This is a genomic window from Vibrio sp. S234-5, from assembly GCF_000960595.1.
GTDB lineage: Bacteria > Pseudomonadota > Gammaproteobacteria > Enterobacterales > Vibrionaceae > Vibrio.
On the sequence record NZ_JZAM01000033.1, the window covers coordinates 173,015 to 229,337 of the forward strand.

Annotated in this window: 48 protein-coding genes and 2 pseudogenes (1 of these 50 only partly in view); 23 read left to right on the top strand and 27 right to left on the bottom strand. The window is 49.7% G+C overall.

Features of this window, described 5'->3' with window-relative positions:
- The 5 genes from UF06_RS00845 to UF06_RS00865 all read right to left on the bottom strand — a co-directional run.
- On the bottom strand, positions 1-331 hold the 5' portion of the coding sequence (locus UF06_RS00845; RefSeq protein WP_045568750.1) for a GNAT family N-acetyltransferase. The gene continues 176 nt to the left of window position 1, outside the view; only the first 331 of its 507 coding nucleotides appear in the window; its start codon is at positions 329-331; its stop codon lies beyond the left edge, outside the window.
- Positions 332-357: 26 nt separating this feature from the next.
- Positions 358-1,968, bottom strand: coding sequence for a mechanosensitive ion channel family protein (locus UF06_RS00850; RefSeq protein WP_045568751.1), 1,611 nt, complete (start codon positions 1,966-1,968; stop codon positions 358-360).
- A 619-nt stretch (positions 1,969-2,587) separates the two neighbouring features.
- On the bottom strand, positions 2,588-2,851 hold the full coding sequence (locus UF06_RS00855; protein WP_045568752.1) for a hypothetical protein: 264 nt from the start codon (positions 2,849-2,851) through the stop codon (positions 2,588-2,590).
- A 361-nt stretch (positions 2,852-3,212) separates the two neighbouring features.
- A complete protein-coding gene (locus UF06_RS00860) occupies positions 3,213-6,350 on the bottom strand; it encodes an efflux RND transporter permease subunit (protein ID WP_045568753.1) in 3,138 nt (1,045 codons plus the stop codon).
- 11 nt (positions 6,351-6,361) lie between these two features.
- On the bottom strand, positions 6,362-7,516 hold the full coding sequence (locus UF06_RS00865; protein ID WP_045568754.1) for an efflux RND transporter periplasmic adaptor subunit: 1,155 nt from the start codon (positions 7,514-7,516) through the stop codon (positions 6,362-6,364).
- A gap of 398 nt (positions 7,517-7,914) precedes the next feature.
- Here UF06_RS00865 and UF06_RS00870 point away from each other — a divergent pair, with 398 nt between their 5' ends.
- The 5 genes and pseudogenes from UF06_RS00870 (at position 7,915) to UF06_RS00885 (ending at position 11,128) form a co-directional block, all read left to right on the top strand.
- The gene (locus UF06_RS00870; RefSeq protein ID WP_052702486.1) at positions 7,915-8,316 is read left to right on the top strand and encodes an NUDIX domain-containing protein; all 402 of its coding nucleotides are present in this window, start codon (positions 7,915-7,917) and stop codon (positions 8,314-8,316) included.
- Between the two features lie 125 nt (positions 8,317-8,441).
- Positions 8,442-8,690, top strand: a pseudogene (locus UF06_RS00875) (YbhB/YbcL family Raf kinase inhibitor-like protein); the annotation flags it as partial.
- Positions 8,691-8,701: 11 nt separating this feature from the next.
- Positions 8,702-8,803, top strand: a pseudogene (locus tag UF06_RS23370) (AraC family transcriptional regulator); the annotation flags it as partial.
- Positions 8,804-8,901: 98 nt separating this feature from the next.
- Positions 8,902-9,471 (top strand): mechanosensitive ion channel family protein, encoded by a 570-nt coding sequence (locus UF06_RS00880; protein WP_045568755.1) that lies wholly within the window; start codon positions 8,902-8,904, stop codon positions 9,469-9,471.
- 106 nt (positions 9,472-9,577) lie between these two features.
- Entirely contained in the window at positions 9,578-11,128 is a 1,551-nt protein-coding gene (locus tag UF06_RS00885) for a cryptochrome/photolyase family protein (RefSeq protein WP_045568756.1), read from the top strand.
- Positions 11,129-11,138: 10 nt separating this feature from the next.
- Here the strand turns inward: UF06_RS00885 and soxR are convergent, their stop codons facing one another.
- Positions 11,139-11,588, bottom strand: a complete 450-nt coding sequence (gene soxR, locus UF06_RS00890; RefSeq protein ID WP_045568757.1) for a redox-sensitive transcriptional activator SoxR — start codon at positions 11,586-11,588, stop codon at positions 11,139-11,141.
- 94 nt (positions 11,589-11,682) lie between these two features.
- Between soxR and UF06_RS00895 the strand changes: the two genes are divergently transcribed.
- On the top strand, positions 11,683-12,912 hold the full coding sequence (locus UF06_RS00895; protein ID WP_045568758.1) for an MFS transporter: 1,230 nt from the start codon (positions 11,683-11,685) through the stop codon (positions 12,910-12,912).
- 312 nt (positions 12,913-13,224) lie between these two features.
- Complete coding sequence (gene fusA, locus UF06_RS00900; protein ID WP_045568759.1) at positions 13,225-15,237, top strand: elongation factor G; 2,013 nt, start codon at positions 13,225-13,227, stop codon at positions 15,235-15,237.
- A 37-nt stretch (positions 15,238-15,274) separates the two neighbouring features.
- Here the strand turns inward: fusA and nqrM are convergent, their stop codons facing one another.
- The 5 genes from nqrM to UF06_RS00925 form a co-directional block, all read right to left on the bottom strand.
- Positions 15,275-15,475, bottom strand: a complete 201-nt coding sequence (nqrM, locus tag UF06_RS00905; RefSeq protein ID WP_039441349.1) for a (Na+)-NQR maturation NqrM — start codon at positions 15,473-15,475, stop codon at positions 15,275-15,277.
- Positions 15,476-15,478: 3 nt separating this feature from the next.
- Positions 15,479-15,958, bottom strand: a complete 480-nt coding sequence (locus tag UF06_RS00910; RefSeq protein WP_052702482.1) for a NifB/NifX family molybdenum-iron cluster-binding protein — start codon at positions 15,956-15,958, stop codon at positions 15,479-15,481.
- Positions 15,955-16,239 carry a DUF134 domain-containing protein gene (locus UF06_RS00915; protein WP_045568796.1) on the bottom strand — a complete coding sequence of 95 codons (285 nt, stop codon included), beginning with the start codon at positions 16,237-16,239 and terminating at the stop codon, positions 15,955-15,957. Before UF06_RS00915 ends, UF06_RS00910 begins: the two co-directional genes overlap by 4 nt.
- A gap of 141 nt (positions 16,240-16,380) precedes the next feature.
- Positions 16,381-16,575: a hypothetical protein gene (locus tag UF06_RS00920; protein WP_045568760.1), complete on the bottom strand. Its 195-nt coding sequence runs from the start codon at positions 16,573-16,575 to the stop codon at positions 16,381-16,383.
- 198 nt (positions 16,576-16,773) lie between these two features.
- Positions 16,774-17,121, bottom strand: coding sequence for a GlpM family protein (locus UF06_RS00925; RefSeq protein WP_045568761.1), 348 nt, complete (start codon positions 17,119-17,121; stop codon positions 16,774-16,776).
- Positions 17,122-17,398: 277 nt separating this feature from the next.
- Here UF06_RS00925 and UF06_RS00930 point away from each other — a divergent pair, with 277 nt between their 5' ends.
- The 3 genes from UF06_RS00930 to UF06_RS00940 all read left to right on the top strand — a co-directional run bounded on the left by UF06_RS00930 (position 17,399) and on the right by UF06_RS00940 (position 19,671).
- The gene (locus tag UF06_RS00930) at positions 17,399-18,301 is read left to right on the top strand and encodes a DMT family transporter (RefSeq protein WP_045568762.1); all 903 of its coding nucleotides are present in this window, start codon (positions 17,399-17,401) and stop codon (positions 18,299-18,301) included.
- Between the two features lie 86 nt (positions 18,302-18,387).
- Positions 18,388-18,912 (top strand): DUF2799 domain-containing protein, encoded by a 525-nt coding sequence (locus tag UF06_RS00935; RefSeq protein WP_045568763.1) that lies wholly within the window; start codon positions 18,388-18,390, stop codon positions 18,910-18,912.
- A 126-nt stretch (positions 18,913-19,038) separates the two neighbouring features.
- Positions 19,039-19,671, top strand: coding sequence for a DUF2057 family protein (locus UF06_RS00940; RefSeq protein ID WP_082069511.1), 633 nt, complete (start codon positions 19,039-19,041; stop codon positions 19,669-19,671).
- 91 nt (positions 19,672-19,762) lie between these two features.
- Here UF06_RS00940 and UF06_RS00945 read toward each other — a convergent pair whose 3' ends face one another.
- Positions 19,763-20,527 carry a ferredoxin--NADP reductase gene (locus UF06_RS00945; protein ID WP_045568764.1) on the bottom strand — a complete coding sequence of 255 codons (765 nt, stop codon included), beginning with the start codon at positions 20,525-20,527 and terminating at the stop codon, positions 19,763-19,765.
- A 195-nt stretch (positions 20,528-20,722) separates the two neighbouring features.
- Here UF06_RS00945 and UF06_RS00950 point away from each other — a divergent pair, with 195 nt between their 5' ends.
- Both UF06_RS00950 and UF06_RS00955 read left to right on the top strand, forming a co-directional pair.
- Positions 20,723-21,157, top strand: a complete 435-nt coding sequence (locus UF06_RS00950) for a thioesterase family protein (RefSeq protein ID WP_045568765.1) — start codon at positions 20,723-20,725, stop codon at positions 21,155-21,157.
- Between the two features lie 88 nt (positions 21,158-21,245).
- The gene (locus tag UF06_RS00955) at positions 21,246-22,205 is read left to right on the top strand and encodes a LysR family transcriptional regulator (RefSeq protein ID WP_045568766.1); all 960 of its coding nucleotides are present in this window, start codon (positions 21,246-21,248) and stop codon (positions 22,203-22,205) included.
- On the opposite strand, the gene UF06_RS00960 is transcribed toward UF06_RS00955, so the two are convergent.
- The gene (locus tag UF06_RS00960) at positions 22,191-22,481 is read right to left on the bottom strand and encodes a putative quinol monooxygenase (RefSeq protein WP_045568767.1); all 291 of its coding nucleotides are present in this window, start codon (positions 22,479-22,481) and stop codon (positions 22,191-22,193) included. The genes UF06_RS00955 and UF06_RS00960 overlap by 15 nt on opposite strands.
- A gap of 3 nt (positions 22,482-22,484) precedes the next feature.
- A complete protein-coding gene (locus UF06_RS00965; RefSeq protein WP_039428422.1) occupies positions 22,485-23,138 on the bottom strand; it encodes an oxygen-insensitive NAD(P)H-dependent nitroreductase NfsB in 654 nt (217 codons plus the stop codon).
- A 212-nt stretch (positions 23,139-23,350) separates the two neighbouring features.
- Here UF06_RS00965 and UF06_RS00970 point away from each other — a divergent pair, with 212 nt between their 5' ends.
- Positions 23,351-24,652, top strand: coding sequence for an alpha/beta fold hydrolase (locus tag UF06_RS00970; RefSeq protein ID WP_045568768.1), 1,302 nt, complete (start codon positions 23,351-23,353; stop codon positions 24,650-24,652).
- An 88-nt stretch (positions 24,653-24,740) separates the two neighbouring features.
- Here the strand turns inward: UF06_RS00970 and tnaA are convergent, their stop codons facing one another.
- From tnaA to UF06_RS00985, 3 genes are all read right to left on the bottom strand, one after another.
- Entirely contained in the window at positions 24,741-26,159 is a 1,419-nt protein-coding gene (tnaA, locus tag UF06_RS00975) for a tryptophanase (protein WP_045568769.1), read from the bottom strand.
- A gap of 501 nt (positions 26,160-26,660) precedes the next feature.
- The gene (locus UF06_RS00980; RefSeq protein WP_045568770.1) at positions 26,661-27,752 is read right to left on the bottom strand and encodes a methyl-accepting chemotaxis protein; all 1,092 of its coding nucleotides are present in this window, start codon (positions 27,750-27,752) and stop codon (positions 26,661-26,663) included.
- 443 nt (positions 27,753-28,195) lie between these two features.
- Positions 28,196-30,955: a M16 family metallopeptidase gene (locus UF06_RS00985; RefSeq protein WP_045568771.1), complete on the bottom strand. Its 2,760-nt coding sequence runs from the start codon at positions 30,953-30,955 to the stop codon at positions 28,196-28,198.
- Positions 30,956-31,144: 189 nt separating this feature from the next.
- On the opposite strand from UF06_RS00985, the gene UF06_RS00990 reads away from it, so the two are divergent.
- On the top strand, positions 31,145-32,968 hold the full coding sequence (locus tag UF06_RS00990) for a Na/Pi cotransporter family protein (RefSeq protein ID WP_242401970.1): 1,824 nt from the start codon (positions 31,145-31,147) through the stop codon (positions 32,966-32,968).
- Between the two features lie 107 nt (positions 32,969-33,075).
- On the opposite strand, the gene yghU is transcribed toward UF06_RS00990, so the two are convergent.
- Both yghU and UF06_RS01000 read right to left on the bottom strand, forming a co-directional pair.
- The gene (gene yghU, locus UF06_RS00995) at positions 33,076-33,936 is read right to left on the bottom strand and encodes a glutathione-dependent disulfide-bond oxidoreductase (RefSeq protein ID WP_045568772.1); all 861 of its coding nucleotides are present in this window, start codon (positions 33,934-33,936) and stop codon (positions 33,076-33,078) included.
- Between the two features lie 169 nt (positions 33,937-34,105).
- Positions 34,106-35,929 (bottom strand): M4 family metallopeptidase, encoded by a 1,824-nt coding sequence (locus UF06_RS01000; RefSeq protein ID WP_045568773.1) that lies wholly within the window; start codon positions 35,927-35,929, stop codon positions 34,106-34,108.
- A 363-nt stretch (positions 35,930-36,292) separates the two neighbouring features.
- Between UF06_RS01000 and UF06_RS01005 the strand changes: the two genes are divergently transcribed.
- Positions 36,293-37,288, top strand: coding sequence for a D-2-hydroxyacid dehydrogenase family protein (locus UF06_RS01005; RefSeq protein WP_045568774.1), 996 nt, complete (start codon positions 36,293-36,295; stop codon positions 37,286-37,288).
- Between the two features lie 77 nt (positions 37,289-37,365).
- Positions 37,366-37,617, top strand: coding sequence for a Rho-binding antiterminator (locus tag UF06_RS01010; RefSeq protein ID WP_039428436.1), 252 nt, complete (start codon positions 37,366-37,368; stop codon positions 37,615-37,617).
- A gap of 136 nt (positions 37,618-37,753) precedes the next feature.
- Here UF06_RS01010 and ompW read toward each other — a convergent pair whose 3' ends face one another.
- From ompW to UF06_RS01035, 5 genes are all read right to left on the bottom strand, one after another.
- On the bottom strand, positions 37,754-38,398 hold the full coding sequence (gene ompW, locus UF06_RS01015; protein ID WP_039434653.1) for an outer membrane protein OmpW: 645 nt from the start codon (positions 38,396-38,398) through the stop codon (positions 37,754-37,756).
- Positions 38,399-38,713: 315 nt separating this feature from the next.
- Positions 38,714-39,925 carry an L-2-hydroxyglutarate oxidase gene (gene lhgO, locus UF06_RS01020; protein WP_045568775.1) on the bottom strand — a complete coding sequence of 404 codons (1,212 nt, stop codon included), beginning with the start codon at positions 39,923-39,925 and terminating at the stop codon, positions 38,714-38,716.
- A 17-nt stretch (positions 39,926-39,942) separates the two neighbouring features.
- Positions 39,943-42,063, bottom strand: a complete 2,121-nt coding sequence (locus UF06_RS01025) for a TRAP transporter permease (protein WP_045568776.1) — start codon at positions 42,061-42,063, stop codon at positions 39,943-39,945.
- Positions 42,064-42,135: 72 nt separating this feature from the next.
- Positions 42,136-43,149, bottom strand: coding sequence for a TAXI family TRAP transporter solute-binding subunit (locus tag UF06_RS01030; RefSeq protein WP_045568777.1), 1,014 nt, complete (start codon positions 43,147-43,149; stop codon positions 42,136-42,138).
- A gap of 332 nt (positions 43,150-43,481) precedes the next feature.
- Entirely contained in the window at positions 43,482-44,837 is a 1,356-nt protein-coding gene (locus UF06_RS01035) for a sigma-54 dependent transcriptional regulator (RefSeq protein WP_045568778.1), read from the bottom strand.
- Positions 44,838-44,998: 161 nt separating this feature from the next.
- On the opposite strand from UF06_RS01035, the gene UF06_RS01040 reads away from it, so the two are divergent.
- Positions 44,999-47,056, top strand: a complete 2,058-nt coding sequence (locus tag UF06_RS01040; RefSeq protein ID WP_045568779.1) for an ATP-binding protein — start codon at positions 44,999-45,001, stop codon at positions 47,054-47,056.
- 43 nt (positions 47,057-47,099) lie between these two features.
- Here the strand turns inward: UF06_RS01040 and UF06_RS01045 are convergent, their stop codons facing one another.
- Positions 47,100-48,005, bottom strand: a complete 906-nt coding sequence (locus UF06_RS01045; RefSeq protein WP_045568780.1) for a LysR family transcriptional regulator — start codon at positions 48,003-48,005, stop codon at positions 47,100-47,102.
- Positions 48,006-48,112: 107 nt separating this feature from the next.
- Between UF06_RS01045 and accD the strand changes: the two genes are divergently transcribed.
- The 3 genes from accD (at position 48,113) to UF06_RS01060 (ending at position 51,638) form a co-directional block, all read left to right on the top strand.
- Positions 48,113-48,979, top strand: coding sequence for an acetyl-CoA carboxylase, carboxyltransferase subunit beta (gene accD / locus UF06_RS01050; RefSeq protein ID WP_045568781.1), 867 nt, complete (start codon positions 48,113-48,115; stop codon positions 48,977-48,979).
- 332 nt (positions 48,980-49,311) lie between these two features.
- Complete coding sequence (locus tag UF06_RS01055; protein WP_045568782.1) at positions 49,312-50,649, top strand: cytochrome ubiquinol oxidase subunit I; 1,338 nt, start codon at positions 49,312-49,314, stop codon at positions 50,647-50,649.
- On the top strand, positions 50,646-51,638 hold the full coding sequence (locus UF06_RS01060) for a cytochrome d ubiquinol oxidase subunit II (protein WP_045568783.1): 993 nt from the start codon (positions 50,646-50,648) through the stop codon (positions 51,636-51,638). The genes UF06_RS01055 and UF06_RS01060 overlap by 4 nt, the downstream gene beginning before the upstream one ends.
- Before the next feature lie 164 nt (positions 51,639-51,802).
- Here UF06_RS01060 and UF06_RS01065 read toward each other — a convergent pair whose 3' ends face one another.
- Positions 51,803-52,456, bottom strand: coding sequence for a glutathione S-transferase (locus tag UF06_RS01065; RefSeq protein ID WP_045568784.1), 654 nt, complete (start codon positions 52,454-52,456; stop codon positions 51,803-51,805).
- Between the two features lie 99 nt (positions 52,457-52,555).
- On the opposite strand from UF06_RS01065, the gene UF06_RS01070 reads away from it, so the two are divergent.
- The 3 genes from UF06_RS01070 (at position 52,556) to UF06_RS01080 (ending at position 55,581) form a co-directional block, all read left to right on the top strand.
- Positions 52,556-53,464: a LysR family transcriptional regulator gene (locus tag UF06_RS01070; RefSeq protein WP_226972206.1), complete on the top strand. Its 909-nt coding sequence runs from the start codon at positions 52,556-52,558 to the stop codon at positions 53,462-53,464.
- Between the two features lie 351 nt (positions 53,465-53,815).
- Positions 53,816-54,637, top strand: a complete 822-nt coding sequence (locus UF06_RS01075) for a GNAT family N-acetyltransferase (protein ID WP_045568785.1) — start codon at positions 53,816-53,818, stop codon at positions 54,635-54,637.
- Positions 54,638-54,729: 92 nt separating this feature from the next.
- Positions 54,730-55,581 (top strand): AraC family transcriptional regulator, encoded by an 852-nt coding sequence (locus tag UF06_RS01080; protein WP_045568786.1) that lies wholly within the window; start codon positions 54,730-54,732, stop codon positions 55,579-55,581.
- Between the two features lie 142 nt (positions 55,582-55,723).
- Here the strand turns inward: UF06_RS01080 and UF06_RS01085 are convergent.
- A partial coding sequence (locus UF06_RS01085) for an EamA family transporter (RefSeq protein ID WP_197541306.1) occupies positions 55,724-56,323 on the bottom strand: 600 nt, incomplete at its 5' end.

Here is a 56,323-nt window from a genome sequence, read left to right on the forward strand (position 1 = left end):
GTTCTTTGATCACCGCATACAGCAGATCCAAACCATGGGCCTTAGCGTACTCAATCCGCAACCGGGTGAGTTCTTTAGCGATGCCTTGCCTTTGATACTGTGGCAATACAAACAAGTGGCCTAACTCGCCATGTTGTCCCTGCACTAAGCTCTTGATGGTCGCGACTCCCACTAACTGTTCACCATCCATCGCCACCACCACACAAAAATCGCTGGCAAGATCAATGCTGCGCAGCAAACGGGTGGCATTTGGCAAGGTATTCAGATGTCTCTCGGCACAATCTCGGATCGCAGCCGGAGGATTGATTTCATAGCGAATACTTTCTGACATAGCCACCTTCGTTAGTCAGCCATGCATCATGCCAGCGCTTGAGCATCAAACATCGCAGGGACAATACGTGAACCATTATTTTCAATGATCTCCATGATGCCGAGATGCAGTTCTTGAGCAGCCACTTGGTAAACGGGCAAACTTTTGCTCCCGATGTAGGCAAAGACGTTGATTTCCAAGCCATGCGCACCAAAACCGCGAAAAGTGACGCGCAGAGGCTTTTTATCCACCTTCTCATGATTTTCGAGCAAGGCTTTAATCTCTTCAATAATGGCCTTCAGTTGCGCGGTGGTTGTGCTGTAGTCGAGCCGGATATCCGTTTTAAAACGGATTTTTTCTCGCTCAGAAATGTTCTCAATTTCCATTTCAGCCAATTTCGCATTCGGGACATGAATCACCGTCCGATCGATGGTTCTTACCCGGGTACAACGCAAGCCAATTTCTTCCACCGTACCGCGAATTCCACCAAAACTGCACAAATTGCCCACTTTTACCGGAGCAGCCGAATAGAGCGTCATCGTGCCGATAAAGTTTTCCAGTGACTGTTTGGAGGCTAGCGCCAATGCAACACCCCCAACCCCCATACCGGCGAGCAGTGCCGTTGCATTGAAGCCTTGGTACTCCATCCATGAAAGTACAGCGAAGATCAACACAATGATGCGTAAGAAAGTCAGAAAAGGCCGCACCATCGCGGCACTCTGCTTATTCCCTTTGCCAATCAATCGCTCACGCATCACATATTGCAACAAACCAATTAGTGCCCAACCCAGCCAAAGCGTGGACATAAACAGTAAGTAGCCATTGTTGACCATTTCTCTTGCCGTGACGGTTAAAGTGGTGTTGGCCAGCAGTAGATGATCCAGCCCCAAGGCTAAAAAGAACAGCAAAGGTCTCGCAATCACCTTAGCTAAGTCATCTTTCATTTTTATCTGGCTGCGTCGAACCAACCAAGCACCAAACAGAGTAAAAGGTGCGATGACAATAAATGAAACCACTAAGTAGGTGGAGAGAAGCGCAATTTCCCAAAAATTCAGTTTAAACACGTAGCCACGCGGGATATTGTTAATAAACCATTCGCTCAACGGTCCGTAACCCAGCTCTTGGTACAGTGTTGGCACCATTGCGACCGTTGCGTTGGAAATCTTCCAAATTTTGCCTAGGTCCTTACTCGGAACTTGCTGCAATAGAAGAAGAATATCAGCATCTTTGATGTTGATCGTGCCAAACGTATCTCGATACTCGGGTTGGAAATCATCTACTGCGCCAGCTGGCGTATCATTAATCTCTTGTAAGTTAATCCAGACATTACGTTCAATAATGGCATGGAGTTGGCGAGCGTATTCCTGTCCGTCTTTAACTTTCAAATTCGAAGGTAAAAAACGCATATCTAGGTATTTGGCCGCTTGGGTGAAATCTTGCGCGTAGGCTGCCTGCAAAAAGCCGTTCAACGCACCTCGCGGCGTGTCTCGTTGCAAAGCATCCTTATAAGAGTAAGCGATATTCAGCGCTGGCTCCGCCACTGGAGTGTTGCTAGATTCCTCAGCCATACTGAGAATCACGCTCGTCGGCAGAGCAAAAGCGTAAGAAGGCAATAGACAGAGCACGAGAAACGTTGCTCGAAACCAATTCAAAACCATATTGTGTCCATTCTAGGTAGTATTCACTCAACAAATTTTATCGGTACCTAGCGAGGAGCACCATAAAATAGTTGAGAGCGTTAAACTGTTAACAAATGATTAACATCGCCTTTTATCCCATATGCCAATCGAGTCAAGGTGATGGCGTGCGTAACCATAAAAGTACGGAATAAATCGTCATATCCGCCACTTCAAACGTGAAACCCACAGTATTAGTAAGCATAAATCAAATATTTGTGCAAACTATGATTACCCAATTCACATTTTAACAATGGTAACAATAGTGTTACTTTACTTCCCGCTGGTCACACTGACTTGAAGCCATCCAATCCCAGGAAAGCTTCTTTACAGTAAAAGAAAATGGATCTTTTGCGACCATCTCCAAAATGAATAGACACACCAATATGGTGCCTTTTTTGCCCGTGTATCAGCCTATACACGGGCTTTCTTTTTTCAATGTCCTGAAAAGAAAAAAGCCAGGTACATAGGAGACCTGGCGAACGGGGCAAACAAGGCGTATTTCACAGCGGAAAGAATCACCTCATTTGCCTCAACTTTAAATTCGATCTGTTACGGGGCAGTGACAAGCGGTTCTGGCAAAGCAAAAATGATGCGCAGATTAAGACTCTTCATTGCCTTTTTGTTGGCATTTCAAATTCACTAATTGAGACTGTTCTTGCTTGATGTAGTTCACTAACAACGCGTCCTTATCTGCGATCGCTTTAACGTTTTCTTGCTGCACTTGAGCAATCGCTTCTTGTTTCATCACTTCCATTTCGGCACTGAGATCACTGCTCAGTGAAGAGTTGTCCAGTGCATTTGCATTCGCAGCAGACGTCATCACCAATAGAAGCATTGCGGTAGATAGAATTGAACGGCGCATATTAAGTTCCTCGTGTAAATGAATAATCAACCAACGAACTCTATATAGCACTTAGCGTGCCAATTTTTTATTTATTTAAAATCAATAAGTTAATGCAGAACTCTTGGATAGTGATACGCAACTTGGCGATATTTACAAAGTATGTGCAAATTTCACCAAATATTTACAAGACGAATAATGAGCACATACTCCAACGGCATTACACTCTCTGGTTCACCACTCACCACTCATCGCTTATTGAGTATAGGCATGATAAGCAGAGGTGAGCTCAGACCATTCGAACTAGGCGGCATCGAGAGCCATAAAAAAATGCAGCCCGAGAGCTGCATTTTCGTTGGTATTTGACTTAACTTTGACTTCACTAAGAGGAAGCAAGTTTACGCCGCCCAAACCAGCGCAGCGGGTAGGTCACGCCACGCCAAAGCTGTTTTAATCCGCGCTTAATGTCTTCCAAGATAAGATATAAACAGGGTACTAGCACTAAGGTTAACAGCGTAGCAAACAGCACTGCGAATCCTAATGCAACGGCCATGGGGATAACGAAGCGTGCTTGCAAGCTGGTTTCAAACATAATCGGCAGCACCCCAACAAATGTGGTAATCGACGTCAGTGTGATGGCACGAAAACGGGCGCAGCCCGCTTCAACCACCGCTTGTTTGATTGACATCCCCTCTTTTCTCACTTGGTTCACGTAGTCTGTCATGACCAACGAGTCGTTAATCACCACGCCAGCGGCAGCAATTAAACCAAAGGTGGACATCATGCTGATGTCGAGCCCAAGCCAGAAATGGCCCCAAATCGCGCCGGTTAAACTAAATGGGATCACTGACATCACGATCAGCGGCTGGGTGTAGCTTTTGAGCGGTACGGCCAGCAGAATGTAGACGATGATCATCCCAGCCACAAAGAAGATGATCTGTTCATTGCGCTGCGCTTGCTGCTCTTCGATACTACCACCCAATTCGGTACGAACTCCCGGGAACTTCTCTTGGAGTTCTGGCAGTAAATTGTCGCGAATGTTGTTCACCACTTCATTCGGTTCGATCAGCTCTTCGTCAATCGAGCCATAAACGTAAACCGTTTGATAACCCTGTTCGCGGCGAATACTGGTCACCCCGGGTTGCTCGGTAATGTCCACCACATCGCCCAGCATCACTTTCTTACCCGATGGCGTTGTGATCACCGCATAACGAAGTGAGGCAAAGGCTTCGCGCGTCAATTTGGGGTAGCGCACCATCACTTTAAGCTCTTCACCATCGCGAATAATCCGCTGCGCTTCACCACCGTAAAAACTGCCACCAACCTGTTCGGCTATCATGGTGAGATCTAAACCCAAGTCATAGGCAACTGGCGCTAGCGACAACAACACTTCTTTACTGCCTGAATCTATCGAGGAGGAGATATCAAACAAGCCATTTTGCTGCTGTAAACGGGTGATCAAGTAGCGCCCGGCTTCGTTAAGCTGCGCAATGTCCGAGCCAAAGAGCAGATAACCGAACTCATCGCCGCCATCACCGCTGTTGGTCGCATCACGAATGGTCAAACTCTTCACCCCAGCAAGCTCTGGCATGCGTTCACGCCACATCCGCGAGAGTTCAAAAGTGTTAAAGGGTCTGAGCTCTTCATCCACTAGCGGTACCACAATGCGTCCTTTGGTACGACCACGATTGTAGGAGAGCATGTCACGAATCATTCCGCGTCCATGCGTTGCCAGCGTTTCTTGTTCAACGTCCTTGATGACCGTTTCAATCGCTTTTAAGGTCGCAATGGTTTGTGCGCTGGAGACGTTATCGTTCATTTCCAACACCACCGCCGGGAAGTCCGTTGGCACTTTTGGGTTCATCACAATGCGCACATGGTTGGATGTCATCAGCGCAATGCTTACAACCAACAAGCCAACAAAAAAGGCCATCACACTCCAACGCCAGTGGGTGCAAGCCACCACAAAGTGCTTGTAAGGGCCATTGATAAAGCCAAAGAAACGGGCGTTGAAACGCTCACGCCAACTGCCTGGTTCAATCGGTTTAAAATGGGTGTGTGCCAAGTGTGCAGGCAAAATCAGTTTTGATTCGATCAAACTGAAAGTCAGACACAAGATCACCACCGAGGCGATGCCAAAAAAGAACGCACGCTCAGGGCCTGAAGACATCAAAAACGGTGCAAAAACGGCGATGGTAGTCAAAACACCGAAGGTTGCGGGGGTGGCGACCCGCTTTACGCCTTTGATGACATTGTCAACGCCACCACCCTTACTCTCAATCTCACTGTAGGCACTTTCACCAATAACAATAGCGTCATCGACCACGATGCCCAGCACCATGATAAAAGCAAACAGCGAAACGATGTTGATGGTGACACCCAAGAACGGCATTAACATCACTGCACCTAAAAAACACACTGGCAAACCGATCATCACCCACAGCGCCAAGCGTACACGCAAGAAAATACTCAGCATCAGAGCAACTAGTACCGCCCCTTGCAATAAGTTTTTCAGCATCATGTCGAGGCGACCTTGCAGATAGTAGGTCATATCCACCAATGTTTTGATCTTCAGATCGGCAGGCAACTGAGCATTTTTATGCTCAATGTACGCTTTCACCGATTCCGCTACCGGAATCATGTCTTGCTCTTTGGTCGCTTTTACCGACAGATAAATCGCGTTTTGCCCCGAAAATTGGAAGTAACGTTCTGCCTCGGTAAAGCCATCTTTAATCGTCGCAATATCCTGCAACAGCACTTTTGCGCCATTAGCACCCAGTTTCACCGGAATGTTGCGAAACTCTTCGCCTTTGTAGTACTGGTTTTCAATCCGCACCGCAATTAAACCCGCGTTGGTCGTCACTTCACCGGCAGAATAGTTGGCCGAATAACGGCGAATCGCATTGGTCACATCGTTTAAGGTGAGGTCGTATTTGCGCAACACCAGCGGGTCTATCTCAATCGCGATCTCCTCTTCCGGCGCACTGAGCTCGACCAGCATCACGTTTTGCAATTGCAGCAGTTCATCCTCAATTTGCTTGGCGATCGGCTTGAGTTCTTCCAGTGAACGATCGCCCACCAGCGACATTTCAATCACATCTTGGCGAAACTCATATTGATAGATGTTGACCGGCTCCATCCCTTTGGGGAAGGTGGCGATGGTACTGATACGCTGTTTGACATCGTCGAGCACCTCTTTGATGTCCGCTTTGACATCAATTTCCAGCTCAATCTGTGCACTGCCACGCGAGGCGGTGGAGACGGCTTTTTTTATGCCTGTGACATCTTTGAGCGACTCTTCCATCTTGATCAAAATGCTTTCTTCAATCTCCTGCGGTGACGCGCCAGGATAGGAAGCACTGACGTTGATGTAGTTCACTTCGATGTTGGGAAACATCTGCCTTTGAATGAAGAAAAAGCTCACAATCCCCATGATGATGATGAACACCATCAGCAAGTTTGCGGCCACGGAGTTATGAGCGAAATAGGCGATAAGCCCGCGTTGCTGGGTCGATTCCATGACGGCTCCTTTTAACCTTGCTTGTCGTTGCTGTTGGCCTCAGCGGACAATAACTTTACCGTCATGCCTTTTTGCGGATATTCAGGCACAGTCAACACCAGTTGGTCACTCTGTTCAATGCCTTCGGCGATGAGCATGAACTCCCCTTCAGCGCGCAATACATTGACTGTTCTTGGTTGCAGCTCATTGTTTTCATTAACCACCCAAACCGTTCGGTTGTTGACCAACTCTTGAGGCAAGCGGTAAATATGCTTGAGCTCTTTACCAGCAAAGTTCACTTCAACGTAAGAGCCAAATTTGATCGCTGGCTGCTTATTGTTAATCCCGTAGGGATCGCTAATGCGCACCACCACATTGGTCATCCGCGTAGCTGAATCGATCAAACCTTGATCGCGCACTACCTTGCCTTCGCGCTGCGTTTTTTGAATACCATCCAACGTCACCAAAGCGTTTAGATCAGAGAGCTTCTCCGGCAAAAAGGCACTGTCGAACCCCGCAATCGGTAAGTGGATTTCGCCAGCTTCGATATTGTTAAGTACCGCGACCTCACTGCCCGCCGAAATAAACTGGCCGACACCTAAGTTACGTGACACGACTAACGCGTCGTATGGCGCAATCACTTTGCAGTTTTGCAGATCGCGCTTGGCGCGTTTTAGTGCCGCCTGCGCGGATTTCACCTGCGCTTCAGCACTGAGCAGTTGCGGTTTGCGCAAGTAGAGGTCGGAAACTTGCTTGTCACTCAGTTTACTTGCTTGCTTCTCTGCAACTTTCGCTTTGGCTCGCTCTTCAATCAGCGTGGCCTGTGCGCTAGCCAGTGCTGCTTCGGCTTGCAACACGGCGGCTTCGTAGTTGTCACTTTCGATGATGAACAGCACTTCGCCCCGCTTGACGATGCCACCGCTGACAAAGTTCGCATGCCACGAGGTCACCTCACCCGACACTTGTGCCGAGAGACGGGTAACTTCAAACGGCACTAACTCTCCATGGCTGGTAATGAGCACGCGATGATTGGTGGGAAACAGACCGGCGACTTCAACCGTCGGTTGCTTTGACTCGACTTTTTTCTCTTCAACTTCCGGCCCATGTGCCGCGATAGCCTGATAACCAAGATAGGAGCTACCCAGCAGAGCGACTGGGACTAGCCAACGAACGGATTTGTGTAACATATGCATCCTTTATTGTAATGTACGCTTCCAGCGTGATTTCGACCTGAATCTGCTCAATCAATGTTTCGCGAACAGTTCTCACGCAAACTATCAATATTTTTCATAAAGCTCAGACCAAGGATCGATAATTTATATCCCCAATCAATAAAAAACACTGTAAAAAATATTGCCCCAACCGATAGGCGCTTTGTCAGCAAGTAGAGTGCCATATAATAAAACGATATTTTACATATAGTTGTAAATACACCACGACAATATCTCAACGTCATAACAGTGAAATTGACCAGAATTAAGTAAAATTCACCACATTTATCTGTTCACGGCTCAAGCTGCGATGCAATACTATGCTCTACGGTCTGGTCATGCTGGACAACCGAATAAACCTGAGAGGCTTCAACATGCAAGTTCACCCATGCGTATCCTTTATCCTTTTGAAAGATAATCAAATTTTGCTTGAGAAACGCGCCAAAGAGAAAGCTTGCGATCCAAACATGGTTGCCATTCCCGGCGGACATATGGAAGCGGGCGAAAGCCAAATCGAGACACTTGAGCGTGAAATCACCGAAGAGCTGGGCGTCGCGGTTACGCAAGCCGATTATCTCTGCAGCCTCTACCATCCGACCTCTGAGCTGCAACTGCTGCATTACTATGTGGTGCGCGGCTGGCAAGGAGAGCTGAGCTGCCATGAGGCCGAATCGGTATTTTGGAGCCCTCTGCATAACCAAGCCGCCGACACCGTAGCTGACAAGACCGCGCTGAAAGAGTTAATCCGCTTGCAGCAACATGGACTATTTCAATAACCACCCGAGACAACAGAAAGTCTCAAAATGACCAGCCAAGCTGCCAAATTTGAAACTTTCTGGCAAAATAAACTCCCTAGGATGACCTAGAATGGCGTTATCCATCATTCAGGGAGAACACCATTATGAAAACGTTATTTAACATCGCTCTAGTAATCAGCGCATTCTGTTCAGCCACTGCCGTAGCGGCAAACTTTACCTTAACCAGCCAAGATATTGCAGAAGGGCACAAGATGCACCGCAGTTTCGAATACGCCGGATTTGGTTGCCAAGGCGATAACCTGTCACCGCAATTGAGCTGGCAAAACGTTCCAGAAGGGATCAAAAGCTTCGCCATCACTGCCTACGATCCCGACGCACCAACGGGCAGTGGCTAGTGGCACCGGCTCTCATGTGTGGTTATCAATCCACCGAACGTTTCACCCAACGCTTTCGTCAGCGTTTTGGTCTCACGCCGCGTGAATACCTCAAAACGCTGCCAAGTTAGCCGTCCCACTGCGGCCACTGCGCTTGGCACTAGACAGTTCAACTGGATTGGGTTAATGATCACGCTTCCTGTATACCCAAACTAAGTTAAAGAAAACCATGCAGATATTTGACCTCAACGTCTCAGAATCCCTGATACATAAAGTGATATTGGCCGTGGTGATGTATCTCATCTATCGCCTGTTCAAGCACCTGATGGGCAAAACGATTGTCGCGCTCGCCAACACCAAACAGGCGCATGCTTCACGCACCGCATTCATTCTGCGCAGCGTCAATATCGCCTTGCTGTTCGTTTTTGCCTCGCTGTATCTTATCGCCACCGGCGTCGGATATGGCGATGTGTCGCTGTTTCTCTCTTCAATTTTCGCCGTGCTTGGCGTGGCCTTGGTGGCGCAGTGGTCGATCCTCAGCAACATCACCGCCAGTTTTCTGATCTTTTTCGTTTTTCCTTATCGCGTTGGCGATTTGATTAAAGTGGTGGAAAAAGATGAAGATGTGCGGGGCAAAATCATTGATATCACCATGTTCCATGTGTTGATCCAGCATGAATCGGGCACCGTCATCACCTACCCGAATAACCTGATTTTACAAAAAGGGGTGCTCAAATTGTCTGAGGCGCCTGCCAAAGCCAAAAGCAAATCCCGTCTCTATACTCGTATTGGTAAATAGTTTTCGCTCATCCAGCCATCGCGGGGAAAAATGCCCGCGTGGCAGCGAGTGATCTTCTGCCAATTAGAGCGCGTACAAGCAGGCTAAAAACCGAGACGCACGGCCGATGAAATTTGACACGCTACGCCTGATTTTGGGTGATCAACTCAATCGAGAACACTCCTGGTTTCAGCAGCCCAATGAAAACACTTTATACGTGATGGCTGAGCTTGCTCAGGAAACGGGCTACGTGAAGCATCACGTGCAAAAAATCTGCGCCTTTTTCGCGGCGATGCGCGCCTTCGCGCAAGAGCTGCGACAGGCTGGCCACCACGTCTGCTATTTCACTCTTGATGAATCGGCGGCTTACGCCGAACTGCCTGCGCTCTTACATGCTCTTTGTGATTCGCACTCCATTCGCCATTTTGAATATCAGCAGCCAGACGAGTACCGCCTGCATCAACAGCTCGCTGCATTAGCTTTGCCGGTAGAGAGCATTCACTGCGTCGATAGCGAACACTTTTTGCTGCCGTTTAGCGATATTTCAAGCCATTTTAAGCCCGGTCAACATCGACTGATGGAGCATTTCTATCGTCAGATGCGCAAGCAAAGCGACATTTTGCTCGATACGGAGGGAAAGCCCGAAGGCGGAAAATGGAATTACGACAGCAAAAATCGCCGTAAACTAAGCGCCAAAGACATTGCTGAGCTGCCCAAACCGCTTGAGTTTCGCAACGACGTTCGGCCGATTTTATCGCTGCTCGAAAAACATCAGGTCGACCATTTTGGCCAAGCCGACGCGTGGCTGCTCTGGCCAATCAACCGCGCCCAGTCGCTCACCTTGCTGGCCCATTTTTGCCAAGTCTGTCTGCCAAGATTCGGCCATTTTCAGGATGCGATGACGGGCGAGCATGAGAGCCAGTGGAGCCTTTACCACAGTCGACTCTCCTTTGCCATCAACAGCAAAATACTCTCGCCCCGAGAGGTGATTGACGCGGCCATTCGCACTTATCATCAAGCTAAAGGGGCCATCGACATCGCGCAGATTGAAGGCTTTGTTCGCCAGATCCTTGGCTGGCGCGAGTACGTGCGCGGGGTTTACTGGAGCAATATGCCGCACTACGCGACGCTCAATTACTGGCAAGCTTCACGCCCGCTACCGAGTTATTTCTGGACAGGCAAAACCAAAATGCGCTGCCTGCAACACGCACTGACGCAATCGCTGCAATACGCCTACGCGCACCATATTCAACGCTTGATGGTGATTGGCAATTTTGCGCTGCTTAGCCAATGCCATCCCGATGAAGTGGATGCGTGGTATCTCGGCGTCTACATCGACGCATTAGAGTGGGTAGAAATGCCCAATACCCGCGGCATGGCGCTGTTTGCCGATGGCGGGATTGTCGGTACTAAGCCCTACACTGCTAGCGGCGCATACATCGACAAGATGAGTGACTATTGCAAAAAGTGCCACTATCAGGTGAAACAGCGCAGCGGCCCCGGTTCTTGCCCATTCAACAGCCTCTATTGGCACTTCGTTCACCAACATGATGCACTGTTTAGCCAGCACCCTCGCCTTGGCATGGTGTATCGTAACTGGTTAACCAAGCCCGAACATGAACAGCAAGCAATACTGGAAACGGCTAAGCACTATTTGATCCATCTAGAGAGCTTGTAGAGCACGCTTTTTACTGAAAATCTTCATCTTTCGGATTGGTCAGTAGGCTTTCTCCGCAATGCTGGGCTGCTTTTTCATCTTTCGGATTGCGTAAATTGCAGCTTTCCAACGATAGGCAGCCGCAGCCAATACACCCACCGAGTTCCTGTTGCAGAGCTTTCAACTGGGCGATGCGCAGTTCTAACTTGTCATGCCAACTGGTTGCCATCACTTCCCACTGCTGCTTGGTTGGCGCTTGGTGTTTGGGCAACTCAGCCAGCGCTTCAGCGATTTCTTCCAGCGATAAACCCACCTGCTGCGCCGCTTTAATCACTGCGATGCGGCGTAAAACACTGCGATGATATCGGCGCTGATTGCCCGCATTGCGCCAACTGCTGATCAACCCTTTTTGCTCATAAAAATGCAATGCAGAGACTTTGACTCCGGCACGTTTTGCCACGTCGCCGACACTCATTTCCATCTTATTTCTCCTTTGGCGATAAAAAGTGCTTTACCTCAAGTTAAGTTGAGCTTCTAGAGTAACCGCAAGTTGGTTATCTAGATGGAGAAAAAACATGAACTTGAGAACTGGAACGCAAAACCGCACCTTGCCTTACTTATCCGGACGTTTTTTTGATGGGATCTCTTCCGGTCTTTTTATGATGGCACTGCCGTGGATCATGCTGCAAACGCCCGATATGGGCTCCTTTGTGGCGATGACGGCACTGGCCTGTACCGCCATCTCCTTTGTACTCACCCCGTTTTTTTCCACTCTGGTTGACCGCCACTCGCGCAAGCAGATCCTAGTGTTCAATCAGGTGCTTCAAGCCAGCACTGCCGCTTTGGTTGCGCTCGCGTACCTGTTCGATTTGGGCTCTCACCTGCTACTCGCCCTCGCGCAATTGATCTTCTGGGTTTCGAGCAACCTCGCGTGGAGCACCAACAACGCTTTTACCCAAGAAAACTACGACGCCCACGAATACGCGGCCATTTCAGGCCAACAAGAAGTGGTGATGCAGGGCACCACGTTAGGCGCAGGGGCGCTTGGTGTCGTGTTACTGGAATACTGGGGAGTGGTGGAATTTGCACTGTTTGCGGCCATCGCTTCGGCGCTTGCCACGCTCAGTTATTGCTTCACGCCTTACCGACGTCAATTACGTTTGCATCAACCAAGTCGGTTTTGGACACAAATGGCTGAGAGTAAAACCATTTTCTCGGCCAGCCCACGCTTTTACGCCATCATTTTGCTCTCGTGCCTCTCGTATCCGGTGCTGACGTTTCTTAGCAAACTCGTACCGATTTGGTTTGCTGAACAACAGATCTCCGGTGACTGGTTTGCAGGATACAACATCGCTTTTGGCTTAGGCTCCCTTATTACGGGCTTGTTGGTCAGCCGCATTTTGGCTTTAACCAGCCCGTTGTCCATCATCCAATATTCACTTGGCGCTGCCGCTTTAGCGCTGGTTGGGATGAGTTTTTCCGCTTCACCCGCATTCATTCTGCTCTTTACAGCTGGTTTTGGTTTCTTCAATGCGTCAAACCGAATCGCTCGTATCAATTGGATGCACCACACCATCCCAATTGAGCAGCGCGGTCGGGTGGATGGGGGTATAGGCATGTTCTCCACCTTAGTGCAAAGTTTGAGTTACGTGTTGATTGCCATGCTCAACCACTATCAATCGACCCAAAGCGGCTTTGCCATTGCGGCCTTGGTACTAGCGGTGGCAACACTGGTGATTTGGCTGCTGCGCCGAAACGCTCACGCCATGTTGATAACCAACGCACCGGAACGCTCCGTCATTTAGACCGATTCCATGGCGGTCAACCCAGTCGCGCAACAAGCCAGCAACTAAGCAGTATGTGCATTTCGGCGCAAGCGAAAGGTTGATCGGTGTGACAAGTTGAGCAAGTTGTCGTGCGCGTCTGGGTGGATGTCGCTCAGTATGAATTGAATCACATAAAATTTGAGGCGATGGGTACACACTCTTGCTGGTATTCATGTCGTGTCGAGACAGCCTATGTATGGAGATCTGCGCAAAATGACTTGGAAGACGGGCAGGCGGTAACCCCGCCCGCTCAGGATGTTACGTCTCTTCCATTCATTGCAAGGAGCTCTTATGCCTATCAACCAAATCCGCAACATCGCTTTCATCGGCCAAACGGGCAGCGGCAAAACCACGCTCATCGAAAAACTGCTGTTTACCTGTGACGCTACCACGCACTTAGGCAGCGTCGAGAAAGGCGATACCGTCACCGACTTTGATGCTCAATCAATCCAATATCAGCACAGTATTGAAGCGACTCCGGTGGCACTGCGCTGGCAAAATCACCGTCTTAATATTATCGACACCCCCGGACAAGGCGAGCTGCTGGGGCGCACGCTCAGCGTCTTTCCGGCCGTCGAGGCTACTGCGCTGGTGTTGGATCCGCACACACCGCTGACTCAAATCTCCGATCGGTTATTTGAGTTCGCGAGTGAGCGGAAAAAATGCCAGATGATCATCATCAATAAAATCGACCACAACGACAAAGCGCTCAGCCGTCTGCTGCGTCAAATTGAAGAACATTTTGGTAGCCATTGCCTGCCTATCAACCTTCCCTCTGCCGATGGCAGCCAAGTAGTCGACTGTTTTTTCACCCCGCAATATCAAACACCAACACTGATTTCAGATGTCGAGACAACTCATGAAACCTTAGTGGATCAAGTGGTGGAAGTGGATGAGGATTTGATGGCGCTTTATCTGGAACAAGGCTCTGAGCTCACAGCGCAACAGCTGCATGACCCGTTTGAAGAAGCGCTGCGTACTGGCCATGTTATCCCGATCTGTTTTGCCTGTGCCGAAACGGGCGCAGGCATTGAACTGCTGCTGCAAACCCTGTGCGAATTGATGCCGATGCCCAATGAGGGCAACCCGCCGTTGCTGGAGAAAAACGGCAAACGTATCCGCGTCAACTGCGAGACACTGGAGCACAGCGTGGCGCATGTGTACAAAATCAGCGTTGATCCCTACATGGGTAAACTGGCCTATCTACGCGTGTTTCAAGGAGAGATCAACGCCGGCAGTCAACTCTATATCGGCGCGAGCAATAAAGCGTTTAAAGTCGGCCATCTCTATCAGTTACAAGGCAAGCAGCGCAGTGAAATTTCACGTGCCCTCGCAGGCGATTTTTGCGTGCTCGCCAAAGTCGACGAACTTGAATTTGATTCAATTGTGCACGACTCCCATGACGAAGATGGTATCTCTCTGAAAACGTTACAATTCCCACAGCCAATGTACAGCCTAAGCCTCAAACCCATAAAACGCGGCGATGAACAAAAACTGGGCGACGTGTTAAAGCGCATCGTCAGCGAAGATCCGTCACTGCGACTGGAACACCGCGCCCGCAGCAATGAGACCATTTTAAGCGGCCAAGGTGAATTTCATCTCAAGATCGCGCTGGAAAAAATGGCCAGCGTCTACAAGCTGGAGGTGGAGACCGAGCAGCCGAGTGTGGAATATTTCGAAACCATCACCCAAACCGCCGATGGCCAGTATCGGCATAAAAAGCAAAGCGGTGGCGCGGGGCAATTTGGTGAGGTGCACTTGCGTGTTAGACCGCTTGAGCGCGGCGAGGGCTTTAAGTTTGTCAACAAAGTCGTCGGCGGCGCCATCCCCACATCACTCATTCCTGCGGTTGAAAAAGGCATTCTGCAAGCGCTAGAAGAAGGGGCGATTTCCGGCAACCCAATTCGCGACATTGAAGTGACCGTTCACGATGGCAAATTCCATTCGGTGGATTCCAAAGAGATCGCTTTTGTAATTGCGGGGAAAAAAGCCTTCCTCAATGCGGTGGAAAACGCCGGGCCGATTGTGCTAGAGCCGATTGTGCAAATGGATCTGGTGATCCCCACGACCAGCGTCGGCGATGTCACTGGCGATTTGTCTGCCAATCGCGGTTTGATTGAGGGCACAGAGCCACAAACAAACCACTTCTCACTGATTCGCAGCAAGTCGCCGCTCAATGAGCTGCAAGATTACGCGCACAAACTCAGAGCAATGACAGGTGGTGAAGGCACATTCCAAATGACGCTCAGCCATTATGAGCCCGCGCCTCCTTCGGTACAGAGAAAAGTGTGTGAAAGCGCCTAAACTCTCGCGGCCAAGCTACAGGGAGCCTTGCGCTCCCTTATTTTTTCTCTTGCGGTTCCGCGATCTGATACAGTTTGTGCTCGGAGCAGGTGGTTTCGCAATTGCACACTTTATCGACACCGACCTGGTTTAACCCGCCACAGCTGCCTTGGATCGCTTTGCGCTTAAACATTACGCCAATCGCCATCAACGCGATGACAATGAGGAAAAAAGCAAATGCGTACAACAAAGTGGTCATGATTTACTCCTTAAACAGCCTGCGCAGCCCTTTGACTTGAAAGCCCCTGATGGGCGAGATCGCCGCCGCAGTATCTGGTGTTGCGATCAAACCACGAGCGCGCTCTCGGCGCGAGCCACAACAATGACTTTTCGAACCAGTGCGACACTCACGTCCTTGGCTCGCCTCAGTCAGCGGCATGGCTCCAGCGCTCAACACGGTAGCAAGAGAGTTGCGCCCGGCTACACGCTCGACCAACACATTCCCAGCCAGCAATTTCGCCAGCGATTTCTGCCCGATGTTTTTTACCATCACCTTGTTGACCTTGGCAGCGAGCAATTGTGCAATCAAGCGTTTTTTTCCGTGACAACCTTCACTGCTTAGCGCCGGATTATCTAAATAGTTTAGAACATTGCCGCGATCATCAAGCAAAGCAAAGCGCTGCGCTTTGGTGAAATGGTTCGCGACATTTTGATCGTTAACGGGGACTGCGATGATCATCATTCTTCCTCCAGTGAGAATTTCAACATTTTGCCTTGCACCAAACAGAGCGCGACTTTGTGACGCGCACATTTGACGATGTTGCCAAACGTCTGTCGGGAAACCCCCATACTCTGCGCAGCATCGATCTGATTCATTTGCAGAAGATCGGCCAAACGCAGCGCTTCCAGCTCATCGGCATCAAGCGTTTCTGCCTGTAAGTTCGATGTCGGAATGCCGTTAGGCTTAAAACAACTGGCGGGTGGTCGGCAGCCGATATGGCGTGGTTTTCTTGGTCTGGGCATGGTGTTTCCAAAAAGCAAATCGATAACGAAAAGGTAAACCATGTTATTGGCATATGCCAATAACAAAAAGCTCAATGTAAGATTGCACGAAAAACAAAAGCCGCATGATGCGGCTTTATAGGATGGCACTCAGGTGAACGTCTATTTGTCGAACGACAAGTTCATCTGGCGAATTTTTTCTTCAAATTCAGCGAGGCTTTCCGCTTTGTAGGTTGGCGCACCATTAAAGTAACGTGGTTTTTCTGGGAGCATCGCGTTCTTTAACTCATGCTCCTGCTCGTGATTGTCATGATAGACAGTGACACGATGCGGAATATCCTGCTTGAATGTAGCCATTCTGTTCTCCTTGCTGACTGACCGTAAAAACCAGCCTTAAGCGTAGTAAAGCTGGCTAGGCTGTCAACGGCAACAAAAGGGTGGTTTTGCAGCCAATTTCGCTAATCTTCTAGCAAATCAATAGAAAGCAGTGACAAGAGGTAAAGTAAGCGGGATTCGATATGACAAAATTGTGATCCAGCACATCAATCGCACAGCTCAAACGGCCACGGTTAGCTTTGTCCAGCCAACAATCAGCACCATAGCGCAAAGTAGCCAAATCAAGGTCGCGCCAAATAAAGTCGCCAGCAGCGAAAAACGGTAGCTGAGATAATAAACCGCCAGCAAATAAGCCGCGTACGGCAGCAGTGACCACAGACCAAATAAGGCGGCTTGACGTAAATCCTCCATGCTACGCTCACTACCAATAATGAAGTGAGCAATCAGCGCAAAGGTGGGAAACAGCGGTACTAACCCCGCAATGTAAAAGCTCTTACTTTTGGACAGCAGCGCAATGAGAAGCACCGCTGCCGCCCCTAACAATGACTTAAAAAACAGGCTGAGCACTGGCCTTAACCTCTCGCTTAAAATGTGCGCAAATCGTAAAAGATCGCGCCCAAGAAGCCAGTTACAATCACGGGAAATTCTCACCGCATGAGAATTCAGCTCAAATCGGTTTCAGACAAGCGCCCAGTCGCGACGCTGCGCTATCCGCAACGCGCGCCACAAAATGCCAAATGGGTGGCGAAAGCACATCTTCTTCATCGCTTATTCGCTGCCGTGGCGTATAATCGCAGCGTTTATCACAGGGCATATACAATCCTCCAACAAAGAAGTCACAACCATGTCTGCTGCCAGTTTTTTTCGCTTACTCTGTCTTGCTGCCATTTGGGGCAGCTCTTTTCTCTTCATGCGTATCGCAGCGCACAGTTTTGGGCCTGCGTATCTGATTGAATTTCGAGTACTGTTCGCCGCACTGAGCCTGCTAGTGGTTGCTCTTTATTTGAAAAAGAATCTCGCGCCTTTGTTGCGCCATCCGAAACATTTTTTGATGATTGGCCTGTTTAATACCGCCTTGCCCTTTCTTTGTTTCGCTTACGCTGCGCAAACCCTTAACGCCTCGACATTGGCGGTGCTCAACTCCACGGCTGTCATTTGGGGGGTAATCATCAGTTACCTTTGGTACCGCACCCCAATCTCAGCCAAAGGGGTATTGGGTTTGCTACTCGGCATTAGCGGCGTCGTCGTGTTAGTTGGCTGGGATGCGCTGCAAATCGGTCAGCAAGCGATCTTACCAATTATCGCCGCCGTCTCTGCCGCGTTTTGCTACGGAATCGCCACCAATTACACCAAAAACGCCCCGCAAATTGCCGCGTTTGATAACGCGCACGGTAGTATGTGGATGGCGGTGCTATTGGTGCTTCCTCTGCTGCCGTTTGCACCAATGCGTGATATGCCGAGCTCCTTTGAGATGCTTTCGGTTACCGCCCTCGGTGTGTTGTGTACCGGTGTTGCCTATCTGATGTACTTTCGCCTGATTGCGGAAATCGGCCCTGCTTCTGCGTTGTCGGTGACATTTCTTATCCCTGCCTTTGGTATTTTTTGGGGCTATCTGGTGCTCGGCGAACCAATTGGTTTAAATACCGTGGCGGGAACCGTGTTAGTGCTGAGCGGCACTACGCTGGTCACCGGATTCTCACTCAAAGCCGCGCTGAAACCACCAACCCCCAAAGCAGGAGCCATGTAGTTTATGTATGGATTTGTCAGTCAAGATTGCAATTGAACACTATTCAATTAAAATTATTGCCTCTTCATTTACGATGGCAATTTCTGATGAATCGAATCCTTACCTACGCTACCTTCACAATGTTTTTGTCGGCCTGTACAACCATGAGCCCAGACGAGTGCCGTGTCGCCAACTGGCAACAAATCGGCTATCGCGATGGGCAAAACGGTAGCGACCCCAGCATCATTCAGCGCTACAGCAAAGATTGCGCAGACGCGGGCGTTGCAGCAGACAGCGACCTGTGGCGCAAAGGCTTTAAGCAAGGCACGGTGCTCTACTGTTCGCCAGATAACGGTTACCGTGTCGGTAAACAGGGCTGGGAATACTACGGTGTTTGTGAGAGCGAACAATTTCTCAGTAACTACCAGTTGGGTCGGCAAGAGTATCTCGTTCAGCAGCGAATTGCGGAGATTGACCGACAAATTGACGACATCGATCGGCAACTGAGCAGTTTCAAAGAGTCCGATCAAGATAAACAGAAACGCAACGTGCTGCAAAGCAAACGGCGCGATTTAGTTCGAGAACGCAGCTTACTATTATCGCCCTCTTACAACATCAATTTCTCTTTCTGAATCTTATCGGCCAAATGTGTGAAGATTTGGTGAATTTCTCTAATTTTTCGCATCAGGCCGTTGCAAAGCCCAGTTGATCTGGGCACTCTCAAACTTGCCGTAACTGATTGTTCAGGAATAGAAATAGTGAATTTTATTAAACCGTTAACATACTTTTTATCGATGAGTTTAAGCGGATTTGCCGCCGCCGAGGTGACACTGACGGTACCTGACGAGGTGACTTTACTCGTCGCCAATGGGAAAACACCGAAACTCTCAGGCAGCCTCTTTGCCACCAGCAAAACCGCCACACTGCCCGATGGCGAGAATCAGATCGTATTCCGCTACGAACCGTTTTTTAGCCAAGGCAATGACCGCATCGGCGTTGAAAGTGACGTGATTGTGGCAAAGTTTACCGCCAATGGCAGCGAACTGAGTTTTTTTATGCCGAAATACCGCGATCATCGCGTTGCTGAAAGTGAGATCAAACAGCTCGACTGGCAGTTGATCGATGCCGATGGCCAAACGGTAGAGAAAACGGAAGACAAGCTGATCAAGGAAGGGCTGCAAATTGGCCGTGATTTTCATCGTGAAGTGGAAGACTACAACCGCGCTGGCGGCATCGCCGCGATTGGTGCCCCACTCACCGTTGCCGCATTAAAGCCAGTGGTGGAAGGGCATCAAGCCTCAAGCGCCGCTGAAGAGATGCTGCATTTCTGGTATGAAAAAGCCGACGATGAAACCAAAGCACGCTTTAAGGCCTTTATTAATGAGCAGTGATTGACTCCACCCTGCTCAAGAGCGCTGATTTTATCAGGGCTCTTGTTTTTTCAAGCGACATCCACCTCGCTGACTCACTTACCAGACTCACTTACCAATAGCGCTCGTAGAGGATGTGTCCGCCTGTTTGACGACGATATTTTTCTAACCCCAAACTTTGCAACACCGCCGTAGTCTCTTTAATCATCTCAGGATTGCCGCACAACATGGCAAAACTGCGTTCAGAGCTGAGAGTACACTGCAAATGGTCAAACAACGCTCCCGATTGCAATAAGTCAGGGATGCGCCCTTTCAGCGCGCCAGCACTTGACTCTCGCGAGACCACGGGCACGTATCTGAGGCGTCCTTGGTAGAGCTCAGCAAGCTGTTCTATCAGGTAGCGATAAACGAGATCTTTCTCGTAGCGAACCGCATGTAACAAAACAATCTGGTCACAGCGAGGAGGCTGAGTGATGTCGTCAAGCAAAGAGAGAAAAGGTCCGATGCCCGTGCCGGTGGCAAACAACCAGAGATCTTGAGTTGATTTAGGAATCGTTTCTGCCGTGAGATCGCCGTGCGCGGTTTGCCCAACGTAGATCTCATCGCCGGGTTTTAACGCTTGCAGCTTCGGCGTCAATTGCCCTTCTGGGTTAGCGACAATGAGAAATTCCAACCAGTCACTATTGACCGAGGGTGCATTCACCAAAGAGTAAGCACGACTGAGCGCTTTACCATTTTCCCCTGGCAACGCCAGTTTCGTAAATTGTCCTGCTTTGAAATCGAGATTGGCCCCGTTGATACGCAGACTAAATAACTCATCCGTCCAATCTGTACGCTTGCCCACAACCGCTCGATTAAAACCCGCCAGTTCTGTCATCGCTACTTCTCCTTGCGCACACATTTAAGCAAAAGGTACGTTGCTCTCGCGTCTTAGTAAAGCTTACACCTTACCAATTTCAACACAAAACATCTTTTATTTTTACATTCTGTTAATCTAATCATTACATAATTGTCGCATACAATTTAGAATAAAAACTCGAAATGGTAAGACGAATCACGAAAAGGAGCGCCAATGCATTCACTATTAGAAGAGTTTCCGGTTATCACCGAGATTAAGGTCGCGTGGGGAGAAATGGACGCGCTACAGCACGTCAACAATGTTGTCTACTTCCGCTACTTTGAAACAGCGCGTTTAGAGTATTTTGCGCAAATCAACCTGATGGATGAACTGAAAAAGACGCAGATTGGCCCCGTATTAAGTGACACTCAATGCCGTTATCGCATTCCAGTGACCTACCCCGACACCTTGCTCATCGGCTCCAGAGTGACGCAGGTGGGTGAAGATCGCTTTACCATGGAATATCAGGTCGTGAGTAAAAACATGGGCAAGGTCACCACCATAGGCATTGCTACTGTGGTGATGTTCGATTTTAAAAATCAGTGCAAAGCGCCACTATCAGAACGCTTAAGAGATGCGATGCTCACCTTGCAGCCCACGCTTAGCTAACGTTCGTACCAGCCTCAGCTCTATGACTGAGGCGTTTTGCTGATAAATCGGCTATAGTCGGGCAAAATTATCTCTCACGACCCCTCCGATGAAAGCACTGAACGATCTGAACATTTTCGTGGAAACCGCTCGTCAGGGCAGTTTTTCAAAAGCGGCCAACAGCCTTGATCTCACTCCTGCCGCGGTGAGCGCTGCAATTAAACGCCTTGAAGAGCAGATCCATTTCCCGCTGTTTGTACGCTCGACGCGCAGCTTACGTCTTACGGGGGATGGCACGCTTTTCCTGCAAAAAACCAGTGCGGCACTCAACTTGATTGAAGAGGGTTTAAATGAGATCAACTGCGCTCGGGGCGAATTAGCCGGGCAGCTTTATGTCAGCGCCCCTTCCGATTTTGGCCGCAACATGCTCTTGGAGTGGATTGATGAGTTTATCGAACTGCACCCACGGGTAGCCGTTAAACTCGACCTGTCAGACAGCCTTACCGACATGTATAGCCAGCCCGTCGATGTCGCAATTCGCTACGGCGAACCAGCCGATTCGAGCTTAATTGCTATTCCGCTGTGCAAGTCCAATGAGCGCATTTTGTGCGCGTCACCGGAGTACGTCGGCTCTCATGCGCCGCTTCGCGAGCCTAGCGACCTGCTTCAGCACAACTGCTTGTGCTACATGCTCTCTGGTTCGCTGCACAACAAATGGCAGTTGCATCGTCAAGGTGAAACGGAAAGTGTGGTCGTCAGCGGCAATCCAACCACCAATGACGGCGAAGTAGCACATCGCCAAGCATTAAAAGGCAAAGGCGTCGCGTATAAATCACTGATGGATATTAGCCAAGATATTCTAAGCGGCCGATTGGTGCGCGTGTTGCCTGAATGGGATGGCGGCGTGGTACCGATTTACATGATGTGTACCGATCGGCGGGCAATCACGCCACTTATCCGTACTTTCCAAGAATTTGTACAAAATAAGTGCTGCCAGCAACGTCAAGCGGTACTGGCAGCCATTGAGCAGCATTGTCAGCTAAACCACACAGAACTAAGCCACGAATGAGAGCGGACGAAGGTGCAGGTATTCTAAAATATCGGCACTGTCCACTTGTTGCTTGAAGGCTTGAAAGTGGTCGCTGGCGACGTGTCTATCAAGACTTTGCTGCGAACACCAGATCTCTTGCATAAAAAAAAGGCCTTCGATTTGGCTGTCGGCAAAAAGCTCATACTGGCAGCAGCCCTCTTCCTGACGCGTCGGTTCAAGCAGCGCTGTGAGTAAACCGCGAACTTGTTCGATGTGCTCAGCGTGCGCTTTAATTTCCACTAATAGATGAATCATGATTCAGATCTCGGTAAAAACCGTTTCGGCTGGCCAGCGCGATTTCGGTAGTTTGGCATTAAAATCGGCTTCACTATGATAGCCCAGCGGCACAATCACTAAACTGGTCAGCCCTTTATCACGCAGACCAAACTCCTCATCGAGCACTTTGGCATCAAAGCCTTCAATCGGCACCGCGTCAATCTCCATCGCAGACGCACCCAGCAGCAAAGTACCGACATTCAGATAGACTTGTTTCTCCATCCAGTGATGCGCATCTTTGAGATCAAAACGGTGCAAATTGACGAAAAAGGAGCGACCATTGTGCATGCCAGTTTTGCTCGCTTCATCGGCAAAACGTCCATCTTTATCTTCGTTTTCAAGGAGATCCAGTAGATAGTTTTCATCAATGCTGGTTTTGGCACAAAACACCACAACGTGTGATGCATCCAGCACTTTGCGCTCGTTAAAAGCAAAACCGCCTTGAGTCGCTTTGGCAATGCGCGCTTTGCCCTCGTCGCTGCTAGCGACGATAAAGTGCCAAGGCTGAGAGTTAACGCTCGAAGCACTCATACGCAGTAGCTCTTTGATCTCTTCGACTTTCTCTGGCGCAATTTTTCGGCTGGCATCAAATGCTTTGGTGGAATAACGGGATTTGGCGGCGTGAACAATACTCATATTTTCTCCAATTAGTGGACCCGTGGTCCTTCATGTCGTTTGTGTGGCTAATCTAACCGACTGAACCCATTTGAAAAACCGCCAGTGATTAACTTCTTTTTCAAATTTTTTTTGAAAATAGTACTCCCACTATTCTACATCCGTCGGATTTAAGACAAACGCGGCAAGACCCGTTAAACTGCGTCCGCTAAACCCAGAACAAGGAAAGAAAAATGCATCACGCACTGACGTTTCACCACGAAGGACTGACGTTCACCCCGCACTATTTTAACGTACCATTGGATTATGCAGACCAAAGCAAAGGCGAGATTGAGATTTTTGCCCGCGCCGTGCGCCGCACTGGTGATGAGGAAAAGCCTTGGCTCGTTTACTTTCAAGGTGGACCGGGCTTTGCGGCGGGAAGGCCAACAGGCAACAGCGGATGGCTCAAGCGTGCATTGCAACAGTATCGCGTACTACTTTTAGACCAACGTGGCACGGGCAACAGCAGCGTGATCAGCCATCAGACCTTAGCCGAGCTCAGCGCGCAGCAACAGGCCGATTATCTGCAACATTTTCGCGCCGATAACATAGTGCGCGATGCCGAGTTTATTCGCCGTGAGTTAGGCATCGAAAAGTGGGCCATTTTAGGCCAGAGTTTTGGTGGTTTTTGTTCCCTCACGTACCTATCACTGTTCCCAGACAGTCTACTGCGCAGCTACATCACTGGTGGAGTGCCATCGATTTCGCGCCACCCCGATGATGTCTATCAGGCGACGTTTAAGCGCACCATGGACAAAAACCGCGCCTTCTTCGAACAATTTCCGCAAGCGCAAACTCTCTGCCAGCAAATCGCCGACCATCTGCTGACACATAACGAATATTTGCCCAACGGCCAGCGTTTTACCGTCGAGCAGTTCCAGCAAACGGGCATTCACTTTGGCATGAGTGACACCTTCCTTGCGACCTACTATTTGCTGGAAAATGCCTTTATCAACCTGAACGGCAAAGCGGCGCTACGCTATGAGTTTTTGCAGCAGATGCTGGAACAACAGTCGTTTAACACCAACCCAATCTACGCCATTTTACATGAGTCGATTTACTGTCAGGGTTTTGCGTCAAACTGGAGCGCGCACCGCGTGCGCCAAGCGCAGCAAGTGTTTGACTATCAGCCGGGCCAAGCGTTTTACTTCACAGGGGAAATGGTCTTCCCTTGGATGTTTGATCAATACATCAATCTTAAACCACTTCAGCAAGCGGCCGAGCTCCTCGCACAAAAAGCCGATTGGGACGACTTGTATGATGCCGAACAGCTCAAGCGTAACAGCGTGCCGGTAAGCTGCGCGGTATACGCCGATGATATGTTTGTGGAGATGGATTTCAGCCGTGAAACTTTAGCGCTGATGCCCAACGCCAAAGCGTGGATCACCAACGAGTATGAACACAACGGCTTACGTGCCGACGGTGAACGCATCCTCGATCGCTTAATCGCCATGGGCGAGCAGATCGCGGCCAATCAGAGCGTGTCTCGCTAAGCGCCGCTCTCATCCGTGAGTTAGCAAAAACAGCAACCGCGCGATCGTGCCCGGTTGCTGTTGCTTATCTTTTCTCAACGTTAAGGCTTTATTTCACCTCTTTAAAGCGCGCAGTGAAATGTCGCAGTACGGGCGGCTCGTAAGTAAATTCCAGCCCTTTGACGTTCGCCGCGTTGGCTTTGACCTTTTCAAACGCTTCGATAATAAAATCCATGTGCGTTTGCGTATAGGTCGCGCGGGGAATGGTAAGTCGCAGCAGCTCCGCTGGGGAGGCAAGCTGCTTGCCTGTTGCCGGGTCACGCCCTAGCAGCAAAGAGCCAATTTCCACCGCGCGAATCCCCGCAACTTTGTAAAGCTCACACGCCAGCGCATGCGCTGGGAACTGCTCCGCCGGAATATGGGGCAGCAATTTTCCAGCATCAACAAACGCCGCATGACCGCCTGCTTGCTGGCAAACGATACCCAGTGCTTCTAACCCATCGACTAAATATTGCACTTGGCTGATGCGATAGGCGAGCCACTCTTGGCGCATGCCGTCATACAGGCCAACCGCTAAACGTTCCATCGCGCCGCCTTCCAAACCGCCATAGGTTGGAAAACCCTCTTGCACCACACACAAAGTGCGACATTCGTTGTACACATCCAGCATGCGATCGTCTTTAAAACAGAGCAAACCACCCATCTGTACCATGGCGTCTTTTTTCGCTGACATCGCCAATCCATCGGCGTAGCGGTAGGCTTCTAAGGTGATTTCGGCAATGCTTTTTTCCTGATAACCCGGCTCGCGCTGCTGAATAAAATAGGCGTTTTCCGCAAAACGCGCTGAGTCCATAATCACCGGAATGTCGTAGCGCTGCGCGATTTCATACACCGCTTTCAAGTTGGCGATCGATACAGGCTGTCCGCCCGCCGAATTGCAGGTGATGGTGCTGACAATATAAGGAACATTGGCAGGCCCGGCTTCAAGGATGGCGTGTTCAAGCTTTTCTAAATCAAAGTTGCCCTTAAAATCGGCGGTCACCGAAGTGTCAAACGCCTCTTCGGTGTAGACGTTTTTCGCCACGCAGCAGTTGATTTGCGTATGCCCTTGCGTGGTGTCGAAAAAATAGTTGGATAGCGCGACCATTTTACTGCGATCTAACCCTTTCTCCTGTTCGCGTTTTTTAATCAGCACCGGAATATAAATTTGCTCTGCGCCGCGACCTTGGTGCGTTGGGATGGTGTATTGATAGCCAAAAATATCTTGTACTGCATTTTTTAAGGCGTAGTAACTGCGGCTACCGCTGTACGCTTCATCACCACGCAGCATCGCCGCTTGCATGTCTTGCGTTACTGCGCCGGTACCACTGTCGGTCAACAGATCGATAAACACATCTTCGCTGTCGAGTAAAAACGGATTCATACCGGCATTGATAATCGCCTGTTGGCGATATTCTTCTGTGGTGCGTTTTACTGGCTCAATAACACGAATACGAAATGGTTCTGGAAGATGTTTGAAATTGTTCATTATTATTACCTTTCTTGCAGGTAATCAGATCCCGCCCGAATAGAGACTCAGAATATTCAGGATAAATATATTTAAAGCGTACTTTTTCGCACGCTACGGAAATAACCGTTCGCATGTGAATGAGTAAGCAGATTGTGGGATTCTGATTAATTAACTGTTTATTATTAATTTAAAATCAGACAGATAGTGGAATACCCACCAATAGAAGAGACTATGCAGGAAAGAAGAAAGCGATTTTGTAATCTTTAGTAAACCAATAGCTTGAGTAGTTGTGCATATCCATATCACCACCATTTGAAATCGGATTGTTTCAAATTTGTCATATGAATATCAATATAATCAATATTAGTGAATTTCACTATAGTTTATTTTGCGATATTTACCTCGTTTTTAGAATTTATCACTCTATTATTTGTCAATATGCAGCAAGGACACGAGAATAATAGCGTGCTTTCAAAGGGATGTCGCCACGACCCACAACGCCGTGGCGAGTTTTATCCTTTAGCGCTTATCGTGAATCACTTCGTTGAGTAGGCGATCAATCACCGTGACCACTTGTTCACTGGACGATTCCATTGCTTCCAGTTGGCTGACTAAACGGTTCATATCACGCTTGCCGCCCGCATCCAACGCGGCGCGGCCAGCGTCGTGTACACGCTGATGTGGCGTTTTCAAGCTGCCATAGCTGGCAAGGTGACTGTACTGCTTAGCACCTTGTCCTTCAAAGTACCAGCGCCCTAAACGGCATTCGCTGTGACTGTTCACCACAGTGTCGAATTTGCGGCGGTTAATGCTGTCGTAGACATTATTTTTCCACACTGCATGGTCAAGCTTCACCGTGTCAAGGAAGGCTCGGGTTGTCGCTACGCGGATCACCTCCTGCATTTGGCGGGATTTAACCACCACATCGCTGACCACAGCGCCGATTTGTTCTGACGAGCTGGCAACTTCCAACGAATAAGTCTGGTTTTTACCGATCGACTGTTTGATGTCTGAGGTTTGCACAATCACTTTGTTGACCAACTCTTCGATTTGCTCACTGGCCGTATGCGCTTTGCCCGCTAAAGCGCGCACTTCATCCGCTACCACGGCAAAACCGCGCCCGGCTTCACCAGCGCGTGCCGCTTCAATCGCAGCATTGAGCGCCAACAAGTTGGTTTGTGCAGAGATCTCTTGAATCGCGTGGATAAGCTGTCCGATGGAGGATGCGGTGTTTTCCAACACTTGCGCCCCTTGCATATTGCTGTTGGCCTGTTCATTGATGCGTTTGGCACGACTTTCCAACCTTCCCAGCGCGGCGTGCGTTTGTTCGAACATCTCGTCCAATTCGACCAGCGACTCGCGCTCACGAATCAGCTCTTCGGCGCTAGAGGCAAGCCCGGTGCGAATCGCTTCAAGCATAGTGCCGCCTTGCAGTTGGCTTCTTACAAGAGCCGACTCAATAAAACGCGATTCTTTCAATTCTTGTATTTCTCGCTCTTTTTGCTCAATTAAGGCAGAAAATTCGGCGATTTCGATGGCATGTTGTTGTTTGGCATTGTCCAACTCACTCTGTAATTGGCGTATTTCTGATTTGAGTTTTTGATTAAACATGACTGGCTTTCCTAGTCTCTTCTCACCCTGCAAAGCGGGAGGGCAAAATGGAGTTTCTTTTTAAATGTTATTCGCATCACTTCAGGGCACATCACACTCGCCGTTGGGGCTCATACATTGCACGGGAGTGGCAGCAATCACTTTCCCTCACCTAAGCCGGTGTATTTTCTCACTAGTGTCACGGTTTTAATATGGGCGAACTCTGTGGCACGGCTTTTTTTCTGTGACTGCACTTGCGTTTATTGGTAAAACCAGTCAATTGACTAGCACACACCACACCAAAAACGCAACAAGGTGCATATTAAATTACTGATAATATTACGAATACACTAAAGAGTATTAGCAGACTCTAAGAAGCACGCAAGCTGGTCAGAGACGATTTTCGGAACATCGAGAAACGTTCAGGCAACCGCCTCCGTTGCCTGAACATAGATAGACGAGGGTTAGGATTTAGGATTGAGTACGCTGGTAAAGCGTTTGGCGTCAGGGCCAAAAGCGTGCTTAGCCAATCGGCGAATCTCTTGCAGAGTGACGCTGTGGGCGGTTTTGTCCACATCAAGCAACACATCCACCCCATAGCCGCTGATCAAATAACGGGTGTAGAACCAGCAACGTTGCTTGGGATCCTTGGCGAGATCTTGCAAAGCCAAGCTCAGTTGCTGCGCAGCGGTATCGACTTCTTGCTGCGTAATGTCATTCGCCAATTGTGAAAGTACGGTGTTTAATTGAGCTTCCATTTTTTCCACATCTTGTGGCGCCAATTGCGATTCAAAATACCAGTCAGAGACCGCTTCGTTGTCCAGTGCGATTGAAGTCACATTTGGGCTGTAATCTAAACTCGCCTCCTCACGTAGCTGTTTGAGCACGCGGCTGGTGCTGATGCGTTGTAGCATGTCTTCGGCAAACACCGCTTTACCCACCTTCACCTCACCCTGTGGATTCCACAGCCGCACAACGTACATGGATGACGCTTCTGCCCCTTCATTCAAAGATTGATAGACTTTGGAGTCTTGTCGATATTTTACGCTGAAGTCGATGGGTTCGGCGTCTTGCAACTGAATCGACGCCACATATTGACGCAGCAAGGGCGTTAATTGCTCGCTGGTCAAATCGGCAACAACGACCATCTTAAATCCATGATTTTTATGAAATAACTCTTGGTGCACGGCATGAATTTGTTCTGAAGTGACCTCCTTAATATCCTCCGGCAACAATAGCTGGTGACGGCTTTGCGGTTGGTAGAAGTTACGATTGATGCTCATAATCCACTTACCGACAGGCGAATCGACAAACGCGTCACGATTTTGCGCAAAGTTTTTCTTCGCCGCCTCAAGCTGTTTGGCTTCCACCTTGATCTCTGTTGTGGTGTTGTATAGAGCTTGCATCGCTACCGCTAAGTGCTTTTTCGCCGTGGTCACTTCAATGCCGTGGTGCGTCAAACCCAGATAGGGATAGAGGGCAACATCCTTGCTGCGCAAATAGCGATCAAGCTCCGGGCCTGAAAATTGTCCCAAGCCGCTTTGTATCGCCGCGGCTGTAGCCACTTCAAACGCAGCGAACAGCGAAGGATCCAAGGCTGCTTTACCACCTTGACTGGCAAAATTGAAGTAAGCGCGATCGCCTGCTTGTTTGTCTTGCTGGAACCAGACTTCCACCCCATTCGATAATTGAAAAACTTTAAAACCGCCGGGGTGGTCAGCCACGCTTAAAATGCGCCCATCCTGCTTCGGCTCAAGCAAGCCATTACTTTTGACATCCATATTGAGCGGCTTGATGCCCGCTTGTTGGTAAGCCGCACTAACGGCCTTGGTTGCCCCTACCCACTGGGCAATCTTATCGCCTCTATCTAAGCCCATGATGAATGCGGGATCCGAGGACAACAAATCGCGTAACTGCTGATTGGTTTGGCTTAAATCATGGCTGGCAACAAACTGGCTCAAGCTCTGCTGGTAGTCCGCTTTGGATTGATTGACGCTATTTTGCTCAAGGGCAAAAACGCGCTGATCAGCCGAGTAGGCTGGATTGTGCTTAGACCAATCGCTCTCTAGATTGTCTAGCCAGCCGTGATATTCAGCCAGCACCGTATCCAGCTCTTGCTGGGTCACGCCATGATCGCGCAGTGATGCGAGCGTGCTGGTGAACAACCGATTCATCTCATGGCGCTGCTCGGGTGCAAAAAATATCCCGGCAAAAGAGACTCGGCTGTAGTTGATGATTTCATTACCGGCGTAGACGTTCAAAAAAGGCTCTGCCGAATCATTCAGCGTTGCATACAAGCGCTGCTGAATGAGCTTGGCGCTAATATCATCACTCCAGTTTTGCCACTGCTGTGCGCGGTTCTGCACGCTGGCAGGACCGCGATCAATCACGTAATGAACGCTTGGCGATTCTAGTGAACTGCTCAGCAGCACCCGATCTTCAACCACTAAGGAGACATCACGCTGTTTTGGCAAAGGCTCAGTGGTGCTTGACTGCCAGCTCGAAAAAGTCTGCTGAATCACTTCACTCAACTGCGCAGCATCGACATTGCCAGTGACAATCAGTTCGCTATATTGCGGCTGATACCAGCGTTGATAGTAGTTTTGCAACGCCGTGGCCGTGGCATTTTGGATGGAGGCTTCCGAGCCCAGTACATCATGCTGATCGTAGGCCGTGTCATCAATCATGGCATTGTATAGATTATAAAAAAACGCTTTATCTTCCGGGCGAGAGCGACGCCACTCACCCAAAATCACCCCTTTCTCTTTTTCAACTTCATTGGGGTCAAACTCAAGGCCATCGCCAATGTCACGCATCCACGTTAACGCGTCTTTAAGCCGTTTATTGTCTGCCAGATCCAATTTATAAGTTGTTTGCTGGTAACTGGTAAAGGCGTTGATATCGGCACCAAATCTGCCCCCAGCTTGCTCAAACAGCTCAATCACTTGATTACCCGCAAAATGTTGGCTGCCATTAAACGCCATGTGCTCAATAAAATGCGCGTAACCTTGCTGCTGCGGCGTTTCTTGAAAAGAACCGCTATTGATCACCAAGCGCAGTGATACTTGCGAGTCGTCAGTAGGATAAAGGTGATATTTCATTCCATTCGGTAGTGTGGCCACCTGCCAGTTGCTGTCTGGCTGAAGTGGCAGTGACAACTCGGTCAGCGTGCATCCAGCCAGCAAAAGTGCAGGTATAACGGGTATAAACAGCATACTTCTCATTAATCTAGCCCTTCGTTAAATTGCTCTGACTAATATATCGAACAGCAGATATGCATACCATTCAATACTCACAACACCATGAAAGAGTTAGAAATCACTCGCAAACTGCTGTGTGAAACGAATCTGTCACGCTCTGATTATTAACGGCTAATCTTTAAGTAACGAAGAAGAATAAAAGTGATGCTGCCTATGTTGCCTATGCCTACTCTCCCTTTTCTGTCCAAGCTCGCCTTTCTCCTCACTTTGTTGCCTTTTGCCGTTTTTTCCGCCACTGAAACGGCGAGTACCCAGCAAAATGAGATCCACTACTTACCAATGAGCATTGGCCTCTTCGGCGGGTTAGCGATTTTTCTCTATGGCATGGAGAAAATGTCCGATGCGCTAAAACGCGTCGCGGGCAACAAGATGAAGCAGTGGCTTGCCAAACTGACCACTAACCGCTTAGCGGCGGTCGCAACCGGTACGGGCATTACTGCGATCATTCAATCGTCGTCGGTGACCACGGTCCTGTTGGTGGGATTTATTTCAGCGGGGCTAATGACGCTGCCGCAAGCGATTGGCGTGATTATGGGCGCCAATATTGGTACCACAGTTACCGCACAAATCATCGCCTTTAAAGTGACCAAAGCGGCGCTCGCGATGGTAGCAATTGGCTTTATGATGTTCTTTGTCTCGAAAAAAGAGACCACCCAGCATTACGGTAACATGTTGTTTGGCTTAGGATTGATTTTCCTTGGCATGAATCTAATGAGCGAGGCGATGGAGCCGCTGCGCAGCTACCAGCCATTCATTCAGTTAATGGCACACATGCACAATTTCTTTCTGGCGATCTTAATTTCGGCCCTATTTACCGCACTGGTTCAGTCCTCTTCCGCCACCACAGGGATTGTGATTGTGCTCGCTGGCCAAGGTTTTATTCCGCTAGAAACCGGGATCGCACTAGCCATGGGCGCGAACATCGGCACCTGCATCACCGCCATCTTCGCCGCGGTCGGAAAAAGCCGCGAAGCGATGCAAACCGCGGCCGTGCATGTGCTGTTCAATGTGCTGGGGGTGATGATTTGGTTACCGCTGATTGGTTGGCTGGCGCAAATGAGTATCGCACTTTCACCGACGCAACCGGGCCTAAGCGGGGTGGACAAACTGGCCGCCGAACTGCCTAGGCAAATTGCCAACGCCAACACCCTGTTCAATGTGCTTAACACCGCGATCATGCTGCCCTTTGCGGGGGCGTTTGTCTGGCTGGTGCGCAAAATTCTTCCTCCTCAATCGGGCGAGACAAAAACGCAATTGCAGACCAAATACATTGACGCAGCGTTTCTTCCCACCCCTGACATCGCGCTCGATCAAGCGAAACTGGAGATTGGCCGAGTCGGACGACGGGTCTGTAACATGCTCAACATGTTGCCTCCTCTCGCGCCAGGTTGTAAAAAGCGCCAAGAAGTGCTCGCGGTGAGAGACAAACTCAAAGAAATTGAAGCGATTGAAGAGGAGGTCGATCAACTGCATGGCGCTATTCTTTCCTATCTTGGCCAACTGCGCAAAGAGCCACTTTCTGATCAACAAAGTGCGCGGCAGATCAAATTGATCAGCATTAGCCACCAGCTCGAAAGCGTCGCCGATATCGTCGTCAACTCGCTCTTGCCACTGGCCTATAAAGCACTTAACGATGACATCAGCATCAGCCCAGAGATGCGCAAGACCTTAGACACAGTGCAAGAAAAAGTGAATCACACGTTACTGGATGCAGTTAACTCGGTGCGGCGCAGCGACGCCGCCGAAGCGCAAGCAGTAATCAACGCCAAGCGTGAGCTCAATGCGTTGATTGATGCGGTGTTGGCCCATCAGGCGCAACGATTGGCGGTGCAAGATGGCAATCGCCTACGAGTTTTCCGCTATGAGATGGAGTGGGTGGAATCACTCAAACGCGTGTATACCTTAGCCAAACGGATGGCAAAGGTGCAACTGCGCAACAGTGCCAGTGAAGAGGAGAGCCAATCGGTCGCCAGTTAGCTATTGACTTTCCGACGAGCTCAACGAATCCTCACGCTCAAGCAAGCAAAAAGGAATGCCGTGGCATTCCTTTTCTGTGGCTACTTGCAAGTGGCGCTTAAGCCTGATTAGCTGCGTTTGGCAAGTACTTGGTCGATGTCCGCGGCGCTGTGTCTTTCAGCCACCCTCTCCCACTCCTCGCCCCACGTGCGGTTGACAATACGCCCGCGTTGCACGGCGCTACGCTGTTCGATCGCTTTTGCCCAGCGCACCACGTTTTGATAGCTCGCCACATCCAAAAACTCCGCTGCGTTGTACACGGTGCCGAGCACCAAATTGCCATACCAAGGCCAGATGGCGATATCGGCAATGCTGTACTCATCACCCGCAATGTAGGCATGTTGTTTGGCTAACTGTTTATCCAACACATCCAGTTGGCGTTTGGCTTCCATGGTAAAACGGTTGATCGGGTACTCAAATTTTTCCGGCGCATAGGCGTAGAAATGGCCAAATCCGCCACCAAGATACGGCGCCGAGCCTTGTAACCAAAACAGCCAGTTCATCACTTCAGTGCGCGCAGCGAGATCGCTTGGCAGGAAGTGGCCAAATTTTTCTGCGAGATAGAGCAAGATGTTGCCCGACTCAAACACATTGATCGACTGCTCTGCAGAGCGATCGACCAATGCGGGGATCTTCGAATTGGGGTTGACCGCCACAAAACCAGAAGAGAACTGATCGCCATCGCCGATTTTGATCAGGTGCGCGTCATATTCCGCTTGTGAGACGCCGAGCGCCAGTAACTCTTCGAGCAAAATGGTGACTTTTTGCCCATTGGGCGTGCCCATTGAATAGAGCTGCAACGGATGTTGCCCTACCGGAAGCTCTTGTTCAAAGCGCGCACCGGAATCAGGTCGGTTGATGCTCGCCCACTGACCGCCGTTGTCCGCATTCATGGTCCAAACTTTAGGTGGAATGTAGGTATCTGCCATGATGTTTCCTTATGTTATTGGAGGGTGACTTAACCAATATCAGGGCAAGGGAGTAAAAACAAAAGCACTCAAGACAAAACATTGTCGTCTTATCTAGAACATTTGGTTATGTAAACGAAAAACCGGGCAGGAGTGCCTGCCCGATCTGATTTTAGGAAAAACAAACCACTTAGTGTTGTAGTTTTAGTGTCACGCCATTGTAGCTTGAGTAACCACGCAGCATCACATGGTAGGTGGTGCCGGGTTGCGCATTGACCGAACAACTCTCGCTGTTGCCGTTGCGATAAGGGCGGCAATCCCAAGAACCTGTGGTGGGTTTGCTGCCAGCCTTGAGATAGAGATCCGCATCGCCGCTACCGCCAGAGATGGAAACCACCGCACTCGCTGCACTGTCCACGGTAAAGGTGTAGAACTCAAGCGAACCGGATGCGCCAGAGAGGTTGTTCACTGGCGTACCATTGACCAGCACACGTGAGTTGTTTGGTACACAGTTTGCGTTGACACCCACTTGGTTAAACGCATCAACCACATCGTTCACGCTGTATCCCATGTCACCAGCCGCTTTTGCTACGCCACAAGCACCAGCATCAAAGGTACTGCTCGCGGTCCAGTACAGTTGGTTTGCCAAGGTAAACACTTCAAAGCCTTTGCGCACGTTCCAGCCGGACTTGTTCGCCAACAGGTAGAAAGCGCGGTTGTAAACACCACTGGAGTGGTGCACGTCCAAACCGTTGTAGTATTGCGAAGCATGGTCGATTGAGCGTCCATCGCGTGATGGCTGTTCAAAGTAGCGCAGACCGCCGCTCGATTTGAAAATATCCGCCCCAACTAACCAGTCAACGCTGCCTTTCATGTAAAACTCAGCCGCTTCACCAGCGATATCAGAGAAGGCTTCGTTCATACCGCCGGACATGCCGCTGTAAATCAGCCCTGAGTTTTGCTCGGTAAAGCCGTGGCTCACTTCGTGGGCACTGACGTTGATATCAACCAATGGATAGAAGGTTGAAGCGCCATCACCGAAGGTCATCGCAGAACCATCCCAGAACGCATTCTCATAGCTGCTGCTGTAGTGAACGCGCATGGTCAGTTTGAACGTCAGCGGAGCCGTGTTCATCCAATCTTGATACATGTCGTACACCACTTTACCGAAATAGTGTGCATCATTGAGTGGAGAGTATGCGCCGTTAACCGCTTTGTAGTCGTTATAGTTGCTTTCACCAGGACAACTATAGCTGTATGCGGTGCTTCCCGAGGTTCGGTTCTTCAAGTCAACGGTTTTGACCACACTGTTGTCCATGGTACAGGTGGTGCCCACTTTGTTGATGACAAAACCCGGGTAGTTCGTACCGTACTCATAGCGGCCTGTTTTGCTGTTTCCGCCAGGACCAGTACCGTGCGCCGTTGCATGGTTAAGGCCATCCCAGCTTTGCAGCACTTCGCCACTGTTGGCGTCAATGAACATAAACGGACGAGATGGCTCTTCTTCAGCAACAAAGAAATTAACTAAGTAAACCACCTGCGCTTTGTTATTTTCGTCAAGGCGCACCATCAGTTGACCGTTCTCGTTTTCAACCTTAAAAGGCTGGCCATTGAAGCTGATCGTCTGGTGGCGTTGCAGCGCAATGTTGATGGCTTGTTTGAGGTCGATAGCTGGTTTCACCGAGGCCACATCGCCTGCGATGCCTTGCGCCATGGTGCCATAAACATTGCTTAAACCTGACTGAGTTTCTGTTGCGACCACCGCAGTGTCAAAGACAGGGATCCCTTGGTAAGTCTGCTGATAACGGACTCGTACCTGACCGTTAGGAAGCTGAACACTCTTGACTGCCTGAAAGCCATTTTCAACTGGAGCCACACTTTGTGCCTGTAGCGAAAGCGCCTGCTCCAAGATATTGCTATCGGATACGGGGACCATCTCGGCGGCTGTGACTGGAAGAGAACAGATGACTCCGGCTGCAATCAGCCAAGGAATTTGACGTTGGTTGTGTTTCATTCTTGATTCCTGTTGATATAGTTTTTCCTTCTCCAACCTCATCTATGTGGTTGAAGGCCAACGGAACACCGCTGGCACGAGAAAGATGGTCAACAAAAAATCACTCAGCCAATTTTTTATAAAAATAAATTTAACCATATGTATACAAAATGATACATATTATTAACATTGAGACATTCAGTATTGATTGATTTTATAAAATACAACTATAAAAATCAGTGAATTATTCGCTAATTATATTTTTGTGCTTATTTGTTTTGACACAGAGTTATCAATAACATTACTGCGAACATTCTCTCAAAATCTCGCTTAAGAATTTGATTTATTTGTGTTACATGCAGGGTTCATTCACAAGGAGAGTTCATGAAAATTGCAATTTTGGACGATTATCAGGATCAGGTGCGGCGCCTTAGCTGTTTTTCGCTACTTGATGATCATCAGGTGACAGTCTTTAATCAAACCATCAACGACGAAACAACACTGGCGCAGAGGCTTCAGCCCTTTGAGGCTCTAGTCCTCATCCGCGAACGTACCCCGATCACTGCTTCCCTACTTCGCCAACTGCCAAACTTACAGTTAATTAGCCAAACTGGAAAAATCAGCAACCATCTCGATCTCGCTGCCTGTACACAAGCCAACGTGGCAGTAGCCGAGGGAATCGGCTCGCCGATAGCACCCGCGGAGCTGTGCTGGGCCTTGATCATGGCCGCGCGTAGGCAGTTACCTCAATATCTCAACAATCTACAACGCGGTCGCTGGCAGCAAAGTGACTTGCCGGGGCTTGGGCAAACACTGCACGGACAAACGCTCGGGATCTGGGGTTATGGCAAGATTGGCCAGATGATTGCGCAGTTTGGTAGAGCATTCGGCATGCAAGTGTTGGTTTGGGGCAGTGACGCGTCGCGACAAAAAGCGCAGCAAGATGGCTTTGACGCAGCGAAAAGTAAAAGCGAGTTTTTTTGCCGCGCGGATGTGCTTTCACTGCATTTACGCTTAAATGATGCAACGCGTGGCATCGTCACTCAAGCAGACTTAGCGCAGATGAAATCAAGCTCGTTGTTTGTCAACACCAGTCGGGCCGAGCTGGTACAAGCCGGGGCGTTATATCGACAAATGGCTGACAACCCAGACAAATTTGCCGCCGTTGATGTCTACGAGCAAGAACCCGCCAACGCAGAGAATCAACCGCTGCTGACTTTACCCAACGTGCTCGCCTCGCCACACCTCGGCTATGTTGAGCAAAACAGCTACGAGCTGTACTTTCGCTGTGCGTTTGAGAACATTAATGCGTTTGCCAATGGTAAAGCGCAAAATATCGCCAATCCTGAGACACTCACCGCACAAATAAGCGCGATTTAAGATCTGTTTGTACCTGTTTAGTTAGTAGAATGGCAATCTGTGCTTAGCAAACGATAACCACGTGAAACGGAGTCACCATGATCAGTTGCAGCCAATATGACTACATTGAAATCGCCTGCTTATATGGCATTGCGGTTGAATTAACTTTAATCAACGGCAACAGCATTTCCGGATTGGCCCTCACGACCAGTTACAACCAACAGAAGCAGGAATGTATGGAGATTGAAGTTGGCGGCGATGCAGTGTTGGTGCCCACTAAACAGATCCTCGCGATGACCGCACTTTGCGAAAATCCCCATTTCACTCAAATTGAATTCACCCAAGAGTGAGATGAGAGAAGGAAGAAGAGGAGCCTTGTCGGGCTCCTCTTAATGTAAGGAACGAACTAGATAACTGACGGGCGAAACTTCGCCAAATAGTTAGTGAAATTGTGTGTTCTTTGCTGATGGTGTCTTTTTAAGCCGATTAGAATTTATAACCACCAGTGAACATCACAACCCAAGGGTCAATCGTCACATCGGTTTTATAGGTTGTACCACCCGCTTTGTAAGTTGCTTCGGTATCGATATCGGCATACCACAAAGAGGTGTTGAGGAACCAAGTGTCGTTCAGCGCGTAGTCAACACCGACGTTGGCCACCAATCCCCAAGAATCTTCTAAGCTCAGATCCGACAGGCCGGCACCTTTGCCGCGATCGTTAAACCCTTCGTCAAAGAACATGGTGTAGTTCAGACCTGCACCAACGTAAGGGCGCCACGTGCTCTCTTTGGTGCCAAAGTAGTACTGCACCATAAAGCTCGGTGGTAAGTGCTTGGTTTTGGCGATGTTGTCCAAACCGCCCAGTTCTGTCGAAATGTTGTGGCTAAATGGCGTTGCTGCCAGCACTTCGAAACTGATGTTGTCGGTGTACATATAGCCAAACGTGAGACCAAGCTGGGTGTTTGAGTCAACTTCCAACTCATTAGAGGATCCCAGAATCTTATCGCTGCTGTCGTTTGGCATCACAGAGGCTAAACCGACGCGTAAGATGTAGTCGCCTTCTGCATGCGCAAGAACGTTTGCGGAAAAAAGCGCTGCAACCACTGCAAGACTAGAAAGTGTTTTTCTCATTGTTTATTCCTTTTATGTAGGGCTAAATTATCTTTCTAATTTGTAAGAATTTTTTGTTGCGCGCACAGTAGCACATAATAACCCTACCATTTTGACGGAAATCAATTTGTAAAAATTAGTGACGCGTTGATTACAAAAATGCTTCACCGATCAACATTTATTGCAAATAAACCACAATCATGTAATGCAAATTGCGTGTGTCACACTTAAATTGCATTCAGTCAAGAAACAAGCAAATGAGGCTAGCTTAATATAGTGCGAAATTGCCAAAGGTGAGGGTTAAACTGATTGTTTTTAAAGGAAAATAGGAAGGCGTCACTGCGCCTTCATTTTCTCGATCACTTTTTTACCGATGTACTCGCCAATCGGAATGGCTGAAGTGGCGGCGGGGGACGGCGCGTTACACACATGCAGGCTGCGTGGGCTCTCCGCAAACAAAAAATCATGCACTAAGCTGCCGTCCGAGAGCACCGCTTGGGCGCGAATACCCACGGGATAAGGTTGCAGATCCGCCAAGGTGATGTGCGGGCAATATTTGTTGACCAATTGCAAATACCCCGGCTTCCACCACGAGTTGATAAACTCTTTCACTCCGGTGCGCAAATGTTTGGCGGTTACTTTCCAAAAACCGGGAAATGCCAACATCTGCGCGCTATCGCGCCAACTGACATTGAACTTTTGATACCCTTCTCGCTTCCAGCCTTGCACGGCGTTTGGGCCAACCGTCACACTCCCATCAATCATTCGAGTCAGATGGACGCCAAGAAACGGCAAGTCTGGATCGGGGATTGGGTAGATCAAATGCTTCACCACCTGATTGTGGTGAGCTGGCAAGCGGTAATACTCGCCGCGATAAGGAATGATCTGGAAATCGGTGGCAATGCCCATCATTTTAGTGAGCCGATCGGCCATGAGTCCGCCACACGAGATCAAAAATCGCCCATTAATCTGCACGCTTTGTCCGTCAGAAACGCACGTGATTTGCACTTCTTCTGCGTGCTCTTCAATTGCCACCACTTCGCTTTGCAAACGTACTTCGCCACCGCATTCGATAAACTCCTGCGCCATTTTTTCCGTCACCTGCTTGTAGTCGACAATACTGGTCGACGGCACATAAATAGCACCAAGACCAACGATATTGGGTTCAGCCAATTTCAGTTGCGCAGCATCAAGCCGTTCAACCTCAATGCCGTTGGTATGGCAGCGCTGATAAAGCGCTTCCATTCGTTCCATTTCTGCCCCGCTTGTCGCCACCAACAGCTTGCCGCAGTTTTCCACCGGGATCTGATGCTTAGCGCAAAACGCCTTGGTCGCTTCTACGCCGCGTTTGCAAAAATCCGCCTTCAAGCTGCCTGGCGCGTAGTAAACGCCCGCATGGATCACCCCGCTATTGTGGCCAGTTTGATGTTTGGCAAACTGCGCTTCTTTTTCTAACAGCAGCACCGATTTATCGGCAAACTGGCGTTGTAATTGCCACGCGGTGGAGACACCCACAATGCCACCGCCAACGATGATGTAGTCATACACGTTTTGCTCTCCTCCCTCTACGCGGTCGCCATAGGCGACTGCGTTTTATATGCCCGGCTACTGTAAATAAAAATCCCGATAAAAATCGCGAGCGAGAGCACACGTCCCCACAACGGCACATCGTGCCACACCATCAGTGCGCCCACAGCTAATAATACGATGCGGATCAGAATGTTAATCTTGCTTTCCAAATAACCTTCAATCGCGCCGATCAAAGCGTAAGTACCAAAGATGGCGAAAAATCCTGTCATCAACACCGTGGTCACATCCCAGCTCACCAGCCCAGTGTACGCAATCAACAGCGGCACTAAATACAAGCCTTTGGCAATTTTCCACGCAGTTAATCCGGTGCGCATGGGCGGCGTTTTGGCGATGGTTGCCGCTGCGAAAGCGGTTAAACAGACAGGCGGGGTGACGTTGCTGTCTTGAGAGAGCCAGAAGATGATCAAATGCGCCGCCAACAGCGCCAAGCCAACCGCTTCCATGCCTAAACTTTGTTCAAGTAAGGTCTCCTTAAAATCAACCGGAACCAGAGCCAACATCTCCGTCGCCGTTTTCAGCGACATCGGCGCGCTAAGCAGCGCAAACTTGTCTGGCGCGGCCAACATAAAGATCGCCTTGGCTTGCTCTGGCATCTGTCCGTTGACCATCAGCTCGAGCAGTTGATTTTCCGCGATCAGTTGATACAACGCGGGCGCTGACAGTGTACCCAAGACGATGTACGCAGCGGTCACGGGCAGCCCCATGCCCAGCACCAAGGATGCCAAGGCAATCAGCACCAGCATGATCAGCAGATCGCCCTGCGACCAGCCGTTAATCATCAGCGAAAAGGTATTGCCAATGCCGGTGGTGGTAATCACGTTGATCACCAGACCAATGCCAACCAGCAAGACCGCCGTGGTCGCCATGTTTTTCGCCCCTTGCGACAGTGCATCAATAATCTCTTTTGGCCCCATCTTGTGATCTTTAGAAAACCAAGAAGCGACGATCACCGAAAGGATAGAAATGCCTGCGGCGTAAGTCGGGGTAAACCCTTTCACCAGCAGCGTCACTAACACCACCAGCGGGATCAGGTTATGCCAGCCAGACAACAGCACTTTAAACAGCGACTCATCACTGGTGGTCACTTTTTGCACTCCGCTGCGTTTGGCTTCAATGCGGACAAAAAACGCCACAGACAAAAAGTAGATCAGCGCCGGAACAAACGACACCGCCACAATATCGACATACGGAATTTGCGTGTAAGAGGCCATGATAAACGCCCCAGCGCCCATGACTGGTGGCATCAACTGCCCTCCGGTTGAGGCGGCGGCTTCCACACCTGCGGCGAAGCGCGATGGAAAACCGGCTTTTTGCATCAGCGGAATGCTGATAACCCCGGTTGAAACGGTATTGGCGACGCTCGATCCCGACACAGAGCCCATCAGCCCCGAGCCAAGCACGGCGATAAAACCGGGACCACCAATAATTTTACCTGCCGCCGCGCGCGAAACGTTGATGATGTAATCACCGACGCCGGATTTGACCAAAAACGCGCCAAACAAGATGAACATGAAAACGAAGGTCCAGCTAATGCGCGAAATAGAACCAAACATCCCTTCGGATGAGAAGAAACTGCGATACAGCAAGGTTTCCATACTCAAGCCGGGAAAGTGGAAAATGCCGCCCGCCCATTTGCCCCACCACACGACGTAGCTTAGGCAAATCACGATCAGCACCGGAATAAACCAGCCCATGGTACGGCGGATCACTTCTATCGCGATCAAAATCGCCACGATAGAGACAACCCAGTCGGAAGTGACAAATTTCACGCCACGCTGATAGAGCGCATCTTCGGCAAAAGGAAGGTAGACAAGGCAGCCGAGTGCCGCGAGCGCGATCAACACATCGACCATTAAGGCCAGCTTGCTGCGTTTTAACGAGGCGTGCGCGGGATACCAAAGCAGGCAAATCAGCGCGAAGCCAGCAAAGTGGGTCGCCGAGATCCACAGTTCAGACAGGGTTGATAAGGTGTTAAACCAGATGTGCAACAGCGATAGCACCACGCCGATGCCGGTAATCGCTGCCGTCACCCAAGGAAAATCAGTCCGAGTGGGTAACTCAAACTGCTGCAACTGTTGTTGTAAAGAATCACTCATTCGTTCGCTCCGAGGGGCTGAAATCACAAAGTCAGGGCACGCTGAACCAGCGCTCAGACATGCCCGTGGACATCAGTTCGCCATTAATGCTTGCGGAATCGCGATACCGACTTCTTTGTAATAGCGCGCCGCCCCTGGGTGCAGTGGCAAAGGCAAACCATCGATGGCTTTTTGCAGCGCCATGTCTTTGGTCGCTTTATGGATGCCTTGCAGGAATGGCAGGTTTTCGTAAATCGCTTTGGTCAATTGATAAACATCTTCTTCAGAGACATCTTCACGCACCGCAAGGAAGTTCGGCTGCGCGATGGTGGTGATGGATTTATTCACGCCGGGATAGGTGTTAGCCGGAATGACGTATTTGGTCCACAGTTGATACTTACCGTTGGCTTGTTTGATCTGTTCATCGGTAAACGACAGTAGCGTGATGTCATTGCCCATGGCCGCAAACGCCTGCGTCACCGCACCAACAGGAACGCCTGCTGGTGTGTTCATGCCGTCAATGGTGCCGTTTTGCATCGCGCTTGCGCTGGCGCCATAGCCCATGTAGGCGAGGTTGAATTGATCCGGATTGACCCCCAACCCAGCCATGATTTGCCTACCCGAATTCTCTGTACCGGAGTTTTTGGTGCCTATGGAGAATTTCTTGTCCTTCATCTGATTAAGATCCGCCACCGTTCCGGAGGGAGCAAGATCGGTGCGGACGATAAAGTGCTCAACGTTTTGCCACAGCATAGAGACAGAACGCAGTTGAGTCTGCGGGCCACTTTGCGCATATGGGCCATCACCGCTGGAAGCCCAAGCGCCGTAAAGCCCTTGCAGAATCGCAAATTGCGCCTCCTTTTCATTTAACAGCTTGATGTTTTCGCCCGATCCCGCCGAACTTATCGCCGAGAGGGAAAACTTATATTTCGGCTCCAGCTTTACTTTGCTCAGCGTCGCCAGCGCCACCCCCACAGGGTAGTAAGTGCCGCCAGTAGACGCGGTGGCCAAGATATAACTGCGTTGTTCGGCGGCATGCAGATTGGAGGCGGCAGTAAGAGACAGGGTTGCCAGCGCAAGGGATTTCATCAGTTTATTGAGTTTCATCGTTACACTCCGTGTAGGGTGGTTGTTATTTTTTTGTTACTAACAACCCGCTAGAGCAAAAGCGATGCCATATTTTAAATTATTGATATTTAATATAAAAGTGAGAGAAACAATACGAAATGAGCCATTTTTTGCTTATAAAGCACGAAATCAGTAAGCAAGATCTTGCCTATAAGCACATCTAAATAAAAACGAATTAAATCATGTAATTATAGAAAATTAGCTTGTGACTCCACCCACATCCCAACACTGAGATGTGACCAAAGTAATAGATTTGTTAATTTTTATGATGAGCAAGATCTTGCTCATGGACAAAACGCCCAGCGACAGGGTTATCCATCTGTGTAATCGGCTCGGTTGAGCCCCAGTTTCTGCATCTTTTGATTGAGAGTACGGCGCGGCAGATCCAGCTCTGTCATCACCTCGACAATACTCCCCTGATGACGAAGTAACGCTTCATGAATCACTTTGCGCTCAAAGTTGTGCAACTGTATCGCCAGCGGTACGCCGCTCGGCAAGTTCTCTTGAGCAAAACCCGCCCGGTTGGAGAGAATTTCCATCACCGACAAACTTTCATCCAGCGCAAAGCGTATCGCCACATTGCGCAGCTCACGCACATTGCCCGGCCAGCCATAGCTAAGTAGTGCGCGCGATTCCGCAGAGCTTAACGCTCGCTTGTTGGCATTGGCCTGAGCCGCAAAATGTTCAAACAGCAGCAGCGCGTCTTCTTCCCGCTCGCGTAAAGGCGGAAGATGCAACTGCACCACGTTAAGGCGATAGAAAAGATCCTGACGAAAATCGGGATGATTAAGCAGATCCGCTTTCGCCGCGGCCACCACTCGCAAATCCACACTAATCGGTCGGTTGCCACCCACTCGCTCCACCTGATTTTCCTGCAAACTGCGCAGCACTTTAACCTGCATCGACATCGGCATGCTTTCTATCTCATCCATAAACAGCGTTCCTTGGTCGGCGTATTCCAACTTACCAACCCGCCGTTTATTCGCGCCAGTAAACGCGCCAGCTTCATGACCAAACAGCTCACTTTCAAACAGATTTTCCGGAATGGCGCCGCAGTTGATCGCCACAAATGGATTGGCCCGACGCGCACTTTCGGTATGTAGGCTGCGCGCCACCAGCTCTTTGCCCGTGCCAGTTTCCCCATAGATGATCACATTGGTGTCCATGGCGGCCACTCTGGCGATCTGTTCACGCAGTTGGCACATCACCGCACTGTTACCAATCAGTTGTTGCTCAATGCCACGTAACTGCTGGAGATAGTGGCTACGATCGGTGCTTTTGGCTTGGTGTTGATAATCACTCACGGCAGTGTGCAACGTTTGCGACAAACGCTCAGGATTAAACGGCTTCTCAATGAAATCGTACGCGCCTTTTTGCAGCGCTTTCACCGCCATGTCGACATCGCCGTGTCCGGTGATCAAGATGACCGGGCAGCTCACCTGCTCAGCCTGAATCGCCTCCATCAAGGACAAGCCATCCAAGCCGGGTAAGCGCACATCACTCACCACGCCATCAAAGGCACGGCGCTTAATTTCAGCCAACGCCGCTTCACCTTGGCTAAATGCCTCAACGTGAAAACCCGCCAGTTGTAGCCATTGTGCGGTCGCTTGGCGCACAATGTCATCGTCTTCAACGAGGGCGATATGAGGGGGAGAAATCGAATCCATTTACGTGCTACCACTTATACTAATGTGCTGATATCACGCTACGTTAGGCAAAAAGCCTGCGAGGGAAAAGGAGCTGGATCTCACTTCTTGACAACAAAGCTTTAACAAACGAATGAGGCAGCGCACTCTTGCCCGGTTGAGGCGATCAAGGAAACACGTTGATGAGGGCAAAAGCAGTACTGGCAACAGCAATACTGATCTGGTTTTTTGTCAGCCAATGGGCAGGGAAAGAGTTGGTTCGACAGTGGCAAACCGCGCAAAGCATCGAACAGTCTCAGCAGCGCTTTCTCGACTACATCGGCGATGTTCGCCGCACGTTACACCGTTTTTATCATCTGCCGTATTTGATCACCAACAACCGCAACAGCCAAACGTTTTTAGCTGGCGATAGCACGCTTTACCCAGCACTGCGCAATGAGCTGACCCTGCTCGACAAAGCCGCCAACACCAAAGGCTGGTATTTGCTCTCGGCCAGCGGTGACATGCTCATTTCCAGCTTGGAAGATGAGCGCCTGAGCGAGGCCGATATTGATGCGATTGTCGAGCAGATCCACGCCCAGCGTGAAGGCGTTTCGCTGGTGAGTAAAACTCGTGGCTCCTCGCCATTTTTCTATCTCGCCGCGCCCATCAACATGGATTTTGATATCGTCGGCATCGCCGTGGTGCAGATCAATTTGCGCCTGCTCACCGAACAAGCGTTAACCAGCAGCGACGCAATCCTGTTTCAGAATCTGCGCGGCGACTATTTTCTCTCCAGCCACCCGGACATGACCGCCGACTGGCTCAACGAACACCAACCGCAAATTGTCCATCAACACTCAGAACTTCGCGACGGCACTTCGCTGCTGTTTTGGTTCAACCAAGACAACACCTACCTTGCACAAAAAGTAATATTGGACGATCTCCATTGGCAACTGACCTATCTGAGCAGTTACAAGCCCGTTCGCCAAGCGGTCGTTTCCGCCAGTTGGGGGATAACCATTGGCAACCTTGTGCTGCTGATGTTTGCTGTCATCGCCTACCAGCGTCAGCAAAAAAACTTAAGCCAGCAACGCATTCAAAAATTGATGGACGAATCTCGCCAGCGTATGAGCCAGATGATCAACAAAACCCATGTTGGGTTATTTCTGCTCAACGCCCAAGGCCAGATTGAGGACATCAATCCCATGGCCAAGCGCTATTTCAGCCTCTCCGACAGCATGACCACCAAGATGCCAGCGTGGCAGTTGTTTGATATCGGCAATCCCGCTTCCACGATTTTGCCGTTGTTAAAAAATCTGCCCAAACACCGAGATTTAGCCGAACTCACGGCCATCGAAACCATGGGACGGCGCAGTGATGGCAGCCAGTTTCCTTTGCTATTTTCCCTCACCGCTTTTCCTTGGCACGGCGAGCATCACTATTTGGTGACCGTGCTCGACATCAGCAAACGCAAAAAGGCTGAACAGGCGCTGCAAAAAGCCAATGAAGAGCTGACCAACCGAGTCGAAGCGCGCACCGCCGAGCTAAAAGCGGCGCAACAAGAGCTGATTGAGAGCAGCAAGCTCGCCGCACTGGGTAAGATGTCCAGCGCGATTACCCATGAGCTTAACCAGCCGTTAACGGGCTTAAAAACGCTGCTCACCAGTAACGAAGTACTGATGGAACGAGGCGAGTTGGCGATGCTGAAATCCAATAATCAGTTGATTCATCGCCTGATTGATCGCATGGGTAAAATGACCAGCCAGCTTAAATCTTTTGCCTATCAAAAGCCGGAACAACTTTGTCCAGTGTCACTGCCTGAGGCGCTGCAAGAAACGCTGCGGATTTACCAAGCGGAACTGGCCCCAATCGACGTGCGAGTGCGTCTACCCCATCCACTGGCCAATGTGTTGGGCGAAGAGCAACGTTTACGACAAGTAATGGGGAACTTGATCGCCAACGCCATCGACGCGATGAAAGCCACCGCACAACCTCAACTGATGATTTCCGCTTCAATAGCGCAAAACGAACTGAGCCTTGCTATTAGCGATAATGGCTGTGGTGTCAGTGAGGAGCAACTAAGCCAACTTTTTGAACCTTTCGCGACCAGCAAAAAAATCGGTGAAGGGCTTGGCTTGGGCCTGTCGATCACCGCCAATAACATGCGCGATATGCAAGGGCACATCTCGGTCAACAAAAACGCCAGTGCCGGATTAACCTTTACACTAACGTTTTTACTCGAGGCTCCGCCAGACTAGATGCCCTTACCAAGGCATAGTGAGCAAGTCATCAGCGCATTTTTTAAACGCTCATCTCTTCGTTCGCTTGGCGTCGCAGGTGATCGATAAACATGGGGATCTTTCTCGCTACGTGTTTTCTCGATGCATAAAAAGCGTACAACACCAGATCATCAGGCTGGTATTCCAATGCGACCATTTCAAGATGGCCGGCCTTTATCTCCTCTTGGCAAAAATCGATTGGCAGGATGGCGAAACCGAGCCCGGCTAACGCCGCCGATTTGGCAAGATTGCCACTGTTGACTCGAAACGAGGAGTGAACTCTCTGTGTCACCAATCCGCCTTGCGCAGTTTTGAAAATCCAAGGCGTTCCGTTAAGCGCCGTTAAACTGCTGATACAAGGGAGATGTTGCAAATCGGTGATGTGATACGGCAGAGGATGCGCTTGCAAGCGTTCGGGCGAGGCCACCACCACACTCGGCCAGCGCTTAACTTCCGTCGCTATCCAATTGCTATCGGCAAGCGGCCCACGCTGAAAACTCAGTACCACGTCAAACCCATCGAGGAGATCTTCTTTCGGGCTTAAGCTGGTATCACAGCACAATCCAATCGAAGGGTGCTGGCGACAAAAAGCGACCACCGCCTGAGCTAATGCAGGTGAATCGGGCATCAAGATCTTGAGCTGCCCCATCACTTCGTGGCTATGCTGCGTCACCTCTTCAAAAGCTTCATCCAAGCGTGCTAACAAAGCGTGGGTTCGCGCATAAAGTTGCTCTCCAGCATCGGTTGCCGCAATGCGGCGTGTGGTTCGGTCGAATAAACGCGTTGCCAATTTTTCTTCCAGTAACGCAATGTGTCGGCTGACATTGGAAGTCGGCAAATTGAGGAACTCAGCGGCGCGTTTAAAGCTTTGGTTTTCATAGACACAATGAAAGCTTCTTAACCACTGTTGATCAATATGATTGAGCACTCAATAATCCCATTAAGTTGGATTGTTAAATCAATTTTTGCCACTTTATTGCGATTTTAGGGTTAGTACAATCTTTCTGATTGATGATTCACTGAGTAAGGAGCAGCATGGGCTGGCTAGAAAGACTCTTCGACAAAAGAAAACTTATCGCAACACGTAAAGCGACCATCCCCGACGGAATATGGACTAAGTGCGACTCCTGCGATGAAATTCTTTATCGTTTAACCTTGCAGGCCAACTTGCAGGTGTGCCCAAAATGTCATCACCATATGCGAATGGCGGCGCGGGCACGTCTGGAAAGTTTTCTCGATATCGCGCACAGAATAGAAATTGCCAGCGAACTGCAACCCAAAGATGTCTTGAATTTTAAAGACATCAAATCTTACCAAGAACGCTTGTCGCTGGCGCAAACACAAAGCGGAGAAAAGGACGCCTTAGTGGTGATGCAAGGCCGCGTGCTAGGTGTGCCCGTGGTGGCCTGCGCGTTTGAATTCTCTTTTATGGCAGGTTCAATGGGCTCTGTGGTGGGCGCACGATTTGTCAGTGCCGTTGAAACGGCACTCGCAGCGAACTGCGGCTTGGTTTGCTTCTCCGCCTGTGGCGGCGCACGAATGCAGGAGTCTCTGATTTCCTTGATGCAAATGGCCAAAACCAGTGCTACCCTTCGTCATCTTTCTGAGGCTGGGCTGCCTTACGTTTCCGTGCTGACAGACCAAACCTTTGGCGGTGTATCGGCCAGTATCGCCATGCTGGGTGACATCAATATTGCCGAACCCAAAGCGCGCATTGGCTTTGCAGGACGTAGGGTGATTGAACAAACGGTTCGTGAAACACTTCCGGACGACTTTCAGCAAAGTGAGTTTCTCTTAGAACACGGCGCGCTCGATATGATTGTTGATCGGCGTGAACTGCGCGAACGCATTGCAAGACTGATGGCAAAACTGACTAATACACAGATTGCTGCCAGCGAGTAAGTGTGGCTGGAGAGCGAAAAAATCCTCCTCTGTGGCCAAGCGCATCTCGGTTTGCATTGATTTTATTCAGCCGAAGTTAACGCTTTAACGCCACGCCTGCGCATAACGCATGCCATGCCGACAACGTAATATTTTGTCAACATTTCCCTGTGCTTAGATACACCTTTTTCCTCGGTTTACCTTGGCAAAATTGATACAAATCAAATTTGCTTGTCACGGGGTTTCCCTCGTGGCGACTAAACCAATCCAGTCGCAATGACGTAATAGTCAATAAAGATGGGTCTGAATTGCCTTAACCATCACTGGTTTGTTTCATTTTTTGAGGAAAAAAGATGTTAGATACCCTCATGTTGTCGCGGATCCAATTCGCCACCAATATCAGTTTCCACATATTGTTCCCCACCATCACCATCGCTTTGGGCTGGATGCTGGTGTTTTTCAAATGGCGCTATGTGCGAACCCAGGCCCAGCAATGGCTTGATCTCTACTATTTTTGGGTCAAGGTATTCGCCTTAACCTTTGCTCTGGGAGTGGTGTCGGGCATCACCATGAGTTTCCAGTTTGGCACCAACTGGCCGGGGTTTATGGAACGCGTCGGTAACGTCGCCGGCCCTTTGCTCGGCTATGAAGTGATGACCGCCTTTTTTATGGAAGCGACCTTCCTTGGCGTGATGCTGTTTGGTCGTGGCCGTGTGCCGGAGTGGCTCCACACCTTAGCGACCGTTTTGGTGGCGGTGGGAACCACCCTTTCGGCGTTCTGGATTTTGGTGCTCAACAGTTGGATGCACACCCCAACAGGACACGAAGTGATCGACGGCATCGTGCATGTCACCAGTTGGAAAGAGGTGATTTTTAACCCTTCCATGCCGTATCGATTCGCGCATACTCTGCTCGCTTCTGCGCTGACCGCCAGCTTTTTGATCGCCGGGATCAGCGCTTACCAAGTGCTGCGCGATGGCAAAAACCAAGCGGCGAAACTCGGGCTAAAGGTGGCGGTGAGCGTCGCAGCCATCACCATTCCTGTACAGATCTTGGTGGGCGATCTACATGGCCTCAACACCTTGGAGCATCAGCCAGCGAAAATCGCCGCGATGGAAGGGGTGTGGCAGACCGAGCGTGGCGCGCCTTTGCTGCTGTTTGCCGTGCCTAATGAAGAGACGCGCAGCAACGATTGGGCCATCGGCATTCCGCACTTGGCAAGTTTGATTTTAACCCATGAGATGGATGGTGAAATCGTTGGCTTAGATGCCTTCGCACCGGATCACCCTCCGGTCGCGCCGCTGTTTTTTGGCTTTCGCGTGATGGTGGGCGTCGGCGTGCTGATGCTGCTAGTCAGCTGGTTCGGCGCTTGGCATTTTTGGCGCAACAAACCCGTGCCGAAACCGTACATGTATGCTTTGGTGGGAATGACTTTCTCCGGTTGGGTCGCCACTCTTGCAGGCTGGTACGTAACCGAAATTGGCCGTCAACCTTGGCTGGTGAGCGGCGTTTTGCGCACCTCTGAGGCCGTCACGCCTGTGGCAAGCAGCTCGGTCGGCATCTCGCTCGCACTCTATCTGGTTACCTATGTAGTGCTGCTCGTCGCCTACATCCACACCTTGTTCTACCTCGCGCGCAAAGGCATACAAGCCGCGCCGATTTCCTCAACCGCTTCAAAGGCCGAGTTATGATGCAGTATCTTCCAGAAATTTATCTTCTGTTACTTGGATTTACCGTGTTTATGTACGCGGTACTGGATGGCTATGATCTCGGTGTTGGCATCTTGCTGCCGCGCAATGATGTGGGGCAACGCGATCGGATGATCGCCTCAATCGGCCCGTTTTGGGATGCCAATGAAACTTGGCTGGTGCTGGCGGTGGGTATTCTACTGATTGCTTTTCCCACCGCGCACAGCTTGATTTTTACTGAGCTCTACTTACCGACAGCACTGATGCTGATTGCCCTTATCATGCGCGGAGTGGCGTTCGATTTTCGTGCCAAAGCCAAAGCGGATCACAAAGAGCATTGGGATCTCTGCTTCAAGCTCGGCTCGCTGCTCGCCGCGTTAACCCAAGGCTATATGATTGGCCGCTATGTGGTGGGTTTTGATGCTTCGCTGGCCGCCTATGGTTTTGCTGTGCTCAGCGCGTTGTGTGTTGCTGCGGCCTACGTGTACATTGGCGGCGCATGGCTGGTGCTCAAAACCGAGGGCGAATTGCAAGTGCGCGCTGCGCGTTGGTCGCGCAAAGCGGGTTGGCTCGCCGCACTGGGCGTGCTGGCGGTAAGCGTGGTAAACCCATGGGTTAACTCCGCCGTGGCCGAGCGTTGGTTCAGCTTCCCTGAAGTGATTTTACTTGCGCCGATCCCGCTTATTGTGCTCGCCACCATTTTGGTGGTGGATCGCTATCTAAAGCGGGTGCCGACGGTCAATGACGCAGGCGTGCAATGGCCATTTTTTGGTGTGGCGCTGATTTTCGGCTTGAGTTTCTTAGGGCTCGCCTACAGCTTTTTCCCAGAAATCGTCCCCGGAATGATGACGGCCCAGCAAGCCGCCTCCTCACCCGACACCTTAATGGTGGTGGGTATTGGCGTGGTCATTGTGATGCCGACCATCTTGCTTTACACCTTTTTCGTCTATCGGATCTTTAAAGGCAAAGCAACCGATCTCAGTTACTTGTAATTGAAACTAGCAGCATGTGTTCGCAGGGCTTTGCACATCGTGCGGGCGGTGACATTCACCGCCCGTTTTGTATTGGCGCTAGAGGCACAAATCAAACACAAAGAAGAATGTGGCCTGCTGCAGGACGCAGATTGAACCGATTAAAGCCGCATTAGGTTGCAAAGCTAGTCATTATTTTCGTTAGCACCGCTGCTTGCTGCCTCCTTTCGCAGCCCCACATTCGACAGTTGCACAGGAACAAAGCCAGGTAACGCTTCGACTCGCTTCAGCCACACTTGCACATCAGGGAAATCCGCCAAACTTATGCCGCCTTCTGGCGCTAATTTGATATAACTGTAGAGGGCTAAGTCAGCAATAGTCGGCGCGCTTCCCACCAACCATTGGCGGCCATGTTGGTAGCTCTGGAGCTGTTTTAGCAGCTTATATGCTTCTTGAGTCAGCGGTTCACTGTCTATCGCTCGGTGAAATAAATTCGCCGCGCGCAGTTTGGCGATTGAGCCTGCGAGTCGATGCGCGGCAAGAGAAAGAAACTGTTCAATATGCGCGCGCATTTGCGGTGAATCCGGCAGCCATTGCCACTCTTTATCATAAACGCTGGCGAGATACACCAAGATAGCGTTTGAGTCAGCGATGACCGTTTCACCATCCACCAGTACGGGGATCTGGCCAAAGGGGTTAAGCGCCAAGAATTCGGCTTGTTGATGCTCCCCAGCAGGCAGATCAACGGTAATGAGTTCAAAATCCAATTCGAGCATACTCAATAGCATATGCGCGCGGTGTGCATGCCCTGAAAAGGGGTGCCAATATAGTTTAAGCATCGTTTTCTCCTAACTGATTATTTTTCTATTTAAGAACAACTTGCTAAGAAGAAAAACCCCGCTAACATGGAATGATAATTTCCACTATGTTGATAATGCATGGATACTATCGATGGCATGAGAACAGTGGTAGCCGTCATAGAGACAGGCTCATTCACTGCCGCCGCAGAACGTTTAGGTATTTCTAAATCCCTTACCTCCAAATACGTTAACAATGTCGAAGAGCAGCTCGGAGTCAAACTGTTTCATCGCACGACCCGCAAGCTTTCTGTCAACCAGTCTGGCCACGAATACTACATTCAAGCGCAACATGTTTTGGCCAATCTTGATAAGTTGTACCAGCAGCTCCATGCCAAAAACAGGGAGGTCTCCGGGCCTTTGCGTATAACGGCCTCGCAAGGTTTTGCCGAGGAACTATTAAGTCCGCTTATTCCTGAGTTCCACCTTCGCTATCCAAATATTCAAATTGATATCATCGTTACCAATCAGAAGCTTAACTTAGTTGAGCAAGCGATAGACATCGCGTTTCGTGCCAGTGAACTACCAGACTCCAGTTTGAGATATCGTAAGATAATGTCACTTCAAAGCTCGGTGTATGCCGCACCCGATTTAGCAAAGCGGTATAGACAAGGTATGGCGCTGTCACAACTTCCTTGCCTTATCGATAGCAACCTTCACCCGACAGCGCGTTGGCCTGTGCTCAGCTCTTTGGGCCAAGGGAATAGTTTTACCGTAAACACCGTTTTCAAAAGCAATAGCCCAAGGATGATCCGCCAATTGACGCTTTCAGCGGTCGGGGCAAGTTATCAACCGGATATTATCGTTGCCCCGTATGTAAAAAAGGGCTTATTGCAAAAGCTTGATGTCGGTTTTAAGCCGCTTGAGTATCCGTTAAACGCACTATATGGCGGAGGCAATTACCAGCCTGAACGAGTAAAAGTCTTTTTGGACTTTGTGATTGATAAGCTCGCTACGGCGAATGGAAATGACATAAATACAAAGACTTAACACTGAAGCGTGTATTGTTATAGATAGCAACTTATCAGAGCCTATATATAAGGACATATTTGTAAGCTAGCGGTGCAGCTAGATCTAAATTGCCCCATTGCGTGTTCATTAGCAGCAGTAATTGATTACTAATCCTTATTTTAAAACACCCTCAATAAGATACTAATTGCTTATTGGGGTCACTTAGTTCGAACTTAGCCCAACATCTAAAAAAACCGATTTAAAGATTGTCGTTTTTGTTCAATCTTATCGAGCAGACATTGCTTATTATATGTGGCATCCGAAAGCGAGGCACTTCTTAGATAAAGGTGGAAGGCTTTCCGGTAAATCAAAAAAATTAGGTAAAAAGCGATGTTAGACATTAAACCAATCGAAAATCTAGAAGAAATCAGCCCACTAAAGCAAGCATATTTTGCACAATCAACAGCACCGCTTGATGGTATGTGGCACTTTGGATTTGTACCCATGTCTACCCACTTTGGGTTTTATGAGCAAGAAACCCTAGTTGGATACTGCTGCATCAATGGCGAAGGTTATATGTTGCAGTTCTACTTGAGTAATGATGCTAAAATGGATGCAAAAGAACTTTTCACGCTTATCGCAGAACAAAATAGCTCAGTCATTGGGGCTGTAAATGGCGCATTTGTCAGTACAGCAGAGCCACAGTATCTGTCACTTAGCCTTGATAACGCATCAGCAGTGAAGGTTAATTCTCTGATGTACAAGCAAAAAGAGGCGAGTAAGCAAAGCATTAACCCTGAGTTTGAACTAAAGCGAGCAGAGTCAGAGCAACTGGAGCAGTTTGTTGAGTTTGCAGCCACTACTATTGGCGCACCAGAGCAGTGGCTTACAGGCTACTTTGGTAACCTGATTAATCGTAAAGAGTTATTCGGTTACTGGAGCGAGAATGAACTTATTGCAACGGGCGAGTGCCGTCTGTCTGATGAGTACCAAACGGAATATGCAGACCTTGGCATGATTGTCGCTCAATCACAACGTGGAAAAGGCATTGCTACTCAACTGCTTAAATGGTTAGTTAACTCAGCTAATCAGCGTGGTTTAACGCCTATCTGTTCTACTGAGAGCAGCAATGTAGGTGCACAAAAAGCTATTAAACGTGCGGGTTTATCATCTTCAAACCGCATTGTTCAGGTTGAATTTAACAACAAATAACTTGTTATCCCTCTTGCTGTGGTAAGGGGGATTTTTGTTTACGACGATCTGACTTATAGTACCCTTAATCAATAAACCTAACGGAAATGGTTATGATCCATTGGCTAAAGTCGCCAAACTCACCATGTGTTTCCCAATATGTAGAATGCTATTGGTTGATTGATAAGTGCCCTGATTCAGAGACTTATCAATTCCCAAAGCTCAACCCTGACCCATCGGCACATTTGATTCTTTCACCTCACAATCAAGCCTACTCTTATGACCTGAACCCGAGCATAGCGAAGGGAGAAGGCAGCCATTGGCTTTATCCACATCGGCAGACCTTTGAATTAGATCACTCTAAGCCATTTGTTCATCTTGGTATCAAGTTTCGTGTCGGCGCTCTTTACTGTTTACCCGATTTTTCTGCCAATCCTTTGGCACTAGATGAAGTGGAGTCAGTGGAAGACTCAACATTGTTCAAGCAATTAGGTATGGATGAAAGCAAACTGATTGAACAGGCTCGAACTAATCCACAGCAGTGTGTAGAGCAGTTAGATACGATGCTGTCGCCTTGGTTAGAACAGTGCACCGAAGATCAGCACAGTAAAATCACTCGCAATGTACTTAAACATCTAGACCAGAGTACGATATCTGAACTGGGTGAAAAACTGTATTGTTCACAAAGAACCCTAGAAAGAAGCTTTCAACGCACCACAGGGCTTACCCTTAAACAGTGCCAGTCGATGAATAGATTAGAAGCAATGCTAGAGTATCTCTATCAACGTGAATCGACTGAACTAGATTGGGTTGAAGTTGTCTTCAAATTTGGTTTTAGTGATCAACCTCACTTGATCCGCCACCTTAAAAAACAGCTTGGCTTTACACCTAAAACTTATGAGAAAGAGCGAGGGTTGACGATTGATGTCTATGGTGGCGTTAGTTCAAAATCAAAGTTAGGCTGATGGAACTATTCAATGGGCACTAACACATTACAGAACCTAATCTAAAGTGAAAGTATTGACGTGATGATTCTAGCTCGCTTTTGTCCAAAAACAAGTTAATCCCCAAAGATTTACACTGTAAAAAGGCGTACTGCGCCCTTCTCTATTCAGCCCCTTTGGGTTGGCTTTGCATCACTAAACATCCACCAATCAGGGCAATACCCAGCCAGCCAAGCAGAGAAATGCTCTCACCGACGATCCACACGGCCAGAAGGCTGGCGACCACGGGCTCAAACAGCGTCAGCAAGTTGGCATTGTGCACTTCGACATGGCGCAGCCCGTAGCCAAGCAGCAGGTAACCCGCGCACATAGGAAATAAAGCCATATACAAGGCAATGCTACTGTTGAGTGGGTTTGCGAACAAGTTCTCACCAGTCAGTGCTAGGCTTGGCAACAACAAGAGCGCGCCAAGGGCGAAGATAGCCCCTACCGCCGCTTGTGATTTCACCCCTTGAACGATCATCGCTTTCGCAACCCAAGAGTAAATCGCGTAGGCTAGCCCTGCCACTAAACCAAGCGTGATGCCAAACAGATAATCGCGACCACTTTGCGCATGCATCGGCGTTTTCGCCCCCACCCCCCTCCCCACCTCACCCCCCACCCCCCCCCCCCCCCCCCCCCCCCCCCCCCCCCCCCCCCCCCCCCCCCCCCCCCCCCCCCCCCCCCCCCCCCCCCCCCCCCCCCCCCCCCCCCCGTCCCGTTC

What these genes read in the sequence shown, in the direction of transcription:
- UF06_RS00850 (WP_045568751.1), bottom strand. Translation starts at nt 1,968, where the DNA reads ATGGTTTTGAATTGGTTTCGAGCAACGTTTCTCGTGCTCTGTCTATTG.
- UF06_RS00855 (WP_045568752.1), bottom strand. Translation starts at nt 2,851, where the DNA reads ATGCGCCGTTCAATTCTATCTACCGCAATGCTTCTATTGGTGATGACG.
- UF06_RS00860 (WP_045568753.1), bottom strand. Translation starts at nt 6,350, where the DNA reads ATGGAATCGACCCAGCAACGCGGGCTTATCGCCTATTTCGCTCATAAC.
- UF06_RS00865 (WP_045568754.1), bottom strand. Translation starts at nt 7,516, where the DNA reads ATGTTACACAAATCCGTTCGTTGGCTAGTCCCAGTCGCTCTGCTGGGT.
- UF06_RS00870 (WP_052702486.1), top strand. Translation starts at nt 7,915, where the DNA reads ATGCAAGTTCACCCATGCGTATCCTTTATCCTTTTGAAAGATAATCAA.
- UF06_RS00880 (WP_045568755.1), top strand. Translation starts at nt 8,902, where the DNA reads ATGCAGATATTTGACCTCAACGTCTCAGAATCCCTGATACATAAAGTG.
- UF06_RS00885 (WP_045568756.1), top strand. Translation starts at nt 9,578, where the DNA reads ATGAAATTTGACACGCTACGCCTGATTTTGGGTGATCAACTCAATCGA.
- soxR (WP_045568757.1), bottom strand. Translation starts at nt 11,588, where the DNA reads ATGGAAATGAGTGTCGGCGACGTGGCAAAACGTGCCGGAGTCAAAGTC.
- UF06_RS00895 (WP_045568758.1), top strand. Translation starts at nt 11,683, where the DNA reads ATGAACTTGAGAACTGGAACGCAAAACCGCACCTTGCCTTACTTATCC.
- fusA (WP_045568759.1), top strand. Translation starts at nt 13,225, where the DNA reads ATGCCTATCAACCAAATCCGCAACATCGCTTTCATCGGCCAAACGGGC.
- nqrM (WP_039441349.1), bottom strand. Translation starts at nt 15,475, where the DNA reads ATGACCACTTTGTTGTACGCATTTGCTTTTTTCCTCATTGTCATCGCG.
- UF06_RS00910 (WP_052702482.1), bottom strand. Translation starts at nt 15,958, where the DNA reads ATGATGATCATCGCAGTCCCCGTTAACGATCAAAATGTCGCGAACCAT.
- UF06_RS00915 (WP_045568796.1), bottom strand. Translation starts at nt 16,239, where the DNA reads ATGCCCAGACCAAGAAAACCACGCCATATCGGCTGCCGACCACCCGCC.
- UF06_RS00920 (WP_045568760.1), bottom strand. Translation starts at nt 16,575, where the DNA reads ATGGCTACATTCAAGCAGGATATTCCGCATCGTGTCACTGTCTATCAT.
- UF06_RS00930 (WP_045568762.1), top strand. Translation starts at nt 17,399, where the DNA reads ATGTCTGCTGCCAGTTTTTTTCGCTTACTCTGTCTTGCTGCCATTTGG.
- UF06_RS00935 (WP_045568763.1), top strand. Translation starts at nt 18,388, where the DNA reads ATGAATCGAATCCTTACCTACGCTACCTTCACAATGTTTTTGTCGGCC.
- UF06_RS00945 (WP_045568764.1), bottom strand. Translation starts at nt 20,527, where the DNA reads ATGACAGAACTGGCGGGTTTTAATCGAGCGGTTGTGGGCAAGCGTACA.
- UF06_RS00950 (WP_045568765.1), top strand. Translation starts at nt 20,723, where the DNA reads ATGCATTCACTATTAGAAGAGTTTCCGGTTATCACCGAGATTAAGGTC.
- UF06_RS00955 (WP_045568766.1), top strand. Translation starts at nt 21,246, where the DNA reads ATGAAAGCACTGAACGATCTGAACATTTTCGTGGAAACCGCTCGTCAG.
- UF06_RS00960 (WP_045568767.1), bottom strand. Translation starts at nt 22,481, where the DNA reads ATGATTCATCTATTAGTGGAAATTAAAGCGCACGCTGAGCACATCGAA.
- UF06_RS00965 (WP_039428422.1), bottom strand. Translation starts at nt 23,138, where the DNA reads ATGAGTATTGTTCACGCCGCCAAATCCCGTTATTCCACCAAAGCATTT.
- UF06_RS00970 (WP_045568768.1), top strand. Translation starts at nt 23,351, where the DNA reads ATGCATCACGCACTGACGTTTCACCACGAAGGACTGACGTTCACCCCG.
- tnaA (WP_045568769.1), bottom strand. Translation starts at nt 26,159, where the DNA reads ATGAACAATTTCAAACATCTTCCAGAACCATTTCGTATTCGTGTTATT.
- UF06_RS00980 (WP_045568770.1), bottom strand. Translation starts at nt 27,752, where the DNA reads ATGTTTAATCAAAAACTCAAATCAGAAATACGCCAATTACAGAGTGAG.
- UF06_RS00985 (WP_045568771.1), bottom strand. Translation starts at nt 30,955, where the DNA reads ATGAGAAGTATGCTGTTTATACCCGTTATACCTGCACTTTTGCTGGCT.
- UF06_RS00990 (WP_242401970.1), top strand. Translation starts at nt 31,145, where the DNA reads ATGTTGCCTATGCCTACTCTCCCTTTTCTGTCCAAGCTCGCCTTTCTC.
- yghU (WP_045568772.1), bottom strand. Translation starts at nt 33,936, where the DNA reads ATGGCAGATACCTACATTCCACCTAAAGTTTGGACCATGAATGCGGAC.
- UF06_RS01000 (WP_045568773.1), bottom strand. Translation starts at nt 35,929, where the DNA reads ATGAAACACAACCAACGTCAAATTCCTTGGCTGATTGCAGCCGGAGTC.
- UF06_RS01005 (WP_045568774.1), top strand. Translation starts at nt 36,293, where the DNA reads ATGAAAATTGCAATTTTGGACGATTATCAGGATCAGGTGCGGCGCCTT.
- UF06_RS01010 (WP_039428436.1), top strand. Translation starts at nt 37,366, where the DNA reads ATGATCAGTTGCAGCCAATATGACTACATTGAAATCGCCTGCTTATAT.
- ompW (WP_039434653.1), bottom strand. Translation starts at nt 38,398, where the DNA reads ATGAGAAAAACACTTTCTAGTCTTGCAGTGGTTGCAGCGCTTTTTTCC.
- UF06_RS01025 (WP_045568776.1), bottom strand. Translation starts at nt 42,063, where the DNA reads ATGAGTGATTCTTTACAACAACAGTTGCAGCAGTTTGAGTTACCCACT.
- UF06_RS01030 (WP_045568777.1), bottom strand. Translation starts at nt 43,149, where the DNA reads ATGAAACTCAATAAACTGATGAAATCCCTTGCGCTGGCAACCCTGTCT.
- UF06_RS01035 (WP_045568778.1), bottom strand. Translation starts at nt 44,837, where the DNA reads ATGGATTCGATTTCTCCCCCTCATATCGCCCTCGTTGAAGACGATGAC.
- UF06_RS01040 (WP_045568779.1), top strand. Translation starts at nt 44,999, where the DNA reads ATGAGGGCAAAAGCAGTACTGGCAACAGCAATACTGATCTGGTTTTTT.
- accD (WP_045568781.1), top strand. Translation starts at nt 48,113, where the DNA reads ATGGGCTGGCTAGAAAGACTCTTCGACAAAAGAAAACTTATCGCAACA.
- UF06_RS01055 (WP_045568782.1), top strand. Translation starts at nt 49,312, where the DNA reads ATGTTAGATACCCTCATGTTGTCGCGGATCCAATTCGCCACCAATATC.
- UF06_RS01060 (WP_045568783.1), top strand. Translation starts at nt 50,646, where the DNA reads ATGATGCAGTATCTTCCAGAAATTTATCTTCTGTTACTTGGATTTACC.
- UF06_RS01065 (WP_045568784.1), bottom strand. Translation starts at nt 52,456, where the DNA reads ATGCTTAAACTATATTGGCACCCCTTTTCAGGGCATGCACACCGCGCG.
- UF06_RS01070 (WP_226972206.1), top strand. Translation starts at nt 52,556, where the DNA reads ATGGATACTATCGATGGCATGAGAACAGTGGTAGCCGTCATAGAGACA.
- UF06_RS01075 (WP_045568785.1), top strand. Translation starts at nt 53,816, where the DNA reads ATGTTAGACATTAAACCAATCGAAAATCTAGAAGAAATCAGCCCACTA.
- UF06_RS01080 (WP_045568786.1), top strand. Translation starts at nt 54,730, where the DNA reads ATGATCCATTGGCTAAAGTCGCCAAACTCACCATGTGTTTCCCAATAT.